The sequence below is a fragment of the Bradyrhizobium sp. CB3481 genome, from assembly GCF_029714305.1.
Taxonomy (GTDB): domain Bacteria; phylum Pseudomonadota; class Alphaproteobacteria; order Rhizobiales; family Xanthobacteraceae; genus Bradyrhizobium.
Map to the genome: position 1 here is coordinate 6059442 of NZ_CP121647.1, position 56699 is coordinate 6116140.

Genomic DNA, 56699 nt, shown 5'->3' on the forward strand with positions numbered 1-56699 from the left:
CCAAGGAAGTGCCGCTGCACACCGCGCTCTACCAGACCCGGATGGCCGCGCGCGCCATCGTGCATCTGCATTCGACCCATTCGGTGGCGCTGTCGATGCTGCCCGAGATCGACCCCCGCGCCGCACTGCCGCCGATGACACCTTATTATCTGATGAAATGCGGGCAGACCGCGCTCGTGCCGTATTACCGGCCGGGCGATCCGGCGGTGGCGGACGCGATCAAGGGGCTGGCGGGGAAATATTCTTCCGTGCTGCTCGCCAATCACGGACCGGTGGTATCGGGCGATACGCTGGAGGCCGCGGTGTTCGCGATGGAGGAGCTGGAAGAGACGGCGAGGTTGTACCTGCTGCTGCGCGGGTTGAATCCAAGGTATTTGTCGCCGGCGCAAGTGGAGGATTTGGTGAAGGTGTTTGGGTTGGAGTTGCCCGAACATCACCACGACTAAGACCGTCGTACCCCGCGAAGGCGGGGTATCCAGTACGCCGCGACTTATCGATTCAAGCTCGTAGCTCGTAGGATGGGTAGAGCGAAGCGAAACCCATCAATTCCTTGCGCGGCGGCATGATGGGTTTCGCTTCGCTCTACCCATCCTACATCACAGCCCCAGATACGCCTTCCGTACATCCGGATTGACGGCGATCTCCGCCGCGGCGCCCTGCATCAGCACGCGCCCCGTTTGCAGGATATACGCGCGGTCGGCGATCTCCAGGCATTCGGACATGCGCTGTTCGACGATCAGGACGGTCATGCCGGCGTCGCGGATGCGCTTCACGGCCTGGAAGATTTCGTCGACCAGCTTTGGCATGATGCCCTGCGACGGCTCGTCGAGCATCAACAGCCGCGGCCGCGTCATCAGCGCGCGGCCGATCGCCAGCATCTGCTGCTCGCCGCCGGAGAGCGTCTCGGCGCGCTGCTCCAGCCGCTCCTGTAAGCGCGGGAACAGCTTGAAGACGAGATCGAGCGGCGCCTCGCGGTCGGCCTCGCCGCGATAGAGATAGCTGCCGAGCCTGAGATTGTCGCGCACCGACAGGCGCGGAAACAGCCGGCGGTTTTCCGGCACATAGGCGATGCCGCGCGAGGTGATGACATGCTGCGCCATGCCGTCGATCCGCGTGCCATCGAACGTCACGGTGCCGGAGCGCGGACGCTCGGCGCCGGCGATCGATTTCAAAAGCGTCGACTTGCCGGCCCCGTTGGCGCCGGCGACGCAGACGATCTCGCCCTTCGCCACCTCGATCGAGACCGAGGAGATCGCGACCAGGCCCTGATAGGCAGTGGTGACTTCATGCACCGACAGCATGACGGTCTCCCAGATAGGCAGTGATGACTTTGGGATCGCGGACCACGTCGGCGGGCTTGCCCTCGACCAGCACCTTGCCGAGATCGAGCACGATGGCGCGGTCGACCAGCGGCATCACGATTTCCATGACGTGCTCGACCATCAGCACGGTGACGCCGGTCTCGCGCACCTTGCGCACCAGCTCGACACCGGTTTTGGCCTCCACCGGTGTCAGCCCGGTCAGCACCTCGTCGAGGAGCAGCAGTTTCGGCTCGGTCGCCAGCGCGCGGGCCACTTCGAGTCGGCGCTTTTCGGACGGAACGAGATCGCTGGCGAGCACATGGGCGCGCGGGCCGAGGCCGCAGAATTCCAGCACCTCATGCGCCTTGCGGCGGGCATCGCGCATCACGGTGCTGCGGACCAGCGCGCCGACGATGACGTTGTCGATGACCGTCATGGTCTCGAAGCTCTTGACGACCTGGAAGGTGCGGCCGATGCCGCGCTGGCAGCGCTCGGCGGCCGGCAGCGCGGTGACGTCCTCGCCGTCGAAGACGATCGAGCCCTGGGTCGGCGGCAGCACGCCGGCGATCAGGTTGAACAGCGTCGATTTGCCGGCGCCGTTCGGGCCGATCAGGCCGACGATCTCGCCACGCCCGACCGAGATCGAGACGTCACTGTTGGCGATCAGGCCGCCAAAACGCTGCCAGACGCCGCGGGTTTCCAGAAGCGGCTTGGTCATCGCGCCGCCTCCTTGCGCTTCGGCGAGAACAGGCCGATCAATCCTTGCGGCCGCGCCAGCGAAATCGCGACGATCAGGCCGCCATAGACGATCAGGTCGACACCCCTGCCGGAACCGCCGACATAGGACCGCGTCAATTCGGTGAGCGGAATCAGGATCACCGCGCCCAGCATCGGGCCCCACAGCGTGCCGATGCCGCCGAGCACCGCCGGCAGCGCCATCAGCAGCGAGAACTGAAAGCCCATCACGCTTTCAGGATCGATGAAATAGACGAACTGCGCATAGAAGCTGCCACCGACCGCGACTAGGAACGCCGATACCGCCGCCGCGCCCATCTTGGAATTGAAGACATCGACGCCGAGGCTTTCAGCCGCCTCCGGATTGTCCTTCACCGCGCGCCACCAATAGCCCCATTTGGAATTTTCCAGCCACCAGGTGACGAACCAGGCGACGCAAGCCAGCGCCAGCGCGAAGTAGAAATACGGCAGCTTGCTGCGCGGGAACTGGAATTTCAGCCAGCTATCGCCACGCGCAGGGATTTCGATGCCCATCGCCGCGCCGGCCCAATCCCAGTTGTGAAACAGCAGCAGGCCGATTTCGGCGATGACGATGGTGGCGATGACGAAGTAATGCCCGCGCAGGCGGAAGCAGGGATAGCCGAGTGCCATCGCAATGAGCGCGGAGATCACCCCGCCGCCGAGCATGCCGAACCAGGGCAGCACGCCGAATTTGGTGAACAGCAGCGCGGTGGTGTAGGCGCCGAGCCCGAAATAGAGCGCATGGCCAAGCGAGATCTGCCCGCAATAGCCGGAGAGGATATTCCAGCTCTGCGAGAGCGCGCCCCACATCAGCGTCAGCACCATGATGTTCTGGACGTAGACGTCCTTGACGAACAGCGGCACGACGGCCGCGACCGCGGCGAGAACAAAGGCGACGACGAGGTCGCGGCGGCGGCTTGTTGCGAAAGCGGTATCCATCACATCGATCCGAACAGGCCGCGCGGGCGGACGAAGACGACAAGGAGATAGACGGCATAGATACCGACCGCCTTGAGCGAGGGCGGCAGGATCAATGCGGTCGTCGCCTCGACGAGGCCGACGATGATGCCGCCGGCAAAGGCGCCGAACACGCTGCCGAAGCCGCCGAGCGCCACCGTGACATAGGCGATCAGCGCGAACGACGCGCCGACGTCGGGATAGATGTAGAAGAAGATCGCCATAACGGCGCCGGAGAGCCCGACCAGCGCCGCGCCAAGGCCCCAGCCGAGCGCAAACACCTTGTTCTTGTCGATGCCGACCAATGCCACCGCACCGGCGTCTTCACGCGTGGCCTCCAGCGCGCGGCCGAAATCGGTGCGGTTGATGAAGAGATAAAGCGCGCCGAAAGCCGCGATCGCAACCAGCGCGCCGACCAGTTGCGGAACGGGTAAGAAGATGCCGGCGACTGAGACGGTCTTGCCGCCGAGCCATGAATGCGTGACGCTGCGGTAGTCCGGGGTGAAGAAATATTGCGCGAGGCCGCGCATGACGATGGCAAGGCCGAAGGTCGAAAAGATCTGCACCATGCCGGCATTGGCTTTCGCGCGCACGGCAAAGCGCACGATCAACAGGTAGACCACGGCCCCGAACACGAACAGCGCCGCCGCCACCAGCGGCGCCGACAGCAGCGGGTCGATCGCGAAGAATGCGAACAGGAAGAACGTCGCATACATCGCGATCATAAGGAACTCGCCATGGGCGAAGTTCACGACGTCCATCAGGCCGAAGATCAGCGCGAGGCCGACGGCGATCAGGCCATAGAGCAGCCCCATGAGCAGGCCGCTAGCGAGGCTTTGGATGATGGTCTCGGCTGTCACGGCTGTTGCTCCAGGTACAGGTCCTCATCCTGAGGAGCTTGCGAAGCAAGCGTCTCGACGGATGGCGGCAAAAGCGCACTCGCGGCCATCCTTCGAGACGCGCGCCAAGGCGCGCTCCTGAGGATGAGGACCGGTGCAGCGGAACTGCGAGAGCGTCGCATCTTACTTCATCGGCCAGACGGCTTCGGCGATGGCGGCCTGCGGCGGGAAGATGGTGACGAACTTGCCGCCGATATATTGCAGCAGCACCGGGTCGGCGTCGTTGTTCTGGCCCATCTCGTCGAACTTGACGCGCTTCCAGGGCATGATGGTCTGCTCGCCGGGGATGTCGGTCGCGACCAGCGCCTCGCGGATCTTCTCGCCGTCGGTCGACTTGGCGCGGTTGATGGCGTCTGCCATCACCAGCAGGCCCATGAACTGGCGCGACGTCAGGTCGTTAAAATCCTTGCCGGACTTCTCCTTGAACATCGCATTGATCTTGCCGACCATCGGCCGCTTGGCGGCGAGGTCGAGCGAGAAGCTGCCGCGCGAGATCACGCCTTCGAGCTTGTCGCCGACCGCATCATAGAGCGCCTTTTCCGAGAAGCCCGCGTCCTGCGCCACGATCGCGTTCGGCTTGTAGCCAAGCTCGGCCATGGTCTTGACCAGGAGGATGCCGTCGGTGGTGTAGCTCGAGGGCATCAGCACGTCGGCATTCGCAGTCTTGAGCTGCTGCACTTCCGCCGACAGGGACGGCGAGTTGGAGCGATATTTGATGTCGGAGACGACTTTGTAGCCGCGATCGGCGGCGAGCTTGAGCTGGGTGTTGGCGGAGTCGGTGCCGAAGATGGTGTCCTCGTGGAACAGCGCCAGCGTGTCGATCTTGGTGCCTTTCTTCTTCATCGCATCGAAGAAGTTGAACATCGCGGCCGAGAACATCTCGTCATGGGGCGCCGCGCGGAAATAGAATTTGAGGCCCCGGCGATGCAGGCTCGGCGAGGAATTGTCAGCTGAAATGAACGGCACCTGATAACGCTCGCAGATCTGGCTGACGGTGACGGCGACCGCGCTCTGGTACGTGCCCACCACGGCGCAGACTTTTTCCTGCGTGATGAGGCGCTCGGTTTCGGCACGGCCCTTCTGTGGGTCGGCCTGGTGGTCGGCGAAGACGAGGCGGACCTTGGCGCCGCCGAGGCCGGGCAGCCCCTCGCCCTTCGCCAGCGGCAGATCAAAATCGTGGTTCTTGTTGATGATGTCGAGCGCGGTCTCGAACGACTTCTGTGCATCGACGCCCATCTGCGCGCTGGCGCCGGAGAACGGATAGATCACGCCGATCACGACCTCAGACGTTTGCGCGCGGGCCGCGACGGGTCCGAGCGCTGCGGCAGCGGTGGCTCCAAGCAATACGTTTCGGCGCGTGATGTTCATGGCGATATCCTCTGTTGGATCTGCAACTATCGATGAAACGGTTGGCGGTTACGGTAAAGCCCTAATGCACGGCATCGATTGCATCAAAGCACGGCAAGCTGTTTGTTCAGGAGATCGGTCACCAGCATCAGCCCGGGCGAATGTGTGATCGCAAACGGCAGCTTCGCAGCCTGGATCACCGATTGCGGCGTGACACCGCAGGCCCAGAACACCGGGATTTCGTCGGCGGCGATCGGCACCGCATCACCGTAATCTGGCTTGTTGATGTCGGCGATGCCGATCGAATGCGGATGGCCGAGATGAACCGGCGCGCCGTGCACAGCGGGAAAGCGCGACGTGACCTGCACCGCGCGGATCGCATCCGCCGGCTTGAACGGCCGCATCGACACCACCATGGGGCCGGCGAACGGTCCTGCCGGGGCGCAGGCGATGTTGGTGCGATACATCGGCACGCGCAGCTTGCGCTCGATGTGGCGGATCGGCAGGCCGTCCGCCAGCAACGCTTCCTCAAACGAATAGGAACAGCCGATCACGAAGGCGACGAGATCATCGCGCCAATGCGCCATGATGTCGGTCGGCTCCTCCACCACCTCACCGTCGCGCCAGACGCGGTAGCGCGGCAGGTCGGTGCGGATGTCGAGATCGATGCCGAGCGCGGGGATGCGGGGATCGCCGACATCGGACATGCCGATGATCGGGCACGGCTTGGGATTGAGCTGGCAGAAGCGATGGAAGGCGCTCGCGAGTTTTTCGGGGAGGATCGCGAGGTTGCCCTGGACATAGCCATTGGCGACACCCGCCGTGGTGGCGGCCATGCCGGTGCGACAGGCGTGCCGGGCCGCGACGCTCGGCGATAAATCCGCCGTATCGTGACCGGGTCGTTCGTTCCTCGCCAAGCTGGTCATCGTTGATCCCCGCTTCCAATCTTGTTGGCATCTACTCCGTCATATGGCTATGATAATGTCTAATCGTCTTTTCTAATTGAGTTTAATAAATCACACTTATCAAGCTGCGGACAGAGGGTGCATGACCGATTTCAAGGCAATGGAAACCTTCATGTGGGTGGTCACGCTCGGCAGCTTCCGCGGCGCCGCCCAGAAGCTCAACACCACCCAGCCGGCGATCTCGCAGCGGATCGCGCAGCTCGAACGCGAGGTCGGCGTCAAGCTCCTGCAGCGCGACCGCCGCATGGTGCTGCCGACGCCACATGGCCGGCAATTGCTTGTTTATGCCGAGAAGCTGATCGGGCTGCGTTCGGAGATGCTGGCCGTTGTCGGCGACCGCTCGGCGATGCGCGGCGTGCTGCGGCTCGGCGTCGCCGAAACCATCGTGCATACCTGGCTGCCGCAGCTGATCAAAAGCGTCAATCACGCCTATCCGAACCTGTCGCTCGAGATCGAGGTCGACATCACCTCGAATTTGCGCAACCGCCTGCTGGCCCAGGAAATCGAACTCGCCTTCGTGCTCGGCCCGCTGACGGCGCCGATGGTCAATAACCGGGCGCTGTGCGATTACGCCATCGGTTTTACGGCCAGTCCCTCGCTCGGCCTCGGCAAGCAGGAGCTGACGCTGCACGATCTGGCGAAATTTCCGATCATCACTTTCTCGCGCCGGACCCAGCCCTATGAAATCGTGCGCGCCCTGTTCAACCGCCCCGATTTGCCGCCGATCCGGCTGCATGCCTCCGCCTCGCTCGCCACCGTGATCCACATGGCGATCGAAGGCCTCGGTATTGCCCTGATCCCGACCGCGATCGTCGAGGACGACATGGCGCGCGGCCGGCTGCAATTGCTGTCGACCAATTTGCAGCTGGCGCCGCTGACATTTTCGGCAAGCTGGCTCGCCTCCCCCGATACGGTCGCGGTGGAGCGCGTGGTCGAAATCGCCACCAGCCTGGCGCGCGGCGGCGTCATTGTTGACGCGCCGCCGCAGGCGCGTCATTGAAGCGGCTCATCCCAGCGTTTTGTCGTCCGGAACTAGCCTATGACCAATATCGGATCCAACCTGCAGATCGATTCCGCCCGGCTGTGGGGAACGATTCACGAAACCGCCAAATTCGGCGCCACGCCGAAAGGCGGCGTCCGCCGGCTGACGCTCGGCCCCGAGGACAAGCAGGTGCGCGACTGGTTCCGCAAGGCCTGCGAGGATGCCGGATTAGAGGTGCATGTCGATGCGCTGGGCTCGATGTTCGGCCTGCGCAAGGGCCGCGATATGTCGAAGGCCCCGATCGGCCTCGGCTCGCACCTCGATACCCAGCCGACCGGCGGCAAATATGATGGCGTGCTCGGCACGCTGGCGGCGCTGGAAGTGGTGCGCACGCTGAACGATGCGGGCATCGAAACCGACGCGCCGATCTGCATCTGCAACTGGACCAATGAGGAAGGCTCGCGTTTTGCGCCGGCGATGATGGCCTCCGCCGCCTATGTCGGCGATTTCACCACCGACGACATTTTGTCGCGCAAGGATGCCGAAGGCATCACGGTGGCAGAGGCACTCGACAGCATCGGCTATCGCGGCGAGACGGCGGTGGGGACGCAAAAGTTCTCAGGCTTCGTTGAACTGCACATCGAGCAAGGCCCGATCCTGGAGGCCGAGAACAAGACCATCGGCGTGGTCGATTCCGGCCAGGGCGTGTTGTGGTACGACGGCAAGATCACCGGTTTCGAGAGCCATGCCGGCTCGACGCCGATGCCGCTACGGCGCGACGCGCTGGCGACCCTGTCCGAAATCGTGCTGGCGATGGAATCGATCGCGAAGAAGCACGGCCCGAAGGCGGTCGGCACCGTCGGCGAGGCCGTGATCGCCAACCCCTCCCGCAACGTCATCCCCGGCGAGATCGCCTTCACGGTCGATTGCCGCAGCGCCGACGCTGGCATCATGGATGCGCTGGATAAGGATTTGCGCGCGGCGATTGCCGAGATCGCGGCGCGGCGCAAGGTCGAGGTGCAGTTCGACCTGATCTGGCGCAAGCCGCCGACGCATTTCGACCCGAAGCTCGTCGATGCCGTGGAGAATGCCGCAAAAATGCTCGGCTATACCCATCGGCGCATCACCTCCGGCGCCGGCCATGATGCCTGCAATCTCAACACGGCGATCCCGGCGGCGATGGTGTTCGTGCCCTGCAAGGACGGCATCAGCCATAACGAACTCGAAGACGCGACCCAGCCCGATTGCGCGGCGGGCGCCAACGTATTGATGCATACCGTGCTGGCGCTGGCCGGCGTCGCATCCTGATAACAAAACTAATCAAGCCCTGGGGGAAAACCATGCGCGGAGTTTTCGTCGACGCCAATGAATCGCTGGCCGTGATCTTCGAACGGCTGCAGCAAGCCGGGGATCCCGAAGTGCGGATCAACCTGAATCCCGACATCACCCCGGAGCAATATCCTGAAATCCTTGATGGCGCCGAGATCGCCATCGTCGATCACACCGCGCTGCCGACCGATATTGCGAAGAAGTGCGCCGGGCTGAAGCACGTCGTATTTCTCGGCACCGGCGCGCGCAGCTACATGAACCCGGAAGAGCTTGCCGAGACCGGCATCCACGTCCACCTGATCAAGGGCTATGGCGACACCGCGGTCGCCGAATGCGCTGTCGCGCTGATGTGGGAAGGCGCGCGCGGCCTTGCCAAAATGGACCGCGGCATCCGCGCCGGCAACTGGCTGCGTGACGACGGCATGCAACTGACCGGCAAGACCCTCGGCCTGATCGGCTTCGGCGGCATCGCGGCCGAAGTGGCGCGGATCGCGATCGGTTCAGGCATGCGCGTCATCGCCTGGAACCGGTCGCCCAAGAAGTTTCCCAAGGTCGAGTTCCTCGATTACGATGAGGTCCTGACCGAGAGCGATGTGATCTCGATCCATCTGCTTTTGAATGATGAGACGCGCGGCCTGATCTCGCGCGCCTGCATCGAGGGGATGAAGCCCGGCGTCATTCTCGTCAACACGGCCCGCGGCGCCATCGTCGACGAAGAGGCGATGATCGACGCCCTGCAATCCGGCCATATCCGCCATGCCGGCCTCGACGTCTTCAACATCGAGCCGCTGCCGGCCGATCATCCGCTGACAAAACTGCCCAACGTGACGCTGTCGGCGCATTCCGCCTTCCGTACGCCGGAAGCGAGCGAGAATTTGATGCGCGCGGCCTGGGAGCACTGCCGGCGCATCGTGAAGGGGAAATAGCTTCCCGTCGTCCCGGGCAAGCGAAGCGCGACCCGGGACCCATAACCACCGAAGACTATGTCGCGCCGGGCTGGAGCCACAGCCGATGCGAACAACGGACGGCTGTGGTTATGGGTCTCTGCGTTCGCAGGGACGACGATGACAAAGTTCAATCCACCATATCCGCGACCGCCTTGCCGCAGGCGGTGGTATCCGCATTGCCTCCGAGGTCCTTCGTCCGCAGCGTGCGTTCGGCGAGCGTGCGCTCGATGGCGCCGACGATCGATGCCGCGGCTTCCTTCTCGCCGAGATGCTCCATCATCATCGCGCCGGACCAGATCATGCCGATCGGGTTGGCGATGCCCTGCCCTGCGATGTCAGGCGCCGAGCCGTGCACCGGCTCGAACACCGAAGGGAAATTGCCTTCCGGATTGATGTTGCCCGATGGTGCGATGCCGATGGTGCCGGTGCAGGCCGGGCCAAGATCAGACAAGATATCGCCGAACAAATTGGAGCCGACCACGACGTCGAACCAGTCCGGATGCAGCACAAAATTCGCGGTGAGAATGTCGATGTGGTACTTGTCCCACTTCACGCCGGGATATTTCTTCGCCATCGCCTCCACGCGCTCGTCCCAATAGGGCATCGTGATCGAAATGCCGTTGGACTTGGTGGCCGAGGTCAGGTGCTTTTTCGGCCGCGACTGGGCGAGATCGAACGCGAATTTCAGGATGCGGTCGACGCCGGTGCGCGTCATCACGGTCTGCTGTGTGACGAATTCGCGGTCGGTATCCGGGAACATGCGGCCGCCGACCGAGGAATATTCACCCTCGGTATTTTCGCGCACCACCCAGAAATCGATATCGCCGGGCTTGCGGCCCGCGAGCGGCGACGGCACGCCGGGCATCAGCCGCACCGGGCGCAGATTGACGTACTGGTCGAACTCGCGGCGGAACTTGATCAGTGAGCCCCACAGGGAAATGTGATCAGGGATTTTGGCCGGCCAGCCGACCGCGCCGAAATAGATCGCGTCGTGCTTGCCGATTTTCGCCTTCCAGTCCTCCGGCATCATCTCGCCGTGCTTTTCGTAATAGTCGTAGGAGGCAAAGTCGAAATGGTCGAACTGCACGGTGACGCCGTGTTTTTTCGCGGCCGCCTCCAGCACGCGCAGGCCCTCCGGCATCACTTCCTTGCCGATGCCGTCGCCGGGAATGACTGCGACGCGATATTGCTTTTTGGCGCTCATCGAGAGTTTCCTTGAGAGGTTCGTTACCCTGTTCGTCAGGGCTAATGCCGGGTATTTGATCGTCTTGCAATGGACCAAACCCGCCGCTTGCGCAACGCTGCACTGCAATGTTGACCGCCGCCATTCCTCAAGCCTAACAATTTCGCCGTCCTCTACTCCTCCCCACCCAAGCGAGAACTCCCATGGATCTGCACCTGCGCGGCAAGCGCGTCCTGATCACCGGCGCCTCCAAGGGCATTGGCGCGGCCGCCGCCGAAGCCTTTGCCGAGGAAGGGGCCGACGTCATGCTGGCCGCCCGCAACGGCGATGCCCTGAAAGCGCTTGCTGAAAAGCTGCGCTCGTCGCACCAGATCGGCGCGACCGCCCATGTCGTCGACCTGCGCAAGGCCGAGGACATCGCACGGCTGGCGAAGGAAGCCGCCGAGATCGACATCCTCGTCAACAATGCCGGCGATATTCCCGGCGGCTCGCTTGAGAAGATCGATGAAGCGACCTGGCGCCATGCCTGGGAATTGAAGGTGTTCGGTTACATCAACCTCACCCGCGCGATCTACGCCCAGATGAAGGCACGCGGCGGCGGCGTCATCGTCAATGACATCGGCGCGGCCGGCGAAAGATTCGATGCCAACTACATCTGCGGCAGCGCCGGCAACGCCGCGCTGATGGCGTTCACCCGCGCGCTCGGCGGCAAGAGCCTCGCCGACAATATCCGCGTGGTCGGCATCAATCCCGGCCCGGTCGGCACCGACCGCCACGTCACGCTGCTAAAGACGCGAGCCAAGAACCAGTTCGGCGACGAGAACCGCTACAGGGAATTCCAGAAGGGCATGCCGCTCGGCCGGCCCGCGCATGCCCGCGAGATCGGCGATCTCATGGCGTTCCTGGCCTCGGACCGCTCGGGCTATACGTCAGGCGTGATCGTTACGGTGGACGGCGGGCATACGTCGGGGTGGGGTTAGCCATCTCGCAACAACCACTGACCTCATCCCTGAGAGTTTGTGAAGCTATCTCTACCCGTCATTGCGAGCGCAGCGAAGCAATCCACGTCTCGGCTCGGGGATAGATGGATTGCTTCGCTACGCTCGCAATGACGTGGATATAGTGGCGCGCACAATCTCTCCCCTCATCCTGAGGAGCATCGCGAAGCGATGCGTCTCGAAGGATGGCCGCGGGTACCGGCCGCGCCTGCATGGTTCGAGACGGCGCTATCGCGCCTCCTCACCATGAGGGTTAGGCAGACGTCCGTGCTACGCCTACCCCGTCGTTCGCTCGAACAACTGCCGGATCAGCGTAGTGACCCTACCCTTCGGTGACATCATCTCATACATGACGGTGAAATGGTTCGCGCCGGGAATTTCCTCATACGTCACCGGCAAGCCATAACGGGCACGATGGCCAGCGAAATCGGCGGTCTGCTTGCGGAGCAGCGGCAGCTCGCTGCTGCCGACCACCAGCGACAGCGGCTTGAGCGGGCCGCCCTCCTGCGTCATCGGCGAGTTGCGGTGTGATATCGCTTCATCGGCCTTCAGTTTCTCGTTGAGATAAGAGTGGCGGATCGGTTCGAGATCGTAGATGCCCGAGATCGCCATTCCCGCCCTCACCTTCGGATGCGACAGCGCCATCGAGGTCAGGTGCCCGCCGGCGGACCAGCCCGATACCACGATGCCCGCATCGGCGGCACCGAGCGCCGACAACTGTCCGGCGAGATGATCGATCCCCGCTTGGATCTCGGCGACGATCTCGTCCAGCGTCGCCTCCGGCGCCAGCGTATAGCCGATCAGCGCCACGTTGATGCCATGCGCCATTGGCCCTTCGGCAACGACGGTAAAAACCTCCTTGGCCCGCGCCTGCCAGTAACCGCCGTGGATGAACAACAGCGTCGGCGCGTTATCCGCCGCTTTCAGAAAATCGATCCGGTTACGCTCGCGCGGCCCATAGCGCAAATCGATATGCGCGGGAAAACGCTTGCGCAACTCGGCAGAGCGCTGCTCCCAGCCGGCGACCATGTCGACGCTGCCGGAGACGGCGACGCCGTTGTTGAGGCCGAGGTCCAGCTCCTCCCGGCTCATGGCGCGCCAGTCCAGCGCAGAAAACAATGTCGTCATGCAATATCTCCGGTCGGCTACAACTTCGATGCGTTTCCACTTTGCCGGAAAATGTTCTACAGCACCATGACAAACGCAAAATGAGCGGGAGATAACGAAGTGGCTGATCAAGGGCTGGTGCGTGAGACGGCAATTGCCATTGTCGGCAGGCTGAAATCCGGCGAGGTCAGCCCGCTCGACCTGCTCGACGTCCTGGAAAAGCGTATCGCCGAGGTCGACGGCAAGGTCAATGCGCTGCCAACGCTGTGCTTCGAGCGCGCCCGTAAGCACGCTAGCGAGCTGATGAAGAAGCCGGCCAGCGCGCGCGGGCTGCTCGCCGGCCTTCCGGTCCCGATCAAGGACCTCACCAATGTGGCTGATGTCCTGACCACACAGGGCTCGCCGATCTACAAAGATAATATTCCGGCCAAGTCGGACATTCTCGTCGAGCATCTCGAAAACAACGGCGGGGTGATCTACGCCAAGTCGAACACGCCGGAATTCGGCGCCGGCGCCAATACGTTCAATGAAGTGTTCGGCCCGACGCGCAACCCGTGGGACACCTCGCGCTCCGCCGCGGGCTCCTCGGGCGGCGCGGCGGTCGCGCTCGCCACCGGCACGGCGTGGCTGGCGCATGGCTCCGACATGGGCGGTTCGCTTCGCAACCCCGCGAGCTTCTGCGGCATCGTCGGCTTGCGGCCGAGCATCGGCCGCGTCGCGCACACCATTGCCGCTGCCGTCGACCGCAATCTCGGCGTCCAGGGCCCAATGGCGCGCAATGTCGAGGACGTCGCGCTATTGCTGGACGCCATGAGCGGCGAGCATCCCGGCGATCCGCTGTCGCTGCCGGTGCTGCCCAACTCGTTCCTCTCGGCCGCGCGCTCCGGCAACAAGCCGAAGCGCGTCGCCTATTCGCCCGATCTCGGCATCACGCCGGTCGATTCCGAGGTTGCCGCCGTCACCCGCAAGGCGGCGGAGCGCTTTGCGGAAGTCGGCGCCATCGTCGAGGAAGCCCATCCCGACCTGCGCGAGGCCCATGAATGCTTCCATGTGCTGCGCGCATTTGACTTCGCGCTTTCCAAGGCGGCGCTCTTGCGCACCAAGCGCGACCTGCTCAAGCCGGAAGTGATCTGGAATATCGAGGAAGGCCTCAAGCTGACGGTCGAGCAGCTTGAACGCGCCGAAGCGCAGCGCGTCGCGATGACCGCGCGCACGCTGGAATTTTTCGACAAATACGATCTTCTGCTTTGCCCGGCGACGATCGTGCCGCCGTTCCCGGTCGAGAACCGCTATGTCGCCGAATGCGCCGGCAAGAAGTTCGACAACTACGTCGAATGGCTTGGCATCGTCTATGCGATCACGCTGGCGTGCTGCCCCGCGCTGTCGCTGCCTTGTGGATTCACCGCCTCGGGCCTGCCGGTCGGGCTGCAGATGGTGGCGAAGCCGCGCGGCGAGGCGCAGCTGCTCGCCGGCGCCAAGGTGCTGGAGGATGTTCTGGGCGTGCGCGGCACGACGCCGATCGATCCGAGGGCGCCGAAATAATCGCGGTCGCCCGACCAATATCTCCATCCGGCAAGGCGTCTTCCAGTCTGATCGGGGAACCCGGCACCGTCCATCGTCGTTACCTGCCGTTGTGCATGGCGAACTGATCCGACACCAAGGGATCGTACCTCGCCCTTTGGAGACGGATCATGACCGATCAAGCCATCAAGTCCGCCGGAGATCATCTCGACATCCAGGATGCAGCGCGGCGGATCAAGGCGATCTTCATCGGCTCGATCGGCAACCTCGTCGAATGGTACGATTTCTACGCCTACACCGCGTTCGCGCTGTATTTCGCGCCGGCGTTCTTCCCCAGCAGCGATCCGGTCGTGCAGCAGCTCAACGCCGCGGTGCTGTTCGCGGCAACCTTCCTGATGCGGCCGCTCGGCGGCTGGCTGTTCGGCTTCATCGCTGACCGTTATGGGCGGCGGCTGTCGCTGACGCTGTCCGTCGTGTTCATGTGCTTCGGCTCGCTGATCATCGCGGTGACGCCGACCTATGCCACGATCGGGCTGGCGGCCCCCGCCATTCTGGCGCTGGCGCGCATTATCGAGGGCCTCAGCCTCGGCGGCGAGTACGGCGCCAGCGCGACCTATCTCACCGAGGTCGCCGATCCCAGGCATCGCGGCTTCTATTCGAGCTTCCAATACGTCACGCTGATCGGCGGCCAGCTCACCGCTATCATGGTGCTGCTGTTGCTGCAGAAGGTGTTTCTGACGCCCGAACAGTTGAAGGAATGGGGCTGGCGCATCCCGTTCGTGATCGGCGCCCTCCTTGCGATCGTCGCCGCCGTGATGCGGCGTAACCTCCATGAGACCGAAGCGTTTGAGGAAGCGAAAAAGATAACAAAGCCGACCGGTTCGATCCGCGGTCTCCTGAAATATCCGCGCGAACTGCTGCTCGTCGTTGGCCTCACTGCGGGCGGTACCGCAGCGTTCTATACCTTCACCACCTACATGCAGACCTTCGTCAAGCTCTCCGTCGGCCTCACTGAGGACCAGACCACTTTTGTGATCTTCGGCTCGCTGGTGTTCGCGACCCTGCTGCAGCCGATCTATGGCGGCCTCTCCGATCATATCGGCCGCAAGCCGCTTTTGATTTTCTTCGGCGTCATGGGCACGTTGGCAACCGTCCCGATCCTGACGACGCTGAAAGAGACGAAGTCGCCCTTCACGGCATTCCTTTTGATCTGCGCCGCCTGGCTGTTCGTTGCCGGCTACACCTCGATCAACGCCGTGGTGAAGGCCGAGCTGTTCCCGACCAATGTCCGCGCGCTCGGCGTCGGCCTGCCCTATGCGATCACGGTATCGCTGTTCGGCGGCACCGCGCCGGCGGTGGCGCTCTACTTCAAGACGCTCGGGCATGAGCACTGGTTCTATTATTATCTCAGCGGCATGATCTTCCTCTCGCTGCTCATCTATGCAACCATGCGCGATACCAAGCATGCGTCCGCAATGCATCGCCACGAGTGACTGATCGCCAGATGGCCGACGAGAACGAGCCGCCGCCGGAAAGCAAGCTGACGCGCAGCAAGCAGCGCTGGGCGCGCGAGGGAAAATTCCTCACCGGCAAGATCGCGCGCCCCGAGGAAGCACGGCTGCCGCCGGGCCAGCATCTGACCAAGGATTGGCCGACGCTCGACCTCGGCGTGACGCCGAACATCTCGCGCCAGCGCTGGCGGCTCGACGTCTATGGCGCGGTCGAAGCGCCGCTGTTCTGGGATTTTTCGGAGTTCACCGCGCAGCCGCAGAGCCAATTTCTGTCCGACATCCACTGCGTCACCACCTGGTCGCGCTACGACAATCAATGGGAAGGGCTGGCGACGCGCGATCTGCTCGATGCCTGCCGTCCCCGCGAGGACGCGCGGTTCGTGGTGCTGCATTCCCACGACGGCTACACGACGAACTTGTCGCTGGAGGATTTCGCCGCTGAAGACGCCCTGCTCGCCCATAGCTGGTCCGGCGCGCCGCTGGAGCAGGAGCACGGCGGCCCGGTGCGGCTCGTCGTGCCGCATCTCTATTTCTGGAAAAGCGCGAAATGGCTGCAGAGCATCGAATTTCTCGCTGAGGACAAGCCCGGCTATTGGGAAGTCCGCGGCTACCACAATCGCGGCGATCCCTGGGCCGAACAGCGATATTCAGGCGACTGAAGATACGTTAGTTTCGGGGCTTCATCCTTCGAGACGCATCGCTTCGCGCCGCTCCTCAGGATGAGGTCTACTATCCTCATGGTGAGGAGCGCGGCAATGCCGCGCGTCTCGAACCATGCAGGCCGCGACTGCAGCCGAGCGGATTCGCGCTCAACTCAGGAGACAAGTCATGCCGACGGAACGCTTTCAATTCACCGGTGAAGGCGGACATCAACTTGCCGCCGCGCTGGATACGCCTGACGGGCCGGTGCAGGCCTATGCGCTGTTTGCTCATTGCTTCACCTGCGGCAAGGACGTGCTGGCAGCCAAGCGGATCGCGACGGCGCTTGCGGCCAAGGGAATCGCCGTATTGCGCTTCGACTTCACCGGCCTCGGCGCCAGCGAGGGCGAATTCGCCAACTCGACCTTCACTTCCAACGTCGCCGACCTCGTCCGCGCCGCGGCTCATCTGCGAGAAACCCACGCAGCGCCGGCGCTCTTGATCGGCCACAGCCTCGGCGGCGCGGCAATCCTCGCCGCGGCCGGGCAGATTCCGGAAGCAAAGGCGGTCGTCACCATCGCCGCGCCCTCCGATCCCGTCCATGTCACCCATCTCTTCAAGGACCGGATCGAAGACATCCGCGCGCAGGGTCAGGTGGAGGTCCAACTCGCCGGACGTCCGTTTCACATCAAGCGTGAATTCCTCGATGACGTCGCCGAGCACAGCCTGGCGGCGCATATAGCCAAACTTCACAAGGCGCTTCTCATCATGCATTCGCCGACCGACGACACCGTCGGCATCGACAACGCGACCAAGATTTTCGCCGCGGCAAAACATCCCAAGAGTTTTGTGTCGCTGTCCGGCGCCGATCATCTTCTCAGCCACCGGCGCGATGGCGCCTATGTCGCCGATGTTATCTCGGCTTGGGCCCAGCGCTATATCGAGCCGGCCGCCGCACAGCTCGTTGCGGCCGCCAGCGAGGGGCCACGCAACATCGTGGTGCGCGAAACCCGCAACAGCAAGTTTCAGCAGATCGTCACCGCGGGGCCCCATGAGATGCTGGCGGATGAACCCGCCGCGGTCGGCGGCCAGGATAGCGGACCCGGACCGTATGATTTCCTGCTCACCGGCCTTGGCGCCTGCACCTCGATGACGATGCGGATGTATGCCGACCGAAAATCGCTGCCGCTCGATCGCGTCACGGTGACGCTGAGACACAGCAAGATTCACGCAAAGGATTGCGCGGAGTGCGAAACGCGCGAGGGCATGCTGGACCAGATCGACCGCGTCATCTCGATCGAGGGCGCGCTCGACGCCGACCAGCGCGCACGGCTGATGGAGATCGCCGACAAATGCCCGGTGCACCGGACGCTTAAGTCGGAGATCCGGATCGTGACGAAGGCTGCGGATTAGGCGGCCGCCAGCGGCCGAACCCGCAGCGCGCCGCGCAGGCCGGCGGCGGTGCCGACGAGGATGCCGGCGAAGGCGATCAGGGAAGCCAGTGCCAGCGTGGAAAACCCGGTCAGCCCCTGCCCGATCGAGCAGCCGAATGCCATCACGCCGCCGATTCCCATCAGCGCCGCACCGCCGCCCGAACGCAACATGTGCCGCGGCGACTGAAAGCCTTCGAGCTGAAAGCGGCCGGTGAGTAGCGCGGTCGCGAGACTTCCGGCGAACACCCCGAACACCGTGACGATGCCGAAATTCAATGTCGAGCCTGTCGATAGCATGATGTATTGCAGCGCGTCCGCGATCGGCGCGATGAAGGTAAGCGAGGTCACCGGCGCCGGATTGAAATCGTCGGCGCCGAGATAGCCGGTTGCGAACCAGCCGCCCGCGACCAGAAGGCCGATCACGAGGCCGGCGGCAACCTGGCCGGGCGAGCGGCGGAACGCGGGATGCGCAAAGGCGAAGATGATCAGCGCCGCCGAAATGATCGAGGCCGCCAGCATGCGCGCCGCCGTTGCACTGAGGCCGGCGGCCGCAAACAGCGCGGGCACGGAGTTGGCCGTTGCCGTGGTCTGCGACGCGCCGACCATCGCGATGCGCGCCGGCGCGATCAGCCCCTTCAGCGTCATCTGCGCGAAGATCGCCAGCACGACGACGACCAGGAAGGAGCGAAGGTTGCCGCGCCCGAGCAGCACCAGCGCGCGCGAGCCGCAGCCGTTCGACAGCACCATGCCGTAACCGAACAACAGCCCGCCGAAGAACATCACAGGTGCCGAGAAGGATGCTTGCAGATAGATCGACTTGCCGATATCGACGAGGCCGGCGGCCGCTAGCAACTGCGTTGCTGCGACGCCAACGCCGATCGCCAGCGCATAGGTGCGCACCAGCCGGCCGTCGCCCTCGGCCCAGAAGCCACGAAGGCTCGAGAGCAGGCAGAAGCCGCTCAGTAGTCCGACCGATCCGTAAATCAGACCGATCAATAGTCCGCTCAAAACAATGATGTTGCTACCGTCCAGCACCGGCATGTCCTCGCTCTACGGCGCCGCAAACGCGTCGCCACGGCTCAAATAGGAAGCAATTTAGAGGTTGCTAATACGTTGGAAGCGCAGGTCCGTCCACGGTCGTCGCAGGCAAAGAATTAATCTCTCGCGCGGTGGCGAGATCGAGGAACAAACATGCTGTCCCTGCGCAAGACTGGAGAGATTTGTTTTACGTGCAAAAACGGGAGGCAGCCCTGCCCGATCACCTAACCCGAAGGCCGCAGGATCACGCGATCGCGCGACGACCCGGCAACGGCATTAAAGGCCGCCTTCGCCTGTTCCAGGGGATAGATCGCGCCCGGCTTGATCGGAAACGGCTTAAGATGTCCGCTGGCGAATCCGGAACCGAGTTCCCGCAGCACCGCGCCGGTTGCCACCGACGACAGGCCGAGCGTGTCGATGCCGACATAGGTGTGCTGGCCGCGATAGAATTCCAAAATATTGAACTGCACGATGCGGTCGACCGCAGCGATCAGGATCTGCCGCCCGCGCAGTGCCAGTGATTTGTGGGCCGCGTCGAAATAAGGATCACCCACCGTATTGAAGACGATGTCGGCGCCCTTGCCGCCGGTGAGTTCACGCACGCGCGCCGCGACGTCGGTTGAAGAGGCGTCGATCACCTCGACTGACGAATTGGCATGGCCTTCATAGGCCTCGCTCTTGCGCACGACACCGAACACGCGCGCGCCATGCCAGGTGGCGATCTGTGTCGCCGCCTGCCCGACCTTGCCGTTGACGCCCATGACAAGCACGGTCTCGCCGGCCTTCGGGATGCCGGCGCGGCCCAAGCCTTCCATGGCGGTGACGAAGGGCACGCCGATGCCGGCGGCCTCTTCCCAGGAAACGCTCTTCGGCTTCTCCACCACGGCATCCGCCTCGACCAAGAGATGCGTGGCGTGGGTGCCGTCGCGGCGGATGCCGAGATCGCCGGAGGAGCCGAACACCTCGCGACCGACCCAACCTTCCGGCCCATCCATCACGACACCCGCATAGTCGCGGCCCGGGGTGCGCGGGAATACGGCGTAGGGCATCAGCCCGGTCGCGGCCTTGACGTCGGATGGGTTGACAGCCGCGGCCTTGATTTCGATCAGCAACTCGTTTTCGCCACGTGACAGCGCACGCGTCTCGATCACGGGTGCGATCGAGGCGGCATCGGCGACTTTTTGCGGCAGGCGGACACAGCGGGCCTGGACTGTAACGGGCTTAACGTCTTGCTCTTTCGCAACCGGCATCGCGGCCTTCCTGCTCATTTATTCAAGCAGGAGTTACCCTTTCGGCCGCTTGTCGTAAACCCGTTTGGCCTTGCCGAGCGAACGTTCCAGCGTGTTCGGCGCGACCGCCTTGATGCGGGCGGTGATGCCGATGGTGTTCTTGATGAAGACCGCGACTTTTTCGGCGTGCGGCTCCAGGCCGCTGCCGTCCCAGCTTTCCGGGCGGGCTTCGGCAAGCACCGTCATCTCGTCCATGCGCCCTTCCCGCGTCAGCTCGATGATGAAATGGCCGCCGCACCAGTCGGTCTTAAGCAGCGCCTCCTCGATCTGGGTCGGGAAGACGTTGACGCCGCGCAGGATGATCATGTCGTCGGAACGCCCGGTCACCTTTTCCATCCGCCGCATGCCCGGCCGCGCCGTGCCCGGCAATAGCCGCGTCAGGTCGCGGGTGCGGTAGCGGATGATCGGAAAGCCCTGTTTGGTCAGCGAGGTGAACACCAGTTCGCCCTTCTCGCCGTCACCCAGCACCGCGCCCGTATCAGGATCGATCACTTCCGGATAGAAATGATCTTCCCAGATATGCAGGCCGTCCTTGGTCTCCAGGCATTCCTGCGCCACGCCGGGGCCGATCACTTCCGACAGGCCGTAGATGTCGGTGGCGTCCATGTCAAACGCCTGCTCGATCTCGGCGCGCATGGCGTTGGTCCAGGGCTCGGCGCCGAAGATGCCGAATTTCAGCGAGGATTTTGTGGGATCGAGGCCTTGCCGTTTGAACTCGTCGAGAATGGCCAGCATGTAGCTCGGCGTCACCGTGATGATGTCGGGCCTGAAATCGTTGATCAGTTGCACCTGCCGCTCGGTCATGCCGCCGGAAACCGGCACCACCGTACAGCCGAGTTTTTCGGCGCCGTAATGCACGCCGAGCCCGCCGGTGAACAGGCCGTAGCCATAGGCATTGTGAATGATCATGCCGGTGCGGCCGCCGGCGGCGCGGATCGAGCGCGCCATCACCTCCGACCAGATGTCGATATCGCCCTGGGTATAGCCGACCACGATCGGCTTGCCTGTCGTGCCCGAGGAGGCATGAACGCGAACCAGTTTTTCGCGGGGGACCGCGAACATGTTGAAGGGATAATTGTCGCGAAGATCCGTCTTCGCCGTGAACGGGAATTTGGCGAGATCGGAAAGCTCCTTGAAATCGGACGGGTGCACACCGGCCGCATCGAACGCCTTCCTGTAATGCGCGACATTGTCATAGGCGTGTTTGAGCGACCAGGCGAGGCGCCGGGTCTGCAGCGCCATGATCTCGTCCCGTGAGGCGCGCTCGGCTTCATCGAGTTCGGGATGGTAGCCGCTTCCGCTGGACTTCAATTTTGCCATGGCCATGACGTTTCCCCTTCTCGCTATTCTTGTATGGCTGCGCTGTCCGTCGCCGGCAGCCAGGTGCCGGCGATGGTGCGCGAATGCCCGCGGAATTCGGCGATCACGGCATCGCCTGATGTGACGCGCACGTCGTAGATGCCAGACCGGCCGTTGCGTGAGATTTCGCGCGCGGTTGCGACCAGGACGTCGCCGAGCTTGCCCGGCCGGATGAAGGCGATGTCGCATTGCGCGGCGACCGCGCGTTCATTGCGGGAGTTGCAGGCAAAGGCGAAGGTCGAATCGGCGAGCAGGAAGATGAAGCCGCCATGGGCGATGCGCTGGCCGTTGACCATGTGCGGCGCGACCGTCATCGTCAGCGTCGCCTGCCCCGGCTTGACCTCGACAATCGTCATGCCGAGGCCCTTGCTGGCGTCGTCTTCCTTCCACATCGCATCCGCGCAAGCGCGGGCGATTTCATCCGGCGAAAGCGCGACGTTCATAGCGGGTAGCCCGCTCGGCGAGACGGTTCCACGACGTTTTCTCCCTTTTGCGTACGGGCCTGTTTGGCCTCTTTACGTAGTGTGGGAACGAAGCACCTTGGGTGTCAACGATCCCTGTCTGTAGCCTCAACCACCTCCGTCATTCCGGGATGGTGCGCGTAAGCACCAGACCCGGAATCTCGAGATTCCGGGTTCGCTTCGCGCCCCGGAATGACTCCTTCTCACTCACACATGGTCGTAATCCACCACGACCCTGTCCGAGCACGGCCGCGCCTGGCAGGTCAGGATGAAGCCCGCCTTCAGCTCCCACGGCTCGAGCGAATAATTGACTTCCATCTGCGCGTCGCCCTCGACCAGCTTGGCGCGGCAGGTCGAGCACATGCCGCCCTTGCAGGCGAACGGCAGGTCCATGCCGGCGCGCAGGGCGGCATCGAGAATCGCCTCACCCTCGGCGACCGGCACCTCGCGCCGCTTGCCGTCGATGATCAGCGATGCCATCGCCTTGGGCGGTGCAGATGCTTCGACCACCTTCTTCGGCCGCGGCTTGCCGCCGAACTCCGAAACGAAACGCTCGACGTGAATGCGATCCTCGGGGATACCGACCTCGCGGCAGGTCGCCTCGATGTCCTCGCTCATGCCCAAGGGGCCGCAGATGAAGACGTGATCGACGCTCGATGCCGGCACCAGCGAGCGCAGCAGCACCCGCACCTTTTCGCCATCGAGCCGGCCGTGCAGGATCGGAATGTCCTGCTCCTCGCCGGAGATGACATGGAACAGCGAAAGCCGCTGCATAAAACGGTCCTTCAGCTCCTCCAGCTCCTCGAGGAACAGCATGTTCGACGTCGAGCGATTGCCATAGAACAGGAAGAAGCGGCTGTCCGGCTCGCGGGCCAGCACGCCCTTGATGATCGAGAGGATCGGCGTGATGCCGCTGCCGGCGGCAAAGCCGACATAGACCCGCGCCTCGCCGGGCGCATGCGCAACGCCGAAGCGGCCGGTCGGCGTCATCACGTCGAGCTCGTCGCCGGCTTTCAGCTCCTCCGCCGCCCAGTTCGAGAACGCGCCGCCGTCCACTTTCTTCACGGCAATGCGCAGTTCGCCATCGTCAGGCCCGGAGCAGATCGAATAGGAACGCCGCACTTCCTCGCCGTCCATGGTGGTGCGCAGCGTGAGATATTGCCCGGGGTTGAAGCTGTAGTCGCCTTCCAATTCCCTTGGGATCACGAAGGTCATCGATACGGCATCCGCAGCTTCGCGGCGGAGGTCGTTGACGGCCAAGCGGTGGAAACGTGGGGCGTGGGACATCGCTGCTTACCCCGCCGTCATTGCGAGGGGCTCGCGACAAAATTGCAAAGCAATTTTGCGCTGAAGCGACGAAGCAATCCATCTCTCGTCACGCCGGACCATGGATGCTTCGCTTCGCTCGCAATGACGGGCATAGTTGCGGCCTCAATGACACTTGAAATAATCAAACGGTTCGCGGCAGGCCTTGCAGCGCCAGAGCGCCTTGCAGGACGTCGAGCCGAACTCGGACAGCAGCTCGGTATTTTTAGAACCGCATTGCGGACAGGCCACCTGCTGCTCGCCGAACAGCGCGCGGCGCGATTGCGAGGCTAGCGGCGGCGCGATGCCGTAGGCGCGGAGCTTGTTGCGGCCGTCGTCGCTCATCCAGTCCGTGGTCCAGGCCGGCGACAGCACGGTGCGAACGACAGGCCGGGCGATGCCGGCGCGTTCCAGCGCCAGCTCGATCTCCAGTGCGATCATGTTCATGGCGGGGCAGCCGGAATAAGTCGGCGTGATCGCGACCTCGACGCGGCCGTCATGCACCTCGACCTCGCGCAGCACGCCGAGATCGGCGATCGTGAGCACAGGGATTTCGGGATCGACCACCTGTGATGCCGCCTCCCAGGCGCGCCGGCGCAGATCGGTATCGTTTGAAACGACCGTCACCATGACGCCCCCGGAAAGGTCCGCTGCATCGATTGCAGCTCAGAGAGGAGATGGCCGAGATGCTCGCTGTGCCGGCCGCTGCGGCCGCCCTGCTGCATCCAATCGTTCTTGGGCAGGGCGAGCGTCGCCTCGCTGACGACGCCAGTGATCGTCTTCAACCATGGCGCACGAAGCGGCGCCGGATCGATGGCGATGCCAGCATCGATCAGGCCGCGCTCGCTGTCGTCGACCGAAAACATCTCGCCGGTGAAGGCCCAGAGTTCGTCGATGGCGGCTTGCGCGCGGCGATGGCTTTCCTCGGTGCCGTCGCCGAGGCGGATGATCCATTCCGAGGAATGCCGCAGATGGTAAGCGCTTTCCTTTTCCGATTTCGCCGCGATCGCCGCCAGCGTCGCGTCAGTGGAGCGCATCATCGCGCGCCAGTAGAGATCGGCGAAGGCCGCATAGAAGAACTGCCGTACCATGGTGCGCGCGAAATCACCGTTTGGCTGCTCCAGCAGAAGCAGGTTGCGGTACTGGCGGACGTCGCGCAAGTAAGCGAACTTGTCCTCGTCGTTGCCCCTGCCCTCGACCTTGGCCGCATAGGTATAGAGTTCGCGCGCCTGCCCCAGCAGGTCGAGCCCCATATTGGCGAGCGCCATGTCTTCTTCCAGCATCGGGGCGTGGCCACACCATTCCGACAGCCGGTGCCCCAGGATCAGCGCATCGTCGGCGTGGCGCAGCGTGTAGAGCACCAGCGGCGTTTCGGAGACAGTGATGTTGGCTGCGGTCATGTTTGCTTCCACCTGCCTCTTCAAATTCGACCTCATCCTGAGGAGCGCCGCAGGCGCGTCTCGAAGGATGGGCCGCGAGTCCCGTTGCCGCCATCCTTCGAGACGCTTGCTTCGCAAGCTCCTCAGGATGAGGCCTGAATTCCCGGCTCAACGCCTCATGGCTCACCATGAGGATCGAAACTCACATATGCCCGACTTCCTCAGGCACGTCGTAAAACGTCGGATGCCGGTAGATCTTGGATTCCGCCGGCTCGAACATCATGCCCTTGTCGGACGGATCGGATGCGGTGATCGCGCTCGATGGCACCACCCAGATCGAAAGCCCCTCGCCGCGGCGGGTATAGATGTCGCGCGCTGCCTGCAGCGCCAGCGTCGCATCGGTGGCGTGCAGCGAGCCGACATGCTTGTGCGCAAGCCCGTTGCGGCTGCGGATGAAAACTTCCCAGAGCGGAATGTTCGGCGTTGCCATCGTCGTCTCCCTACTCGGCGGCCTGCAAAGTGGCGCGCTGCCTGCGCTTTTCGGCATAGGCCATCGCCGCTTCGCGCACCCAGGCGCCCTCTTCATGCGCCTTGCGCCGTGCCGCCATGCGGTCGCGATTGCAGGGGCCGTTGCCGGCCAGCACCTGCTTGAATTCGTTCCAGTCGATCGCGCTGTATTCCCAATTGCCGTTTTCGTTCTGCTTCATGCCGGGATCGGGAATGGTCAGACCAAGGAACTGCGCCTGCGGCACGGTGGCGTCGACGAATTTCTGGCGCAGCTCGTCGTTGGAGAAGCGCTTGATCTTCCATTTGGTCGAGGTGTCGCTGTGCTGGCTGGCCTGGTCGGGCGGACCGAACATCATCAGTACCGGCCACCACCAGCGGTTCAGCGCGTCCTGCGCCATCGCCTTCTGCTCTTCGGTGCCGCGGCACAGCATCAGCATGATCTCAAAACCCTGGCGCTGATGGAACGACTCTTCCTTGCAGACGCGGATCATCCCGCGCGCATAGGGGCCATAGGAGCAGCGGCACAGCGGGATCTGGTTCATGATCGCCGCGCCGTCGACCAGCCAGCCGATCGTGCCGATGTCGGCCCAGGTCAGCGTCGGATAGTTGAAGATCGAGGAATATTTTGCCTTCCCCGCCAGCATCGCATCGACCAGTTCCTCGCGCGAGGAGCCGAGCGTCTCGGCGGCGGCGTAGAGATAGAGGCCGTGGCCGCACTCGTCCTGCACCTTCGCCAGCAGCGCGGCCTTGCGGCGCAGCGACGGCGCGCGCGTGATCCAGTTGCCTTCGGGAAGCATGCCGACGATTTCGGAATGGGCGTGCTGGGAAATCTGCCGCGTCAGCGTCTTGCGATAGGCCGCCGGCATCCAGTCATTCGGCTCGATCCGCTCTTCGGCATCGATGCGCGCCTGAAACTGCGCCGCACGTTCGGCGTCCTCAACGTGGCGGTCTTCGCCCTCGGACGAATTGAGCGCCTGCGTATACATGGCGGACCTCCCGGTATTTGTTGGGAGGCAACATATAACATAATTTTAGATATGCAATATAATTCTGTAACATATTTACGGCCCATCGAAACGCCGGAACAGCTCGGCGCCGGGTTCCGGTAGCGGTCCGTTTTCGTTGGTCGCATGGCGGTCAAGCCATCGTTCGGACGCTGGAAGCAGCGCGCGATAGATCTCACCGCACAGCTCGCGGGCCGCCCTGCCCGGCCACTCCGCCGGCAACAGTGAAGTCGGCAGCAAGGGATCGCGCAGCACCACCCGGCGGTAATGGTGGATCAGCAGCACGCGCGCGGTGAAGGCGTCGGCCTCCGTCAGCCGCTCGCCCTTGCCGATCCTCTCCCGCAGCGGCGCGAAGGTCTTCATGAACTTCTGATAGGCGTCCGCGGTGCGGTGAAGCGGCCAGCTTTCGCTGAGCAGCCGCCGGCCGCTGTCGTCTTCGGCCGAGACTTCGAGGCGGATCGCGCCTGAGGCCTCCGTTGGAATCGGAACGCCCGACGGCGCAACCCACACGCCCGGCAACGGACTGCCGAAGCCCGCATTCTTCAGCGCCTCGCGCGCGGCATCGCGGTCGCCGCCATTGCCAATCAACAAAAGCTCGAAGCGCCCGGTCCAGTCGGAAGCCGGCGGGCCGTAGATGTGTTTCGTCGCGATATCAAACGTTTGCCGCCCGCTCTGCACGAGCCGGTAGAAGCTGTTGCGGCCGATTCTATTGCGCTCGAACCAGCCGTCGGCGGTGAGCCGCGACATCGCGGTGCGCACCACGCTGGCGTCGATATCGAGTTGCTCGAAGAATTCGAGCAGCGTGCCGAGCCACACCGAGCCGCCGCGCGGCACGATCGCATCGCCGAATACGGTGATGACAATAGAGCCGGTGCGCGAAGGTTCGCGCTTAAGCTGTTGAACGATACGGGCAAGCGGCGGCGACATGCGTCAACGCATAGCGCGTTTTGCGGATTCCTGAAATCGGCGGTGGCCGCTGCTCCCTCTCCCCGTCCTTCACGGGGAGAGGGTTGGGGTGAGGGGCTGCCTCCGCAAATTCGATAGACCTGAGTACGCCGAGAGAGCCCCTCACCCGGCGCTTCGCGATAGCTGAAGCTTCGCTTCAGCGTTCTTTGCTAAGAACGGCCGCCGAAGGCGGCCTATGCTCTCCCCGCAAGAGCGGGGCGAGGTTAGCAACCACCGGCGCATTTCTCAGCGATGTGGATACGGCGCCACTGCCCCTCTCCCCGTTCTTCACGGGGAGAGGGTTGGGGTGAGGGCTGCCTCGGCAAATTCGACAGCGCTGAGTACGCGGGCACAGCCCCTCACCCGGCGCTTCGCGCCGACCTCTCCCCGCAAGAGCGGGGCGAGGTTTAAGGCACCAGGCGCGCTCTAACGATGCGGGTTCGGATAGACCAGGCCGCGCCAGCCGCTGCGGTCGAACGGAGCCCACTCGCCCTCGGCCTGCGCGAGGCGATCGGCAACCGCATAAACGGCGGCAGGGTGATGGCCCATGCCGCAATGGCTGCTCTCGACCTCGATGCTCTCCGACATCGCCGAGGACTTTTCCATGCAGCCCTGCCAAGCGCAGATGCCGTCGGTGCGGCTGAAGATCGCGGTGGTCGGCACCGGAGGGGGCGACGACAGCGCGCCGCCGAAGCGCGTGTCCTCCTCATCGGCGCGGCGGCCGCTTGCCAGCTCATAAACGCGCCAGGCATTGGTGGCCTTCGGGCCGGCCGCGAACGGGCTGCCGAGCGTGATCACGCTGCGTACCCGCTCCGGCATCATCTTGGCGAGCTGCCGTGCATAGAGGCCGCCAAGGCTCCAGCCGACCAGCGAAACTTTGCGGCCATGCGTGTCGTTCAATTCCTGCACCAGATCGACCATCGCGTCCTGCACGCCATGGCGCAGGCCGAGATTGCGTCCCTGCCGCCAGCCGCTGACGGCGTAGCCGCGACCTCGCAGGAAGGCGCGGAGCGGACGGGTCGAGACGTCGGATGCGACGAGCCCCGGCAGCACCAGCACCGGATGGCCATCGCCGCGCGGCGCGAGGCTCAGAAGCGGCAACGCGCCGAGAAACGCACCCAATTCGGAAATGGCCCGGCCTTCCAGCAGCATCAGGGTTCTGGACGGCGGGGCAAGCGTCTGCGCAGCAACGGACATCATGTCTCCTCTCGGACGCGGCTCCTTACGTCGCGGCAGCCGGCCACTGGTTCGGTTACGTAGACGCGACCTTTCAAGAATCGTTCGCAGTGCAACATTGTTCCAGTAAAAAGCTAAGGAACCGGTTTTGCGCTTGCAAGCCGGCCAGATCACACTTGGAACAAGTAAAGGCGTTGACGTGATTAATTAGTCACAGCAGCCGCAGCAGGTATTCGAGGGTGTAAAGCGCCAGCCCCGCAAGCCCGCCGATCAGCGACCCGTTGAAGCGGATGTATTGCAGGTCGCGGCCGATATTGATTTCGATCAGCGAGATCAACTGCCCCATGTCCCAGGACTTCACCTGGTCGGAGATGAAGGTGGAGACGCCGCTCTTCTGCTCGGCAACGACGGTTCGCAGCACCGCGACGAGACCCTGGTTGATCTCGGCGCGCAGCTCGGCATCGCCCGCCAATGCCTCGCCCGCTTTCATGAACATGCGAACTAGATATTGCTGCAGCACCTGCGTCTCGCCCGACGCGCTGCGCTCGAAGAATGACCGGATGTTCTCCCAGATGTGGCGCGCGAGGCTGGTCAATTCGGGGCGCGCCAGCAGATCGCGCTTCAGGCCCGCGATGCGCTCGGCATAGGCCGGATCGCTGCCGAGGCGGTCGACGAAGTTCAGCACCATGCGGTCGAACTCGCCGCGGAAGGGATGCGCGGGATCGTTGCGGACTTCCTCGAAGAAGGCGCTGGCGGATGCCACGATCTTGTTCACGAGAAACTTGTCGGCGCGATAGAGTTTTAGAAGCGTCGGCAGTTCGCTCCGGATCTTCTCGCGGATCATGGCCATGGTCTCGGCCGTCGTCATCGTCTCGTGCACGCCGCGCAGGAGATCGTCGAGCAGGCCCTGGTGACGGCCTTCCTTGATGAAGTTGCGCAAGGTGCCGGCGGCCAGCGGCGCGAGATCGATCGCCATCAGTTGCGCCGTGATGCGGCGGCTGACGAAGGTCATCAGCCCGGAATTCTCGGTCGCAGCGACTGCCTCAGGCAACAGCCGCAGCGCAAAGCGCGCAAGATCCTCGCTACGCTTGCGATCGCGCAGCCAGTCTGCGATGAACGCGCCGAAATCGATCTGGCGCAGCTTGGCTTCGACGGGAGCTGCCTCGAGGAAATGCTGCTCTATGAATTCGCCGAGCTTGTCGGCGATGCGCTGCTGGTTGCTCTGGATGATCGCTGTATGCGGGATCGGCAGTCCCAGCGGCCGCTTGAACAGCGCGACCACGGCGTACCAGTCGGCCAGGCCGCCGATGGTGGCGGCCTCGGCGAAGGCCGCGATGAAGCCGAACACCGGATGCACCGGTAACAACGCGCGGGCGGCGAGGAAGATCACGAACGTCGCCGCCAATACCGATGTCGCCAGCAGCTTCACGCGCCGCAGCTCAGCGGCACGCGCGGCGTCGCCGGGGCTGTCGATGATGAAGGTGGCCGGGAGAGTCATGGCGACTTTCGGGGTGGACGACGACCCTCATCCTGAGGAGCCGCGAAACGGCGTCTCGAAGGATGAAGACCCCATCGTGGCCTCATGGTTCGAGACGGCGCAAGAGCGCCTCCTCACCATGAGGGTCTACACTGATCTATGCGGACGCCCGACAAAAAGAAGGCCCGCATCGGCGGGCCTTCGAAGCTCAGTGGTCAGGCAAATCGCGATCAGGCGGTCTTGGTGTAGACCTTGGAGAAGTTATCCTGCGCGGTCTTGGCGCCCTCGGTGACCAGCTTGCCGAGATACTCGGTGGAAGCCTTCGCCCGCGAGACGAGCACTTCGCCACGCGCACGGACCAGCTCCGACTGGATCTGGGCGGCTTCGCTCAGCGACTTGGCCGAAGCGAGCTTGTCGATGCCGGCGAAGAACGCTTCCGCGTCCTGGTAGAGCGCCTGCTGGATGTTGCGGCTGATCTTGGCGGCCTCGGTGACCGAACCGGCAACGGCGGTCTCGATCGCGGCGGTGACCTTCTCGGAGCCGGCATAGGCATCGGCGGCGCGCTCCTTGGCGGTCTCGGCCTGCTTCTTCACGAACTCACGGGCGGCTTCCGGAACTTCCAGGTTCTGGAGCTTGGTGAACGCCTCGGTGACGGGCGCGAAGGCTTCCTTGACGCTGTTCAGCACGGAATTGGTATCGGTCATTGGGGTCTCTCCATCCTCAGGTTTGAGCAACGGGGCTCACCCCGTCCGGATTGGCCCGGGGCATGCGTGTTGCGCCATAGTTAATGGTGCGATGCAACATCAATGTTGCAGCGCGATATCACGAATTCGTGATCAGCCTAGGGCGTGAGCGGATTGCCGAGCGAACCAGCAAAAGTTCCACTTTAGTCTAATACCTGACCCGCCCCCGGCTACTTTGCATGGGGTTGTTTTGCGATTTTTGTCCAGGCCCTGGCGCCGCTAGTGCTGGACGGCCCCTGGCAGCCCGTAGGCCTCGAGCTGCGCCCGGACCTGCGCCACATTGTGCCCGAGCACGACGATGTCGTGCTTCTTGCCATCGACGTCCCGGACATGGTCCCGCAGCAGCGCCTCGGCCCTGAAGCCGAGGCTTTCGAACAGGGCGATTGCCGCCTGCTGGTCGACCGTCATCTGCACCGACAGCTTCTCCAGGCCGGCACCCAGCGCCAGCGCAAAGGTCTCCTGAGACAGCGCCCGTCCGACCCCCAGCCCGCGGACATCCAGCGACACTACCATGCGGATCTCGCCGACATGGGGCGACCAGGAATGCGGATCGCGCACCAGCGTGCCGCAGCCGACCACCGTCCCGTCCTTTACCGTCAGCAGGCTGACGATGGCGCCGCGCTCGATCTCGTTGATCCAGGCCGACAGCACCTTTGGCTGGCTGATGTTGCGCGGCAGGAACAAGAGATCATGCGTCGGCAGCTTTTGCGCAAACGCCAGCACGGCGGCTTCATCCGCGCGGCCCATCAGGCGGAATTCGATGTCGCCGGCGTCGGTCTTGACGGTGCGGGGATAGGAACGTGTCTCGCTCATGTTGATCTCTTACCTAGCCAGGAATCCAGTTTCGGCCACAGCCGCTTGATGGCGTTGGCGCCGGCGACGAGGCTGACGTGACCGCCCTTCAACATCACCTCTTCCTTGTCTTCGGACCCGATCTTGGTGATCAGATGCTTTGCAGCATCATACGGCACGATGTGATCGTGCTCGGCGACCGCGTGCAGGATCGGCACCTTGATGTTCGCAAGCTTCGCCTCGCGCCCGCCGACCGACATGGTGTCGTTGTAGAGCTTGTTGTCCCACATCAGGTCCTTGGTGATGGCGCGAAAGTATTCGCCGGCCAGCGGCAAGGTGTCCGTGCCCCAGCGATCCATCATCCGGTAGGCCTTGACGTATTCATCGTTCCAGATGTTTTCCCAGAGCTGCACCTGGCTGACGGTGCGCGAAGCCGGCCGCAACATTTCGAACGAGGACAGGATCATTTCCGGCGGCACGTTGCCGACGCTGTCGACCAGGCGGTCGACGTCGAAATAGCGGCGATCCGAAAAGTTCTGGAACAGTTTCATCTCGCGGAAGTCGATCGGCGTGGTGAAGCAGATCAGGTTCTTCATCGGCCCGTCGTGGAAGATCGAGCCGTACAGCAGCGACAGCACGCCGCCGAAGCAATAGCCGATGATGCTAACGTCCTTTTCGCCGGAATCCTGCTGCACGCGGCGGATGCAGTCCGGGATGAAGTCGAGGACGTAGTCCTCCATCCGCAAGCTCTTCTCTTCGGGCTTCGGCGCGGTCCAGTCCAGCATGTAGACGTCGTAGCCGCGCTTGAGGAGAAACTCGATAAAGCTCTGGCCCGGCACCATGTCGAGGATGTAGCCGCGGTTGGTGGTGGCCATCACGATCAGGATCGGCACGCGGTAGATCTCATCCGCGATCGGGCGGTAGTGATAGAGGTTCATGGTGCCGCGGACGGCGAGAATGTCCTTCGGCGTCGAGCCGAGCGTGGGGCCGGAGGTGGAGAAATATTCAACACCCTTGATGCTGCGCTGGATCGCGCGTTGCACCTCGGACTGGACCCGCTCGGAAATGGAAGCGAAATCGAGACCCGTAGGGGCGTTCATTTTGGCTCTCCCTCCGAGGGCGGACGCTTGGTGCGCGGCGGACGCGGCGTGCCGGAGCCGCCCTCCTGCGCCAGCGAGTTGTGATGCACCTGGTGCAACAGCGCCTTGATCTCGTTGAGCTGGCCCTCGATGTTCTGCAGCCGTTCGGCCATGCCGACCAGTTGCGCCCGGCTCGGCAGGTTCATGGCGAGGAGATACTTCTCCATCAGCTCGCCAAGCTGCTTCTGCGCGCCCGCAGTGGCGCCGCCGACCTGATTCATCGCTTTTGAGAATTCAGGCGACGTCATCGCCTGATTGGCAAAGGAGTTGAACCCCTTCTCCATCTCCCCGATCATGGTCTGCCAGATCGCAGCAGGATCGTTGCCTTTGTCGGCCATCGGCGCCCTCTCCCTCAAAGGTTACGAGCGCTTGCCACGCTTCGCTTCTATTGCCCCATACCACACCGTTGCGCGGAGCCGGTCAACCGCCGCCACGCCTTCTGCGGTGCGGGAAACCATGCCATAGTTACCCAAAGCTCCGGTCATTTAAGGGAAGACGCGATGCTCGCCCATCAGCCGCCACAGATCGCCCGCGCCAACGGCATCGACATCTGCTACGAAATCTTCGGCGACCCGGCCGCGGAACCGCTGCTGTTGATCATGGGGCTCGGCGCCCAGATGATCCACTGGGACGACGACTTCTGCCGCCAGCTTGCGGCGCGCGGCTTTCGCGTCATCCGCTTTGACAACCGCGACATCGGCAAATCCTCGCATCTCTCCGGCGGCAAGCGCCTGACCCCGTTCGAACTCCTGAAGCAGCGTTTCCTGAAGATCCCGGTCGCGTCGACCTACAAGCTGATCGACATGGCCAAGGACACGGTCGGCCTGATGGACGTGCTTGGCATCAAGTCTGCGCACCTTGTCGGCGCGTCGATGGGCGGCATGATTGCGCAGGAAGTTGCGCTGTCGTTTCCGCAGCGGGTGCGTTCGCTGACTTCGATCATGTCGACCACAGGCAATCCCAAAGTGCCGCCACCGACCCGTGAGGCTGCCGCCGTGCTGATGGCGCCGCCGCCGCAGACCAAGGAAGAGTATTTCGAGCGGTTCGCCAAAACCTGGAAAGTGCTGCGCATCGGCTCCTTCCCGGAGGACGAGGCGCTCGACCCGGCGCGTGCTGCGCGCACCTATGAGCGCGGCCTCAATCCGGCCGGCGTCGGGCGGCAATTGCGGGCGGTGCTGGCCTCGGGCAGCCGCAAGGAACGGCTGCATCATCTGAAGATTCCGACGCTGGTCATTCACGGCACCGTCGATCCGCTGGTGCACCCCGAAGGCGGCAAGGACACCGCGGCCTCGATCCCCGGCGCGAAGCTTTTAATGATCGAAGGCATGGGCCACGCGCTGCCGATCCCGATGTGGCCGCAGATCATCGACGCGATCGACAAGCACGCGCATGGCGCGGCGGCGAAGGCGGCGTAGGTTTTTCGTCGTTCCTGCGAAAGCAGGAACCCATAGCCCCATGCCGTGGTGAGTTAAGCAAGGCGTCAACCGCTGCCTTACATCAGCCAGGCCGCGGCGTATGGGTCCCTGCGTTCGCAGGGACGACGCGGAGATTATCGAACTACTCACCCCTTCGTTGCCATCCAGATGAGATGACGCACGCCGCGGCCTCTGCCGGTGGCGCGGATGTTGATTTCGTTGACCTCGAAGCCAGCGCTGCGAAGGCGTTTGGTGAACGCCGCATTAGGCCCGGAAGACCAGATGGCGAGCACGCCGCCCGGCCGCAGTGCCGTGCGCGCGGCATTCAATCCGCCAGCGCTATAGAGCGCGTCGTTGCCCTTGCGCGTTAGTCCTTCCGGGCCGTTGTCGACATCAAGCAGAATGGCGTCGAATTTCGACCGGTGCGAGCGGATGATTTCGGCGATATCGGCTTCGCGGATGGTGACGCGCGGGTCGTTCAGGCTGTCGCCAAAGATTTCCGCCATGGGACCGCGCGCCCAAGCGACGACGGCCGGCACCAGTTCCGCCACCACGATGCTTGCCTCGCTGCCGAGAACCGCAAGCGCCGCGCGCAAGGTAAAGCCCATGCCGAGACCGCCGATCAGCATCTGCGGGCTTTCAACTTTCTCGATCCGCTTCGCTGCGAGCGTCGCCAGCGCTTCCTCGGAGCCCGAAAGGCGGCTGTTCATCAGTTCGTTGCTGCCGAGCTTGATCGAGAATTCCTTGCCGCGACGCATCAGGCGGAGTTCATCGTCGGTGCCGGGAATCCGGGCGGTATCGAGTTTTTCCCATGGAATCATGCGCGGCTTTTAGCATGATCGGCCGGACCTACGCACGGTCATCGTCCGGCTTGGCCGGACGATCCAGTATTCCAGAGACGGGGGTTGTTTCGGTTGTTGCGCGCCTCACGACCGCTGCGGCGTACTGGGTCCCCCGCTTTCGCGGAGGACGACAGCAGGTGCAAGCCTATCCGCCCGCCCACACATCCAGCACATAGCGGTTCTTGGTGCCGAGATCGTCGATCCAGCGCAGGCCGGCATCAGCATCCGCGCCTGACTTCTCGCGGTAGATCGCAACCAGCGCTGCCTTCACATCAGGCTCCATCTTGCCGCCGTCGCCGCAGACATAGATGATCGCGCCCTGCTCGATCAGGCTCCAGACACGGTCTTTTTGCGCAGCGACCTGATGCTGCACATAGGTCTTCGGCCCTTCGGCGCGCGAGAACGCGGTGTGCAGCTCGGTGATCCCATCGGCGGCAAAAGCCTTCAGTTCGTCGGCGTAGAGGAAATCCTGCTCGGGATGCCGGCAACCGAAGAACAGCATGGCAGGACCGAGTTTTGCGCCCTGCGCCTTGCGGTGCGCGCGCTCCTGCAGGAAGCCGCGGAATGGCGCAAGCCCGGTGCCGGGGCCGATCATGATCACGGGTACCGCGGGATCGTCGGGCAAGCGGAAGCCGGCCTTGGTTTCGCGCACGGTGGCATGCACGCTGTCGCCGACGCGGCGGCCGGCGAGATAGTTAGAGCAGACGCCCTTGTAGACACCGCGTCCCGAGCTTGCGGGGGCCTCGACCACGCCGACGGTGACGCTGCAGCGCGCCGGGTCGAGCGAGGGCGAGGACGAGATCGAGTAATAGCGCGGCGCGAGCAGCGACAACATTTCGAGATAGGCATGGAACGGCAATTCGCAGGCCGGATATTCCTCCAGCAGATCGAACACCGCTTTGCGCTTCGCCAGCACGTCCGAGCGGTAGAGCTCAGATGATGCGGCATCGTCGCCGACATAGGCGAGCAGTTTTGGCTTGGTGACGGGGCAGCGGGTGTGCTCCGACATGATCTGGATCTGCTTGCGGGTCGCGATCTGCTGCAACTCGACGAATTCGGTCAGGAGGCGCCCGACCGAGACGGCGTCGCCGACCGGCAATTGCGCGCGGCGGCCTTCCGCGACCTGCAGCCGGATCTGATCGCCTGGCAGGAAGCCGAAACGGCGGGCGACGGAATCGACCAGCGCGGGGTCGTTGCGCGGGACGACGCTGAGATGGTCGCCGACGCGGTACGTGATGCCGGGCGGCAGCTGCACCTCGATATGCCGTGTCGAGCGGTCGGAATTCGCGCCGGCCTTGGACTGCAGCTCGGAATTGACCTGCACCTTCATCGGCGCGACCCCGCCCTGCGCCACGATGGTGTGAACCGCCGACGGCGCTACCGGCTCGATCGAATAGAGCGGCGCATCATCGGCGCTGCGGGCAAAGCCGGTATCGACACCGAGCTCTTTCATCGCCGCGGGCGCGGCGGCCGCGAACCATTTCTCGAACTGGCCGTCGAGGTCGCTGCGGGCATCGCCCTCGCCGCGCCCATAGAGGCTGCGCGCGCCATGCGCCGTGAGCTGCTCGTCGATCAGGCGCGGCACGGATTGATAGGTCGCGGCCCAGTCACTGTTGCCGCAGCCGAACACGGCGTAGGGCACCTTGGCGAACGCGTCCTTGGCAAGGCCGCTGTCCAGCCATTTGACGAACTGCGTGGCGTTATCGGGGGCCGCGCCGTTGTAGGAGGCGCAGAAGATCAAGAGCGCACCCTGCTCAGGCAGCTTGCCGACATAATCGTCGAGAGCGCCGAGCTTCGTCTCAAAGCCGTTGACCTCGGCAAGATCGGCAACCCGCGTCGCCAGCTCTTCCGCGGTGCCGAGGTTGGAGCCGTACAGCACCAATAGCGGCGTGTTGTGTCCGGGACGGGTGCGAGCCTGCGGCGCTGCCGCGTTCGAGGCGGCCGCTGCCACTGCGGCACGGCCAGCGAAGGCGCCACGATCCTTGTCGCCGCGCGGCCGCACCTTGATCTTGAAGCCGTCGGGCTTGACGGTGAGCGTCTCCTTCAGGTGCATCTGGTAGCGGTGAATGTCCAACAGCTTGAAGCGCTGCAGGATCATGCCGATGGCCAGCGCTGCTTCATGCATCGCAAAGCCGCGGCCGATGCAGGCGCGTTGGCCGTTGCCGAACGGCTTCCAGGCGTTGATCGGCCGCTTGGCCTCGGCCTCGCGGCTGAAATTTTCGGGATCGAACACATCCGGATTCGGACCCCAGACGCTGGGGTCGCGGTGCAGTGCCATCACCAACACTGTAATAAAGGTGTTCTTCTTGAGCTTGTACTTGCCATCTGCGAGGGTCTCGTCCTGAAGCGGCGTGATGCCGTACGCCGGCGCCGGCGGCCACATCCGCAGCGCTTCCTTCAAGATCTGCGTGATGTAGGTAAGCTGCGTGACCTGCTGGTAGGTCGGCTTGGCGTTGATGTCGGGCCCGAGCACCCGGTCGACTTCCTCATAGGCCTTCTTGAGCACCTCGGGATGCTTGAGCAGCGCATAGATGGTGCAGGACAGCAGCCCGCTGGTGGTCTCGTGGCCGGCGATCAGGAATGTGTTGATCTGGTAGCGAATGTTGACGTCGTCGAGCTGCTCGCCGGTCGAGCGGTCGACGCCGGTCATCATGGCGCCGAGCATGTCCTTCTTGACCTCAGTGGTATCAGCACTGCCGCGGCGCTCGGCGATGATCTCGTCGACCATCTTGTTCATGAACATGACGTCTTCGGCGAGCGTCTTGCGCCGCTTCTGCATCCAGAGATTTTCCAACGGGAGACCGCGGGTCATCATGATGGTCTCGAGCGAGCGCACGAGCGCTTCGACGAACGGGTGGTAGTCGCGGCGATAGAACGAGTTGAAGCGGTAGTCGAAGCCGCATAGCCCGATGGTGTCGAGCGTCAGCGCCGTCATGTCCTGCACGACGTCGATTTCCTCGTCCGGATTGAGCCGCTCCCATTTCTTGACGAGTTGCTCGGCGATATCGACCATGCTCGGGTGATAGGACTGCATCGCGCGGTTGCCGAACGGCTGCAGCAGGATGTTGTGCGCCTTGCTCCAGTTCGGTTCGGTGGTATCTGCGGTGAACAGCCCGTCGCCGCCGACCGCACGGACGCGGCGCAGCGAGCCGCGCACGGTCTTGTCGAAGCGCTTCTCGTCGGAGAGCTCGTCGATCAGGTCATGGCCGGAGACGATGACGATCGGCGCGCCCATCATGTCGAGCCAGAAGATCGGCCCGAGCTCCTTGGAAAGCCGCACCAGATGCTGCACCGGCGCGTTGGGATCCAGCGACAGCATGTTGCCGACGACGGGCTTTTTCGGCGGATGCGGGATTGGGCTCAGTTTATTACCGGACGCCATTGTCGAAGTGTCTCCCCTGCCCTTCCCATTCACCCCGTCATTCCGGGATGGTCCGAAGGACCAGACCCGGAATCTCGAGATTCTCAGGTGCGCAATTGCGCACCATAGTTCGATGCTTCGCATCGCCCCGGAATGACGCTCAACCAAACCGCTTCCTACGCCATTCGATCAGCTTGGCGCTGACCTCATCAGGCTTTTCCTGCTGCGTCCAATGGCCGCTGTCGCGCACGAGGTATTTCTCGAGATCGGGGACGAGCTTCTCCATGCCGTCAGCGGCCGATGGCGGCAGCACGTGATCGTTTTCGGCCATGATCATCAACGACGGTACCCGCACGGTGTGGTCCAGCCACTCCGAACGCTGCCAGTTGCGCGACATGTTGCGGTACCAATTGATGCCGCCAGTGAACCCGGTCTTCGTGAAGGTATCGACGAACACCTTCTTTTCTTCCGGGCTCAGGATCGGCGTGCGCGGATCATGTTTGGCGTCGTAGCCGGCGATCATTTGCGGAAACGCCAGGTTGAGCCTAGGCGAGGCGCCGACGCCGGCGACCGGCTTGTCTGCGGGCGCAGTGTCGCTGCGCGGCACCGGCTTGCGCATGAAGGCATCAAAGGTCTGCTCGACCCGGCTGCCGAATATTCGATCGGGTTCGCGCGCCGGGTCCTGAAACTGCACGATATACATCTGGTCGCCAAAGCGCATGCGGAACAGTTCGATGGGATCCGCCGGCGCGCGGTCCATGTGAGGCGTATTGACGCCGACGACGCCCGCGGTGCGATCGAGATACCGCAGCGGCATCTGCCAGACGATGAAGCCGCCCCAGTCGTGACCGACAAAGATCGCCTTGCTGATCTCGAGATGATCGAGCAGGCCGACGAGGTCGCCGGTCAAATGCTCTATGTCGTAGTCCTCGACCGCCTCGGGGCGGTCGGTCGCGCCATAGCCGCGCTGGTCCGGCGCAATCACGCGGATGCCTGCCTCGCTCAGCGCCTTGATCTGGTGACGCCAGGAAAACGCCAGTTCTGGCCAGCCATGGCAAAGGATGACCGGCGGTGTGTCGGACTTGGGTCCTGCTTCATAGAAGCCCATGCGAATTCCGTTCACCTGGGCGAATTGCAGCGGCGGCATTTCAATCATCGGAAAATTCCTACTCGGCGGCGCCCTTGATTTCTGACGGCGGCGGCGCGTAGGCCGCCTCCAGCGCGTCGAACTCGGCCGGCAGCATGTCGCAGAGAACCTGGACATGCGGAATGATGTTGGCGCCGGCGATGAAGCCGAAATCGAGCTGGTCGCGGTAGCTCTGCACGGTGATGTTGAGCGCGATGCCGTGCGTGGAGATCGACACCGGGAAAATGTGCAACAGCTCGGCACCGGCCGCATACAGCGTCTGCCGCGGCCCGGGCACGTTGGAGACCGTGATGTTGGCTGCCGGCGGCAGCACGTCGGACAGGTTGGAGCGGCTGTACAGCAGCGCGAGGATCTGCGTCACGATCGGCGCGCCCAGCATCGAGAGATTGGAGACCTGCGGCATCAGGGCGCGCAGCGGATGCGACATCTCCTTCGACTTGGTCGATTGCGCGATGATGGTCTCGAGCCGCGTCTTGGGGTCGTCGACATTGGTGGCGATCGAGCAGATCATGCCGAACACCTGGTTGTTGGCGTCGGCATTGCCCTCCTCGCGCAGCGAGATCGGCACCGCCGCCGTCAGCGACTTGTTCGGCAGGCCGCCCTGGCTGAGTAGATAGCGGCGGACCACGCCTGAAGAAAGCGCCAGCACGACGTCGTTGAGCTTACCGCCGGATGCTTTCGCCAGCGCCTTGGCACGCGACAGCGAGATCGAGACGCCGGCAAAGCTGCGCTCCGAAGAGATGGTCTTGTTGAGGATGGTCGGCGGCGACGCCATGCTCACGAGGCTATCGCGCGATTTGGGATCGGAAATCTTGCCGACGACGTCGGATAGAGACTTCAGCACCGTCGGCACGCTGGCCGCAAACTTCACCGCAGTTTCAATCTGGAACATGGCGTTGTCGAACAGGATCGAGCCGAGATCGCTCTTGCCGGTGCGCGGCAGTTCGAGGCTCTTCGGCGCGGCCTTGGCGTCGAACGGCTGGGTCCAGAGCTGCTGGTAGGAATCGATCAAATTGGCGGCGATGTCGCGCGGCTCCTGCGCCACCTTGCGCGCCGCCGGCGGGTCCACCTCACGCGGCACCGGCGTGATGTCGTAAATCATGCTGGTGAGCGCGGCGCCCGCGCCGCCGTCGATGCAGGCATGATGCATCTTGGAGTAAAGCCCGACTTCATTGTCCTTCATGCCTTCGAAGACATAGAACTCCCAGAGCGGGCGGGCGCGGTTGAGCAGCTTTGCGTGCATCCAGCCGACGATGCGTTCCAGCGTCGCGCGGTCGCGCGGCTCCGGTAGGCTGGCGCGGAAGATGTGGCGGTCGATGTCGAACTGGTCGTCCTCGACCCAGGAGGGATGATCGATATCGAGCGGCGCCTTCTCCAGGCGCGCTTTCAGGATCGGCGCGATGTGCAGCCGCGAGGCTATCATCGCCTTGAACTCTTCGAAGAAGTTGCCCTTGTAGCCTTCGGGCAGGCGGAAGATCGCCATGCTGCCGACATGCATCGGCATTTCAGGCGTTTCCAGATACAGAAACGACGCGTCGAGCGAAGACAGCTTCTTGGCGTCCGCCATTTTTTCCTCCCGCAGTAGAAAACGCGGCGCCTTGGCGGCGCTTCTGGCGTCTGGAATGTCTTTGTTATTGGAGCATATCCGAAGGCTGCTAGCCATCCCGCATCAATTGCAGGGTGGGACCATTCGGGATCATGCCCTTAAAATCGGGGCGTTGGTTCAGGATTGTGCATTTTCAGGGGGGCCATAGGCAATGGCAAATGGTCCCGATCGGTCAAAATGCTTAAATTCTCCCTCCGCCTGCGCCAGACGGTCGGCTACCGCCCACAAAGCGGCGGGGTTGACGCCGAGCCCGATATGGCTGGCGAAGTATACTTCGATGTTTTCGGCGGTCGCGGAGGGACGCAACAGGCTGGTGTGCCAGTTCACGATACCGTCGGTGCGCGAATAGATCGAAGTCGCCGGCACCGGCAGATCGCCGGCGATCGCCTCAAGGATTTCCGGATGGTCGTCGACGGTTTCTCCTGACAGCGCCTCGTAGAGCCGCGTGGCGTTCGTCGCTCGGATGTCGTTAGCAAACGGGCTCCCGAGCGTGATCACCGAGCGCACCATCTCCGGCACCTGCAGCGCGAGATCTCGCGCATAGACGCCGCCGAGACTCCAGCCGACCAGACTGACCTTGCGACCAGTGGATTCATACGTGCGCCGCAGAAGTTCGCACAACGCGCCGCGCTTGGACGCGACACCGCCGAGATTGCGGCCCATGTTCCAGGCATGGGCATCGTAGCCGAGTTCTTTCAGATAGCGCCGCATCGGCGCCATCGAGATATCGCTGGCGAGAAAGCCCGGCAGCGCCAGCACCGGATGGCCATCGCCCCTCGGCGCGCGGAGCAGCAGCGGCGACAGCAAGAGGCTCGAATTCAATTCGAACAGGCCCCTCGCCTCGGCCAGCATGAGGAAAAGGCTCGGCGGCCGAAGCTTTTGTTCTTCCGTCGCCACCCCGCCCTCCGCGATGGTCACTTACTTCTTGTCCTTCGAACCCATGCCGCCGAGACCGGTCATGGTCACGAACATATCCTGGAACCGCTCGGCGATCTTCGGATCGAACGTGAACCAGCTCTGGATCAGCGACTCCGGCGAGACCTTTTCGATATTGGCCATCACCTGCTGCTGCATCTTGTCCATCACGGCGGTCTGCATCGGCGAGACGTCGGGCAATCCGAAGAACTGCCTGGCCTCCAGCGGCGTGCAATCGATTTCTACGTTAACTTTCATGACCGCTCCTCTTGCTGGCTTCCTTGCAGTATCGCCACGATGACCCTGATTACGCAAGGAAAAGACTTGCGCAAGGAAAAGAGCTGGGCCCCGGTCTCCTCAATTCCCGATATGGTCAACCAAAGCGTTCGGCGGCAAAAGGCCTGACGTCGGCAAACGGGGTTTCACCGGTCATCATTTCCGCCAGCAGGCGGCCGGTGGCGGGCCCGAGCGTCAGGCCGTGGTGCTGGTGGCCGAAATCGAACCACAGCCCGCTGTGGCGCGGGGCCTTGCCGATGACCGGCAACATGTCTGGCAGACAGGGTCGCGCGCCCATCCAGGGCTTGGTGTCGACCGGTCCGCCGAGCGGAAACAGTTTGTGCGCCCGCGGCAGGGCCCGTTCGACCTGGACCGGCGTCGGCGGTGCGTCGCGGTGGGCAAACTCCGCGCCGGTGGTCAGGCGGATGCCGCGGTTCATGGGGGCCAATAGAAAGCCGAGATCGGTGTCCAGCACGGGATGATTGAGAATGGCGTTACCGCGCGGCTTGAGGTGCAGGTGATAGCCGCGCTTGACCTGAAGCGGGATCGCATAACCGAGCGGCCTGAAGATCTGGTCGGACCACGGCCCCATCGCCACGACCACATCCCGCGCCGTGATCGTGCCTTCCAGCGTCGCGACTTTCCACCGGCCGCCGGATTGTTCGAGGGTTCGCCCATCGCCGACCAGATAGCGTCCGCCCTTGCGGCCGAACAGCGCCGCATAAGCCTTGGCCAGCCCGCCGGGATCGGGCACGAACCCCGGTGCCGGAAAATGGATCGCGCCGCTGAATTCGCCGGTCAGATGCGGCTCACGCGCGATCACCGCGGGTCCATCCAGCACCTCACCGGTGACGCCATGCTCGCCGGCGCGCTTGAGATCCTTCAGCGCCTCCGCAAGCGTCGCCTCCGAGCGAAACAGCTTGATCCAGCCGGTCCGCCGCAACAGGTCCGGCACGTTGGCTTCCTCGATCAAGGCCTCATGCTCGATCAGGCTGCGTTGGATCAGCGGCAGTTCGGCCTTTGCACTGTGCAGTGCACGGTCCGGCGATGAGGCGAGGAAATAGCGTGTGAGCCAGGGCAGGAAGGCCGGCAAATCCCTGAAATGGTAGTTGACCTGCGGCGCACGCAGAAACGCGTAGCGCAGGATCTGGCCAACATTGCGCGGAAACATGTAGGGAAAAACCGAGGCGCATTCGATCAACCCGCCATTGCCATAGCTGGTCTCCTCGCCGGCAACCTCGTGCCGGTCGATCAGCACCACGTTCCGGCCACGTTTTTGCAGATGCAGGGCGGCGCTGACGCCGACCATGCCCGCACCGAGGACGAGAACGTCGGCCTTCAGTTCCGCCATCCAACACTCCGAAAGTTCAATGTCACGTGCTCGCGCGCACGCCTTAAGGTGCAACCTAGTCTTTGCCGCACCGCCGCGCAAACTGGCATGCAGTGCGGGATAATGATGCTTGCGCGGCGGCTGGACTCTGGCAACATGGCTCGGCAATATCGGCCGTTAAATTGCTGATCAAAGCGGGAAATCCAACAGATGTCGGTACGTCAGACTTTGCTTGCAGCGGCCACGGCTTCCATTTTTGCCCTGGCAATAGTGCCGGCATCGGCCCAGACCCTGCGCTACGCCAACCAGGGCGATCTCAAATCGCTCGACCCCTACACGCTCAACGAGACCACCACCCACGCCCATCTTGGGCACGCCTATGAGGGTCTAATCGCCCGCGACAAGGACCTGAAGATCGTCCCCGCCCTGGCGGAAAGCTGGGAAACCCCGGAACCGACGCGTTGGCGCTTTCATCTGCGCAAGGGCGTCAAATTCCACAACGGCGACCCCTTCACTGCCGACGATGTCGTGTTCTCCGCGGAGCGCGTTCGTGCCAAGGGCTCGAATCTTCCAACCCGCATTCCGTCCGATGCCAAGGTCGTCAAGGTCGACGACTACACCGTGGACTTCATCCTGACCTCGCCAAATCCCATTCTGCATTCGCAGTGGGACACCTGGTACATCATGGACAAGAAATGGGCCGAGGCGAACAATTCGGTCGCCCCGACTCCAGCAGCAGCCACTTCGCCAAGTTTTGCCTCGCTCAACGCCAACGGCACCGGTCCGTTCATCATCGAGAGCCATCAGCCCGGGGTGAAAACGGTGTTCAAGGCAAACCCGAACTGGTGGCGTAAGCCGGAGCACAATCTAAAAGAGATCGTGTTCACGCCGATCGGCTCCGCCGCCACGCGCGTAGCGGCCTTGCTGTCGGGCGAAGTCGACGTCATCGAGCCAGTTCCGATCCAGGATATCACACGCGTGGATTCCAGCCCCAATGCGCAGGTGCTGAAGGGACCGGAACTTCGCACCATCTTTCTCGGCATGGACACGCTTCGCGACGAATTGCTGTATTCCAACATCAAGGGCAAAAACCCCTTCAAGGACGTTCGCGTTCGCGAGGCATTCTACAAGGCAATCGATATCGAGCTGATCAAGACCCGCGTGATGCGCGGCCTTTCCACACCATCAGCACTGATGATTGCACCGCAATTATTTGCGCTGTCCAAGGACTTCACTCGGCCGAAATTCGATCCTGACGGCGCCAAGAAGCTGCTGGCCGAGGCCGGCTACCCGGACGGTTTCGAAGTCAGCCTGGACTGCCCCAACGACCGCTACGTCAACGATGCCCCGATCTGCCAGGCGGTGGTGAGCATGCTGGCCCGGATCGGCGTCAAAGTCGACCTCCTCGCGCAACCCAAGGCGCAGTACTTCGCCAAGGTTCTCAAGTCGGGCGGCTATCAGACGTCGTTCTTCCTGCTGGGCTGGACGCCCGGCACTCTCGATTCCCACAACGTGCTCTACGACGTTATCGGCTGTCGCGACGATCCCAAGAGTTCGCGCGGAGAGAACAATCTCAGCGGCTATTGCAACAAGGAAATCGACGCGCTCACCGACAAGATTTTGCAGGAACCTGACACCGCCAAGCGTGATCAGATGATCAAGAGCGCTTACCAGATCCTCGACAAGGATTTCGGCTATATCCCGCTGCATCAGCAGGCGCTGGCCTGGGGCGTGTCGAAAAAGGTCAAGCTGACGCAGCGCGCCGACAATCAGGTCCTGCTGTACTGGGCGACCAAACAGGACTAGCAGGCGTCAACACCAAGTCCCGGTGGCGTCACAGCTTCCGGGACTTTTCGTTTCCAGACGACAGCGACGTCAGCCGCCGCAGCAGAGCATGATCCGGAAAAGTGGGTACCGGTTTTCCCGAAAGATCATGCTCAAAACAAGAAGCTGAACGACGAGCATGATTCAACTCCGTTGAAGCATGCTCGAGAGAGCAGTGAAAGGAATCCATGCTCGCTTTCACTCTTCGCCGCGCAATCCAGGCCATCGGCGTCATGATCGCGGTCGGCGTCATCGCGTTCTCGATGTTCCGCTTCGCCGGCGACCCCGTGAACCAGATCGTCTCCCTGGACACGCCGGCGGCCGAGCGCGAGGCGGTACGCAAGTCGCTTGGCCTCGACGATCCCGTGCCGGTGCAGTTCGCGCGCTATTTCGGCAATGCCGCGCAGTTCAAGTTCGGGGTGTCCTATCAGTTCCGGCAGCCGGTCTCGGACCTTCTGATGGAGCGGATGCCGGCGACACTGGAACTGGCCGCGTGCGCCACGGTGTTTGCCATGGTGTTCGGCATCCTGATGGGGGTCTATTCGGCGCTGCGGCGCGATACGATCCTCACAAAATTCTTCCAGGCGGTGTCGCTGATCGGAATCTCGCTGCCGACCTTCCTGATCGGCATTCTCCTGATCTACCTGTTCTCGGTGACGCTGGGCTGGCTGCCTTCATTCGGCCGCGGCGACGTGGTGCGGATCGGCTGGTGGACCACCGGACTGCTCACCCTGTCCGGCCTGAAGGCGCTGATCATGCCCTCGATCACGCTCGGTCTGTTCCAGATGACCCTGATCATGCGGCTGGTGCGCGCTGAAATGCTCGAAGTGCTCCGTACCGATTATATCCGCTTCGCCCGCGCCCGCGGCCTGACCACGCGCGCGATCCATTTCGGCCATGCCCTGAAGAACACGCTGGTCCCCGTCATCACCGTTGCAGGCCTGCAATTTGGCTCGGTAATTGCATTTGCGATCATCACCGAAACCGTCTTCCAATGGCCCGGCATGGGATTGTTGTTCGTGCAGGCCGTCCAGAATGTCGATATCCCGATCATGGCCGCCTACCTGCTGATGGTCTCGCTGATCTTCGTCACCATCAATCTGGTGGTCGATATCCTCTACACGGTCGTCGATCCGCGCCTGCGCTCGACCATCCGCAGTCCGGCATAGGCGAGAAATCCGATGTCCGACGCCGTTGTCCCCCACCGAGTTGAGCCGAACGCGCCGAAGTCGCGTGCGGGCATAAGCTGGCTGAAACGCGCGCTCGACAGCGACATCTTCTATTCGTTCCGCCGTTCGCGCATGACCATGGTGGCGGCCGCCGTGACGGTTCTTTTCTTCCTGCTGGCCATCTTTGCCTCGCAACTCGCGGTGCAAAACCCGTTCGATCCGGCGCAGCTGCAGCTGATGAACTCGCGGATTTCGCCGCTATGGACCGCCGAGGGACAGAGCCCGTTCCTGCTCGGCACCGACGAACAGGGCCGCGACGTGTTCTCCGCCATTCTTTACGGCCTGCGAATCTCGCTCATCGTCGGCCTGCTCGGCGTACTCTTTGCCGGCACGCTCGGCATCGCCCTCGGATTGATCGCGGGCTATGTCGGCGGCGCGGTCGATGGCTTGATCATGCGCATCGCCGACGTTCAGCTCACCTTCCCTGCGATCCTGATCGCGCTGCTCGTGAACGGCGTTGCCAAATCCGTGCTCGGCAACCGGCTGGATGCGATGAGTACGCTTGGCGTGCTGGTGATCGCGATCGGCCTGAGTTTCTGGGTGCAATATGCCCGCACGGTGCGCGGCTCGGTCATGGTCGAGAAGAACAAGGACTATGTCGCCGCCGCCCAGCTGATCGGCCTGCCCGCGCCAAAAATCATGCTGCGGCACGTGCTGCCGAACACGATGGGCCCCATCCTCGTGATCGCGACCATCAACCTGGCGCTCGCCATCATCACCGAGGCGACGCTGTCGTTCCTCGGCGCCGGCATGCCCGACACCATGCCCTCGCTGGGCACCTTGATCCGGATCGGCAACAACTATCTGTTCGCCGGCGAATGGTGGATCGTCGCCTTCCCCGGCATCGCGCTGGCGGGCCTGATCCTCGCGATCAACCTGCTCGGCGACTGGCTGCGCGACGCGCTCAACCCAAAGCTCCGATGACCACGCCCGTCCTCTCCGTTCGCAATCTCGAGGTCGAATTCCTCACCCGCCGCGAGACGCTGCGCGCCATCAACGGCGTCTCCTTCGATATCGCCAAGGGCGAGGTGCTCGGCGTGGTCGGCGAATCCGGCGCCGGCAAATCCGTCACGGGGCTTGCCGTGATCGGGCTGATCGATCCGCCCGGCCGTATCTCGGGCGGCGAGATTTACCTGTCGGGCACGCGCATCGATCATCTGCCGCCGGAGGAAATCCGCCGCGTCAGGGGCAAGCGGATCGGCATGATCTTCCAGGACCCGCTGACCAGCCTCAATCCGCTCTATCGGATCGGCGACCAGATCGTCGAGACGATCCGCACCCACATGAATCTGTCGGAGACCGCGGCGCGCAAGCGCGCCATCGATCTGCTCGCCGAAGTCGGCATCCCCGCGCCGGAGAAGCGCATCGACGCGTATCCGCACGAGTTCTCCGGCGGCATGCGCCAGCGCGTCGTGATCGCGCTTGCGATCTGCGCCGAGCCGGAGCTGATCATCGCCGACGAGCCGACCACGGCGCTCGACGTCTCCGTGCAGGCGCAGATCATCTCGCTGATCAAGCGGCTCGGGCGCGACCATGGCACGGCGGTGATGCTGGTCACCCACGACATGGGCGTGATCGCCGAAACGTCGGACCGGGTCGCCGTGATGTATTCGGGGCGGATCGCCGAGATCGGCCCGGTGCAGGACGTCGTGCAGAACCCGCTGCATCCCTACGCCAAGGGCCTGATGGGGGCGATCCCGACGCTCGCCGGTGAAGAGAAACGCCTGGTGCAGATTCCGGGCTCGATGCCGCGGCTGTCGGCGATCCCGCCCGGTTGCTCGTTCAATCCGCGCTGCGCCTTCGCTTTCGATCGCTGCCGCGTCGATCGGCCCGAGCCGCTCAAGCAGGGCTCGCACGCGGTGGCCTGCCATCTCTACGATACCGCACCCGTCAAGGAGACCGCAGCATGACGGCCTCCTTTGTCGACGTGCGAAACCTGCGCCGTGTATTCGACGTCTCGAAGCCGTGGCTCAACCGCGTCCTCGAAGGCGGCCATCTCGAATTCCTAAAAGCCGTCGACGGCGTGACCTTCGACATCAAAAAAGGCGAGACCTTCGCGCTGGTCGGCGAATCCGGCTCGGGCAAGACGACGGTAGCGCGGATGGTGGTGGGGTTGCTGCCGCCGAGCTCGGGCGACGTCATGATCGACGGTGTATCGATGACAGATCCCCGGCAGGCCCAGGCGCGGCAGCGGCTGCGCCGCCGCATCCAGATGATCTTCCAGGACCCCTATGCGAGCCTCAATCCGCGCTTCCGGGTCGACGCCATCGTCTCCGAGCCGATCCGCGCCTTCGACCTGATCCAGGGCGAGCGCGACATTGCCGCGCGCGTCGGCGAATTGTTGAGCCTGGTCGGCCTGCATCCCGATGACGGCTTGAAATATCCGCATGAATTTTCCGGCGGCCAGCGCCAGCGCATCGCAATCGCCCGGGCGCTCGCCTCGGAAGCCGAATTCATCGTCTGCGACGAGCCGACCTCGGCGCTGGACGTTTCGGTGCAGGCGCAGATCCTCAATTTGATGCGCGACCTGCAGGACAAGTTCGGCCTGACCTATCTCTTCATCAGCCACAATCTCGCCGTGGTCCGCCACATGGCGACGCGGATCGGCGTGATGTATCTCGGCCGCATCGTCGAGATCGCCGAAGGGCGCGAATTGTTCGCCAATCCGCGGATGCCCTACACCAGGATGCTGCTGGGCGCGGTCCCGGATCTGGCGATGTCCGGCCGCCAGCGCATTCCGGTCAAGGGCGAGATTCCCAATCCGATCGATCCGCCGCCCGGCTGCGCCTTCAATCCGCGCTGCCCGCTGGCCTTCGATCTCTGCCGCAAGCAGGCCCCCGCGCTGATCGACGGCGTCGCCTGCCACGCCGTCAACCATCCGGTTGAAACCGCCGCCGCGGTATGATCACGGGGATGGGAGCAATGCGTGGCATCCCAGCGGTTGGCATCCAGCCTCGGCTGTGGTCAAGTGCGCCAGCATCGCGATAGCAGCCCGGCATTGGATTCCCATGAGCAACATCAATCCCGATCCCTTCACCACACGGCCGGAAATCGAAGGCACGTTCGGCGTTGTGACTTCCACCCACTGGATCGCGACCGCCGTCGGCATGAGCATTCTTGAAAAAGGCGGCAACGCCTTCGATGCCGGGGTTGCCACCGCCTTCACCCTGCAGGTGGTGGAGCCACATCTGAACGGTCCTGGCGGCGACGTGCCTGTTATCGTGCACGACGTCAAACGCGGCCGTACCGAAGTGATCTGCGGCCAGGGACCGGCGCCCGCGAAGGCGACGATTGCGCATTACAAGAGCGAGGGCCTGGAAATGGTGCCCGGCACCGGGCTGCTCGCCGCCTGCGTGCCCGGCACGTTCGAATCCTGGATGCTGCTGCTGCGCGACTACGGCACGATGCAGCTGCGCGACGTGCTGGAGCCCGCGATTGCCTATGCCCGCGACGGCTATCCGCTGGTCGAGCGCGCCTCCGCCACCATTCAGGTGGTCGAGCAATTATTCCGCAAGCACTGGACGACGTCGGCCGCCGTCTATTTGCCGAACAACGAGGTGCCGAGGCCGGGCACGCTGTTCACCAACCAAAAGCTCTCGGAAACCTACGCCCGGATCCTCAGGGAGGCCGAAAGCGCCGGCGGCGACCGCGTCGCGCAGATCGAGCGCGCACGCAAATCCTGGTCGCAGGGGTTTGTAGCGGAGGCAATCGACAAGTTCTGCCGCACCCAAGAAGTGATGGACGTCTCCGGTTCGCCGCACCGCGGCGTGCTCTCCGCCGACGACATGGCGCGCTGGCAGCCGACCGTCGAGGCGCCACTGACCTACGACTATGGCCGCTATACCGTCTGCAAGCCCGGCGTCTGGAGCCAGGGCCCGGTGATGCTGCAGCAGCTCGCGCTACTGAAGGGTTTTGAACTCGACGGCCTCGATCCCGCAGGGCCCGACTTCATCCATCTGCAGATCGAATGCGCCAAGCTCGCCTTCGCCGACCGCGAGAAGTTTTATGGCGATCCCAAATTCACTGATATCCCGATCGCGACTTTGCTGTCGGATGCCTACAACGACGAGCGCCGCAAGCTGATCTCCAAAGACAAGGCTTCGCTCGATTTCATTCCGGGTTCGGTGGAAGGCTTTGGCTCGGTCGTCAAGCTGCGCCGGGCCGATGGCCATCGCGAGGCGGTCGGCGCCATGGGCGCGGGCGAGCCGACCGTCGGCCGCTTCGGCGAGGTGCGCGGCGATACCGTGCATTTCGACATCATCGACCAGGCCGGCAACATGGTCTCGGCAACGCCGTCCGGCGGCTGGCTGCAATCCTCGCCGGTCATTCCCGAACTCGGCTTCTGCCTCGGCAGCCGCGCGCAGATGTTCTGGCTGGAAGAGGATCACCCGGCGGCGCTGGCGCCCGGCAAGCGGCCGCGCACCACGCTGTCGCCGACCATGGCGCTGCGCGACGGCGAACCCTACATGGCCTGGGGTTCGCCCGGCGGCGATCAGCAGGATCAATGGACCACGCAATTCTTCCTGCGCCACGTCCATGCCAAGCTGAACCTGCAGGAAGCGATCGACGCGCCCGCATGGCACTCCGAACATTTCCCGATCTCGTTCTGGCCGCGCACCGCGCGTCCCGGCGTGCTCGTGCTCGAAAGCCGCGTGCCGAAGGCGACGGTCGATACGCTGAAGAGCCGCGGCCATGTCGTCGAGATCGGTCCCGAGTGGTCGGAAGGTCGCCTCACCGCGGCATCCAAGGTTGGCCGCCGCCGCCGCGCCGCCGCCAATCCCCGGGGCATGCAGGGCTACGCGGCGGGGCGGTAAGGGAACGAGACAGGATGACCTGGTCGATCATCGCCCGCGATCCCGCAACCGGCCAGATCGGCATCGCGGTTGCGACCAGATTCTTCGCGGTCGGCGCGCGCGTGCCGCATATTGCGCCGGGGATCGGCGGCATCGCGACACAGGCGCTGGTCAACCCTTATTATGGCATCGACGGCGTGAAGCTGTTGCGTGAAGGCCGCAGCCCGCGCGAGGTGATCGATACACTGATCGCGAGCGACGCCGGCCGCGAGGCCCGGCAGCTCCACGTCATGGACAGTAAGGGCCGCATCGCCGCGCATACCGGCAAGGAATGCATCGACTGGTGCGGTCACATCCAGGGCGACGGCTTTTCCCTCGCCGGCAACATGCTGGCGAGTGCAGCCGTGCTTGGCGACACCGCAAGAGCCTACACCGCCAACGCCGCCCTGCCCTTTGCGCAACGGCTGATCGCGGCGATGAAGGCCGGTGAAGCCGCCGGTGGCGACAAGCGCGGCAAGCAGTCGGCGGCGCTCCTGATCCATGGCGAGGAGGAATGGTCCGACCTCGACTTGCGCGTCGACGACCACACCGACCCGTTGGCCGAACTCGAGCGGCTGGAGCAGGTGAGCCGCGAGCGCTGGGTGCATTTCCGTCCTTTCCTGCCGACACGGAAGAACCCGGCCGGGATCACCGACCGCGCCATCATCGATGCACGCCTCGAAGCGGCGACGACGGGTAAGGCATGACCGCGAGCCCGCTGATCGAGATCGAGGGACTGCGCGTCCTGTTCCATGGCGATGACGGCCGCACCACGCATGCGGTCGACAGCGTCGATCTCAGCGTCGCCAATGGCGCAACACTGGGCCTCGTCGGCGAGTCCGGCTGCGGCAAGAGCGTGACCTCGCTCGCGATCATGGGGCTATTGTCGAAGCATTCGGCCGAGGTCTCCGGCTCGATCCGTTTCGACGGCTTCGACCTGCTCGATGTCCCCGACGACACGCTGCGCGATCTCAGAGGCAACCGCCTCGCGATGATCTTCCAGGAGCCGATGACCTCGCTCAATCCGAGCTTCACCATCGGCGACCAGATCATCGAGACCATCCTGCGCCATCGCGGCGGATCGCGGCGACAGGCGCGCGAGCGGGCGATCGAGCTGCTGCGCCACGTCCACATCCCCTCGCCCGACAAGCGGATCGATGAATATCCGCACAAGCTCTCGGGCGGCATGCGCCAGCGCGTGATGATCGCAATGGCGCTGGCCTGCGATCCTCGCCTTCTGATCGCGGACGAGCCAACCACGGCGCTCGACGTCACCCTGCAGGCGCAGATCCTCGATCTGATGCGCGAATTGAAGGCGGCCTCGGGCGCTGCGATCATTCTGATCACCCACGATCTCGGCGTGGTCGCCGAGGTCTGCGACGAAGTCGCGGTGATGTATGCCGGCGAGATCGTCGAGCGCGCACCGGTCGATGAGCTCTTCGCCAATCCGCAGCATCCCTACACGGTCGGCCTGCTCGGCTCGATCCCGCGGCTCGACCGCCGCACCGCGCATCTGGCGACGATCGAAGGCATGGTGCCGAACATGGCGAATCCGCCCGCCGGCTGCCGTTTTGCTGCACGCTGCCCCTTTGTCGTCGAGCGCTGCACTGCCGCGCGACCGCCGCTGGCGATCGTAAGTCCTGGCCACGCCTCGCGCTGCATCCGCGCGCCGCTGGAAAAGCTGGTGTCATGACCGCGCTTCTCTCCGTTCCCCGGGCGCGGCGCAGCACAAGCGTAGCGCAGTGGTGCGCCGCAGAACCGGGGCCCATCTGCGGGCCCCTGCGACATGGGTCCCGGTTCTGCAGCGCAACGCCAAGAGGCGCTGCGCCGCGCGCGGGACACGAGGAGTGTCGGCGATGACCGCGCTGCTCGAAGTCGAAGGCCTCGTAAAACATTTCGTCGCCGCGCGTTCCGTGCTGGGCCGGCCGACCGCTTACGTGAAGGCGGTTGACGGCGTCAGCTTCACCGTGGAGGCCGGCAAGACACTGGCGCTGGTCGGCGAATCCGGCTGCGGCAAGTCCACGGTGAGCCGGCTTGTGCTGCGGCTGATCGAACCTGACGCGGGCACCGTTCGCTTTGAAGGCCGCGACCTCGGCACGCTGAATGCAAGCGAACTGCGTGCGTTCCGCCGTAATGCGCAGATCATTTTCCAGGATCCCTATGCCTCGCTCAATCCGCGGATGACGGTGAGCCAGATCCTGACCGAGCCGCTGGCGCTGCACGATCTGGTGCCGGCGGCACGGCGTCGCGAGCGGGTCGAGGAAATATTACGGCTGGTTGGCCTCGAGCCGCGCTTTGCCCGCCGCTATCCCCACGAATTCTCGGGCGGTCAGCGCCAGCGCATCGCGATTGCGCGGGCGCTCGCGGTTGAGCCAAAGCTGATCATCTGCGACGAGCCGGTATCGGCGCTCGACGTCTCGATCCGTTCGCAAATCCTCAATCTGCTGCGCGACCTGCAGGACCGGCTCGGCCTTGCCTACATCTTCGTTTCCCATGATCTCGCGGTCGTCAAACACATCGCCGATCGCGTCGCGGTGATGAACCTCGGCGGCATCGTCGAGACCGCGGATGCCGAGAGCCTGTTCGCCGCGCCGCGCCACCCCTATAGCCGCGCGCTGCTGTCGGCCATTCCCGTGCCAAAACCGCAGGCCAAGCGCAGCCGCATCGTGTTGGAGGGGGAGATGCCAAGCGCGCTCAACCCGCCCGCCGGCTGCCGCTTCCATACCCGCTGCCCCTACGTCATCGCGCGCTGCCGCACGGAAGTTCCGCCACTGCTCGCAGACGGCACGGGACACGCCACGGCGTGCCACCGCACCGCCGAATTGCCGCCGCCCGGGGCCATCGTTCCTGCCGATGGCGGCTTCTCGCCGGTGCTGGAGAAATTGGTCGCCGCCTTCAGCGGCGGCACGGAAGGTGCGGGCCGCGCCGGGGTTGATAGGTCAGGAATACGGCCCGCAGGATAATCGTGAACTAAGGGGATGGTAGCGATGAAAATCTTTCGTTCGGCAATCACCGTGGCGGCGCTGCTGCTGTCGCTTCCAATGGCCGTTCAGGCCCAGACCACGCTGCGGATCGGGCTCGCCGAGGACCCCGACATCCTCGACCCGACCATGGCGCGCACCTATGTCGGCCGCATCGTGTTCGCCTCGTTCTGCGACAAGCTGTTCGACATCGACGAAAAGCTCAACATCGTGCCGCAGCTCGCGCTGAGCCACGAGGCCTCGGCCGACGGCAAGGAAGTCACCATCAAGCTCCGGCCGGGCGTCAAGTTTCACGACGGCGAGGAATTCAACGCGGAAGCCGCAAAGTTTTCGATCGATCGTCACCTCACCATGCCTGGCTCGTTCCGCAAGCCCGAGCTTGCCAGCGTCGATCGCGTCGAGGTGGTCGATCCCCTCACCATCAAGCTCGTGCTGAAGGCGCCGTTCTCGCCCCTGATCGCGCAGCTCACCGACCGCGCCGGCATGATGGTTTCGCCCAAGGCGGCCAAAGAGGCTGGCGACAAGTTCGGTCTGCGCCCGGTCTGCGCCGGACCCTACAAGTTCGTCGAGCGTGTCCAGCAGGACCGCATGGTGTTCGAGAAATTCGCTGACTACTGGAACAAGGACAATATCTTTATCGACCGCATCGTATTCCTCCCGATCGTCGACGCCACGGTTCGGCTGGCCAACCTGAAATCCGGCGGACTGGATCTGATCGAGCGCGTGCTCGCCACCGACATCAAGGACGTTCGCGCCGATTCACGCCTCAAGCTTTCGACGGCGATCGAACTCGGCTATCAGGGCATCACGCTCAACATCGGCAAGGACAAGGCCAAGGGGCCGCTCAGCCAGTCTGCCAAGGTGCGTCAGGCGCTCGATCTTTCGCTCGATCGCGAAGCCATCAACCAGGTGGTGTTCAACGGCGAGTTCAAACCGGGCAATCAGTGGGTCAATCCGGATCATCCGTATTACCAGAAGTCCTTCCCCATTCGCGGGCGCGATGTCGCGAAAGCCAAGGCGCTGTTGAAGGAAGCTGGCGTCTCGCCGCCGGTGACTGTCGATTTCATGGTACCGAAGGGCGCGGAGACCGAGGCGGTCGCCCAAGTCGTGCAATCGATGGCATCGGAGGCCGGCTTTGACATGAAGATCAGGGTCACGGAGTTCGCGACGTCGCTGAAGCAGGCCGAAGCCGGCGAGTACCAGGCTTTCATGCTGGCGTGGAGCGGCCGGATCGATCCAGACGGCAATTCCTATGTCTTCCTCAAGACCGGCGCGCCACAGAATTACAGCGCCTGGAGCAATGCGGAAGCCGATAAGGCACTGGACGATGCCCGACTCGTCACCGAGCTGGCACAGCGCAAGGCAATCTACGAGAAGCTTGCCAAGTCGACGCTGGATGACCAGCCGCTCCTCTACATCTATCACCGCCGCATCCTGATCGCCCACACGACCAAACTCGAGGGCTACAAGCAGATGCCGGATGGGCTGGTGCGCGTGGTCGGGTTGAAGCTGAAGTGAGCGCGGCGATCGGGCTCTCGTGTCCCGGATGCATTGCAGCGCGAAGCGGTGCACTGCTGAGCCGGGACCTGTCACCTACTCGATATGGGCCCCGTTTCTGCGGCGCAACGCTTCGCGTTGCACCGCGCCCGGGACATGGATAGCGCCATGCTGAACTTTCTCGCGCGCCGTATCGTGCAGCTGATCCCGACGCTGTTCTTCGTGTCGGTCCTGATCTTCTCGCTGCAGCAATTGCTGCCGGGCGATCCGGCGCTGGTGATGGCCGGCGAGGAACGCGACCCTGAGGTGATCGCGCAGATCCGCCAGCAGTACCGGCTCGATCAGCCGGTGCCGGTGCAATATGTCTATTGGGTCAAGGGTGTGCTGTCGGGCGATTTCGGCGAGTCCTTGCGCAACAAGGTCCCGGTGCGCGAACTTATCGCGCAGAAGCTGCCGGTGACGCTGCAACTGGCGTCGATGGCGATCGTGATCGCCTTCCTGATCGGCATTCCGGCCGGCATCGTCTCGGCAGTGAAGAAGGGCACGGCCTGGGATTACGGCGCCAATTTCTTCGCGCTATGGGGCATCTCGACGCCGAACTTCTGGCTCGGGATTTTGCTGATCTTCCTGTTCTCGATCCAGCTCGGCTGGCTGCCGGCCTCCGGCTACGTGCCGCCGACCGAGAACCTTCGCGCCAGCATCGCCTCGACCATCATGCCGGCTTTCGTGCTGGGCAATGCCATTGCCGCCATCCTGATGCGACACACCCGCAGCGCCATGCTGCAGGTGCTGGAAAGCGATTACGTCCGCACAGCCCGCGCCAAGGGTCTGCTGGAGCGCTCGGTCATCCTCAAGCACGCCATGCGCAATGCGCTGACGCCCGTCATCACGCTCGGCGCACTCGAGCTCGGCACGCTGCTGTCCGGCGCCGTGCTGACCGAGCAGATTTTCTCGA

At 63.7% G+C, this 56699-nt stretch carries 52 protein-coding genes (2 of these 52 cut by a window edge); 21 read left to right on the forward strand and 31 right to left on the reverse strand.

Annotation, left to right across the window (positions count from 1 at the left end; translation table 11 throughout):
* Window positions 1–446, forward strand: partial view of an aldolase gene (locus tag QA643_RS29560; RefSeq protein ID WP_283029183.1) — the 3' portion only. It extends 214 nt beyond the left edge of the window; 446 of the gene's 660 nt are visible here — the last part of the coding sequence; the start codon falls outside the window, past its left edge; it ends in the stop codon at window positions 444–446.
* A gap of 150 nt (window positions 447–596) precedes the next feature.
* On the opposite strand, the gene QA643_RS29565 is transcribed toward QA643_RS29560, so the two are convergent.
* The 6 genes from QA643_RS29565 to QA643_RS29590 form a co-directional block, all read right to left on the reverse strand.
* Window positions 597–1301, reverse strand: a complete 705-nt coding sequence (locus QA643_RS29565; RefSeq protein WP_283029184.1) for an ABC transporter ATP-binding protein — start codon at window positions 1299–1301, stop codon at window positions 597–599.
* The gene (locus QA643_RS29570) at window positions 1285–2019 is read right to left on the reverse strand and encodes an ABC transporter ATP-binding protein (protein WP_283029185.1); all 735 of its coding nucleotides are present in this window, start codon (window positions 2017–2019) and stop codon (window positions 1285–1287) included. The genes QA643_RS29565 and QA643_RS29570 overlap by 17 nt, the downstream gene beginning before the upstream one ends.
* Entirely contained in the window at window positions 2016–2996 is a 981-nt protein-coding gene (locus QA643_RS29575) for a branched-chain amino acid ABC transporter permease (protein ID WP_283029186.1), read from the reverse strand. Before QA643_RS29575 ends, QA643_RS29570 begins: the two co-directional genes overlap by 4 nt.
* On the reverse strand, window positions 2996–3829 hold the full coding sequence (locus QA643_RS29580; RefSeq protein ID WP_283034971.1) for a branched-chain amino acid ABC transporter permease: 834 nt from the start codon (window positions 3827–3829) through the stop codon (window positions 2996–2998). The genes QA643_RS29575 and QA643_RS29580 overlap by 1 nt, the downstream gene beginning before the upstream one ends.
* Window positions 3830–4036: 207 nt before the next feature.
* On the reverse strand, window positions 4037–5281 hold the full coding sequence (locus QA643_RS29585; protein ID WP_283029187.1) for an ABC transporter substrate-binding protein: 1245 nt from the start codon (window positions 5279–5281) through the stop codon (window positions 4037–4039).
* A gap of 83 nt (window positions 5282–5364) precedes the next feature.
* Window positions 5365–6186: a putative hydro-lyase gene (locus QA643_RS29590; RefSeq protein ID WP_283029188.1), complete on the reverse strand. Its 822-nt coding sequence runs from the start codon at window positions 6184–6186 to the stop codon at window positions 5365–5367.
* Between the two features lie 121 nt (window positions 6187–6307).
* Between QA643_RS29590 and QA643_RS29595 the strand changes: the two genes are divergently transcribed.
* The 3 genes from QA643_RS29595 to QA643_RS29605 are packed head-to-tail and all read left to right on the forward strand — an operon-like array spanning window position 6308 to window position 9462.
* Window positions 6308–7225: a LysR family transcriptional regulator gene (locus QA643_RS29595; RefSeq protein WP_283029189.1), complete on the forward strand. Its 918-nt coding sequence runs from the start codon at window positions 6308–6310 to the stop codon at window positions 7223–7225.
* 39 nt (window positions 7226–7264) lie between these two features.
* Complete coding sequence (locus tag QA643_RS29600) at window positions 7265–8515, forward strand: Zn-dependent hydrolase (protein WP_283029190.1); 1251 nt, start codon at window positions 7265–7267, stop codon at window positions 8513–8515.
* Window positions 8516–8547: 32 nt separating this feature from the next.
* On the forward strand, window positions 8548–9462 hold the full coding sequence (locus QA643_RS29605) for an NAD(P)-dependent oxidoreductase (RefSeq protein ID WP_283029191.1): 915 nt from the start codon (window positions 8548–8550) through the stop codon (window positions 9460–9462).
* Window positions 9463–9610: 148 nt separating this feature from the next.
* On the opposite strand, the gene QA643_RS29610 is transcribed toward QA643_RS29605, so the two are convergent.
* Complete coding sequence (locus tag QA643_RS29610; RefSeq protein ID WP_283029192.1) at window positions 9611–10687, reverse strand: tartrate dehydrogenase; 1077 nt, start codon at window positions 10685–10687, stop codon at window positions 9611–9613.
* A gap of 182 nt (window positions 10688–10869) precedes the next feature.
* Here QA643_RS29610 and QA643_RS29615 point away from each other — a divergent pair, with 182 nt between their 5' ends.
* Complete coding sequence (locus QA643_RS29615; protein ID WP_283029193.1) at window positions 10870–11646, forward strand: SDR family oxidoreductase; 777 nt, start codon at window positions 10870–10872, stop codon at window positions 11644–11646.
* A gap of 294 nt (window positions 11647–11940) precedes the next feature.
* On the opposite strand, the gene QA643_RS29620 is transcribed toward QA643_RS29615, so the two are convergent.
* Window positions 11941–12792: an alpha/beta hydrolase gene (locus QA643_RS29620; RefSeq protein WP_283029194.1), complete on the reverse strand. Its 852-nt coding sequence runs from the start codon at window positions 12790–12792 to the stop codon at window positions 11941–11943.
* Window positions 12793–12891: 99 nt separating this feature from the next.
* On the opposite strand from QA643_RS29620, the gene QA643_RS29625 reads away from it, so the two are divergent.
* The 4 genes from QA643_RS29625 to QA643_RS29640 all read left to right on the forward strand — a co-directional run bounded on the left by QA643_RS29625 (window position 12892) and on the right by QA643_RS29640 (window position 17855).
* Window positions 12892–14313, forward strand: a complete 1422-nt coding sequence (locus tag QA643_RS29625; RefSeq protein ID WP_283029195.1) for an amidase family protein — start codon at window positions 12892–12894, stop codon at window positions 14311–14313.
* A gap of 149 nt (window positions 14314–14462) precedes the next feature.
* Entirely contained in the window at window positions 14463–15785 is a 1323-nt protein-coding gene (locus QA643_RS29630; protein ID WP_283029196.1) for an MFS transporter, read from the forward strand.
* Window positions 15786–15796: 11 nt separating this feature from the next.
* Window positions 15797–16462, forward strand: a complete 666-nt coding sequence (locus tag QA643_RS29635) for a sulfite oxidase-like oxidoreductase (protein WP_283034972.1) — start codon at window positions 15797–15799, stop codon at window positions 16460–16462.
* A gap of 169 nt (window positions 16463–16631) precedes the next feature.
* Complete coding sequence (locus QA643_RS29640; protein WP_283029197.1) at window positions 16632–17855, forward strand: bifunctional alpha/beta hydrolase/OsmC family protein; 1224 nt, start codon at window positions 16632–16634, stop codon at window positions 17853–17855.
* Here the strand turns inward: QA643_RS29640 and QA643_RS29645 are convergent.
* The 16 genes from QA643_RS29645 to QA643_RS29720 all read right to left on the reverse strand — a co-directional run bounded on the left by QA643_RS29645 (window position 17852) and on the right by QA643_RS29720 (window position 32827).
* The gene (locus QA643_RS29645) at window positions 17852–18916 is read right to left on the reverse strand and encodes a YeeE/YedE family protein (protein ID WP_283029198.1); all 1065 of its coding nucleotides are present in this window, start codon (window positions 18914–18916) and stop codon (window positions 17852–17854) included. The two genes, QA643_RS29640 and QA643_RS29645, sit on opposite strands and share 4 nt — an antisense overlap.
* Window positions 18917–19137: 221 nt before the next feature.
* On the reverse strand, window positions 19138–20163 hold the full coding sequence (locus tag QA643_RS29650) for a zinc-binding alcohol dehydrogenase family protein (RefSeq protein WP_283029199.1): 1026 nt from the start codon (window positions 20161–20163) through the stop codon (window positions 19138–19140).
* A 33-nt stretch (window positions 20164–20196) separates the two neighbouring features.
* A complete protein-coding gene (gene paaK / locus QA643_RS29655) occupies window positions 20197–21528 on the reverse strand; it encodes a phenylacetate--CoA ligase PaaK (protein WP_283029200.1) in 1332 nt (443 codons plus the stop codon).
* A gap of 17 nt (window positions 21529–21545) precedes the next feature.
* A complete protein-coding gene (gene paaI, locus QA643_RS29660) occupies window positions 21546–22004 on the reverse strand; it encodes a hydroxyphenylacetyl-CoA thioesterase PaaI (protein ID WP_283029201.1) in 459 nt (152 codons plus the stop codon).
* Window positions 22005–22229: 225 nt separating this feature from the next.
* Complete coding sequence (gene paaE, locus QA643_RS29665; protein WP_283029202.1) at window positions 22230–23309, reverse strand: 1,2-phenylacetyl-CoA epoxidase subunit PaaE; 1080 nt, start codon at window positions 23307–23309, stop codon at window positions 22230–22232.
* A gap of 144 nt (window positions 23310–23453) precedes the next feature.
* On the reverse strand, window positions 23454–23957 hold the full coding sequence (paaD, locus tag QA643_RS29670; protein ID WP_283029203.1) for a 1,2-phenylacetyl-CoA epoxidase subunit PaaD: 504 nt from the start codon (window positions 23955–23957) through the stop codon (window positions 23454–23456).
* Window positions 23951–24727 carry a 1,2-phenylacetyl-CoA epoxidase subunit PaaC gene (gene paaC / locus QA643_RS29675; protein ID WP_283029204.1) on the reverse strand — a complete coding sequence of 259 codons (777 nt, stop codon included), beginning with the start codon at window positions 24725–24727 and terminating at the stop codon, window positions 23951–23953. Before paaC ends, paaD begins: the two co-directional genes overlap by 7 nt.
* A 181-nt stretch (window positions 24728–24908) precedes the next feature.
* Window positions 24909–25196 (reverse strand): 1,2-phenylacetyl-CoA epoxidase subunit PaaB, encoded by a 288-nt coding sequence (paaB, locus tag QA643_RS29680; protein WP_283029205.1) that lies wholly within the window; start codon window positions 25194–25196, stop codon window positions 24909–24911.
* Window positions 25197–25206: 10 nt separating this feature from the next.
* Window positions 25207–26199, reverse strand: a complete 993-nt coding sequence (gene paaA / locus QA643_RS29685) for a 1,2-phenylacetyl-CoA epoxidase subunit PaaA (RefSeq protein WP_283029206.1) — start codon at window positions 26197–26199, stop codon at window positions 25207–25209.
* 75 nt (window positions 26200–26274) lie between these two features.
* Window positions 26275–27144, reverse strand: coding sequence for a phenylacetic acid degradation operon negative regulatory protein PaaX (paaX, locus tag QA643_RS29690; protein ID WP_283029207.1), 870 nt, complete (start codon window positions 27142–27144; stop codon window positions 26275–26277).
* 444 nt (window positions 27145–27588) lie between these two features.
* Window positions 27589–28359 carry an alpha/beta hydrolase gene (locus QA643_RS29695; RefSeq protein WP_283029208.1) on the reverse strand — a complete coding sequence of 257 codons (771 nt, stop codon included), beginning with the start codon at window positions 28357–28359 and terminating at the stop codon, window positions 27589–27591.
* A gap of 190 nt (window positions 28360–28549) precedes the next feature.
* Window positions 28550–29836: a DUF445 domain-containing protein gene (locus QA643_RS29700; RefSeq protein WP_283029209.1), complete on the reverse strand. Its 1287-nt coding sequence runs from the start codon at window positions 29834–29836 to the stop codon at window positions 28550–28552.
* Between the two features lie 209 nt (window positions 29837–30045).
* The gene (locus tag QA643_RS29705; RefSeq protein WP_283029210.1) at window positions 30046–30519 is read right to left on the reverse strand and encodes a phasin; all 474 of its coding nucleotides are present in this window, start codon (window positions 30517–30519) and stop codon (window positions 30046–30048) included.
* 258 nt (window positions 30520–30777) lie between these two features.
* A complete protein-coding gene (locus QA643_RS29710) occupies window positions 30778–31371 on the reverse strand; it encodes a GNAT family N-acetyltransferase (protein WP_283029211.1) in 594 nt (197 codons plus the stop codon).
* Window positions 31368–32450, reverse strand: coding sequence for an alpha/beta fold hydrolase (locus tag QA643_RS29715; RefSeq protein ID WP_283029213.1), 1083 nt, complete (start codon window positions 32448–32450; stop codon window positions 31368–31370). The genes QA643_RS29710 and QA643_RS29715 overlap by 4 nt, the downstream gene beginning before the upstream one ends.
* Window positions 32447–32827: a hypothetical protein gene (locus tag QA643_RS29720; RefSeq protein ID WP_283029214.1), complete on the reverse strand. Its 381-nt coding sequence runs from the start codon at window positions 32825–32827 to the stop codon at window positions 32447–32449. Before QA643_RS29720 ends, QA643_RS29715 begins: the two co-directional genes overlap by 4 nt.
* Window positions 32828–32989: 162 nt before the next feature.
* On the opposite strand from QA643_RS29720, the gene QA643_RS29725 reads away from it, so the two are divergent.
* Complete coding sequence (locus QA643_RS29725) at window positions 32990–33904, forward strand: alpha/beta hydrolase (RefSeq protein WP_283029215.1); 915 nt, start codon at window positions 32990–32992, stop codon at window positions 33902–33904.
* A 146-nt stretch (window positions 33905–34050) separates the two neighbouring features.
* Here the strand turns inward: QA643_RS29725 and QA643_RS29730 are convergent, their stop codons facing one another.
* The 7 genes from QA643_RS29730 to QA643_RS29760 all read right to left on the reverse strand — a co-directional run bounded on the left by QA643_RS29730 (window position 34051) and on the right by QA643_RS29760 (window position 43402).
* The gene (locus QA643_RS29730) at window positions 34051–34725 is read right to left on the reverse strand and encodes a spermidine synthase (RefSeq protein ID WP_283029217.1); all 675 of its coding nucleotides are present in this window, start codon (window positions 34723–34725) and stop codon (window positions 34051–34053) included.
* Between the two features lie 166 nt (window positions 34726–34891).
* Complete coding sequence (locus QA643_RS29735; RefSeq protein WP_283029218.1) at window positions 34892–38128, reverse strand: cytochrome P450; 3237 nt, start codon at window positions 38126–38128, stop codon at window positions 34892–34894.
* Window positions 38129–38267: 139 nt separating this feature from the next.
* A complete protein-coding gene (locus QA643_RS29740) occupies window positions 38268–39263 on the reverse strand; it encodes an alpha/beta hydrolase (RefSeq protein WP_283029219.1) in 996 nt (331 codons plus the stop codon).
* Window positions 39264–39273: 10 nt separating this feature from the next.
* The gene (locus QA643_RS29745) at window positions 39274–40821 is read right to left on the reverse strand and encodes a wax ester/triacylglycerol synthase family O-acyltransferase (protein ID WP_283029220.1); all 1548 of its coding nucleotides are present in this window, start codon (window positions 40819–40821) and stop codon (window positions 39274–39276) included.
* A gap of 156 nt (window positions 40822–40977) precedes the next feature.
* Entirely contained in the window at window positions 40978–41712 is a 735-nt protein-coding gene (locus tag QA643_RS29750; protein WP_283034973.1) for an alpha/beta hydrolase, read from the reverse strand.
* Window positions 41713–41778: 66 nt separating this feature from the next.
* The gene (locus QA643_RS29755; RefSeq protein WP_283029221.1) at window positions 41779–42033 is read right to left on the reverse strand and encodes a DUF6489 family protein; all 255 of its coding nucleotides are present in this window, start codon (window positions 42031–42033) and stop codon (window positions 41779–41781) included.
* Window positions 42034–42148: 115 nt separating this feature from the next.
* Window positions 42149–43402, reverse strand: a complete 1254-nt coding sequence (locus QA643_RS29760) for an FAD-dependent oxidoreductase (RefSeq protein WP_283029222.1) — start codon at window positions 43400–43402, stop codon at window positions 42149–42151.
* A gap of 189 nt (window positions 43403–43591) precedes the next feature.
* Between QA643_RS29760 and QA643_RS29765 the strand changes: the two genes are divergently transcribed.
* The 11 genes from QA643_RS29765 to QA643_RS29815 all read left to right on the forward strand — a co-directional run.
* Entirely contained in the window at window positions 43592–45187 is a 1596-nt protein-coding gene (locus QA643_RS29765; RefSeq protein WP_283029223.1) for an ABC transporter substrate-binding protein, read from the forward strand.
* Window positions 45188–45393: 206 nt separating this feature from the next.
* The gene (locus tag QA643_RS29770; RefSeq protein ID WP_283029224.1) at window positions 45394–46374 is read left to right on the forward strand and encodes an ABC transporter permease; all 981 of its coding nucleotides are present in this window, start codon (window positions 45394–45396) and stop codon (window positions 46372–46374) included.
* A gap of 12 nt (window positions 46375–46386) precedes the next feature.
* Window positions 46387–47358 (forward strand): ABC transporter permease, encoded by a 972-nt coding sequence (locus tag QA643_RS29775; RefSeq protein WP_283029225.1) that lies wholly within the window; start codon window positions 46387–46389, stop codon window positions 47356–47358.
* Window positions 47355–48344, forward strand: coding sequence for an ABC transporter ATP-binding protein (locus QA643_RS29780; RefSeq protein ID WP_283029226.1), 990 nt, complete (start codon window positions 47355–47357; stop codon window positions 48342–48344). The genes QA643_RS29775 and QA643_RS29780 overlap by 4 nt, the downstream gene beginning before the upstream one ends.
* Complete coding sequence (locus QA643_RS29785) at window positions 48341–49339, forward strand: ABC transporter ATP-binding protein (RefSeq protein WP_283029227.1); 999 nt, start codon at window positions 48341–48343, stop codon at window positions 49337–49339. The genes QA643_RS29780 and QA643_RS29785 overlap by 4 nt, the downstream gene beginning before the upstream one ends.
* Window positions 49340–49442: 103 nt before the next feature.
* Window positions 49443–51248: a gamma-glutamyltransferase family protein gene (locus tag QA643_RS29790; RefSeq protein ID WP_283029228.1), complete on the forward strand. Its 1806-nt coding sequence runs from the start codon at window positions 49443–49445 to the stop codon at window positions 51246–51248.
* Between the two features lie 14 nt (window positions 51249–51262).
* Complete coding sequence (locus QA643_RS29795) at window positions 51263–51973, forward strand: DUF1028 domain-containing protein (protein WP_283029229.1); 711 nt, start codon at window positions 51263–51265, stop codon at window positions 51971–51973.
* Complete coding sequence (locus QA643_RS29800) at window positions 51970–52959, forward strand: ABC transporter ATP-binding protein (RefSeq protein WP_283029230.1); 990 nt, start codon at window positions 51970–51972, stop codon at window positions 52957–52959. Before QA643_RS29795 ends, QA643_RS29800 begins: the two co-directional genes overlap by 4 nt.
* Before the next feature lie 163 nt (window positions 52960–53122).
* Window positions 53123–54229, forward strand: coding sequence for a dipeptide ABC transporter ATP-binding protein (locus tag QA643_RS29805; RefSeq protein WP_283029231.1), 1107 nt, complete (start codon window positions 53123–53125; stop codon window positions 54227–54229).
* 24 nt (window positions 54230–54253) lie between these two features.
* Window positions 54254–55765, forward strand: coding sequence for an ABC transporter substrate-binding protein (locus tag QA643_RS29810; RefSeq protein WP_283029232.1), 1512 nt, complete (start codon window positions 54254–54256; stop codon window positions 55763–55765).
* A 147-nt stretch (window positions 55766–55912) separates the two neighbouring features.
* On the forward strand, window positions 55913–56699 hold the 5' portion of the coding sequence (locus QA643_RS29815) for an ABC transporter permease (protein ID WP_283029233.1). The gene runs 155 nt beyond the window's last position; only the first 787 of its 942 coding nucleotides appear in the window; its start codon is at window positions 55913–55915; its stop codon lies beyond the right edge, outside the window.

Excerpts from the sequence above, each read along its gene's own strand:
- QA643_RS29575 (WP_283029186.1), bottom strand. The coding sequence starts at position 2,996 with ATGGATACCGCTTTCGCAACAAGCCGCCGCCGCGACCTCGTCGTCGCC.
- QA643_RS29715 (WP_283029213.1), bottom strand. The coding sequence starts at position 32,450 with ATGAACGCCCCTACGGGTCTCGATTTCGCTTCCATTTCCGAGCGGGTC.
- QA643_RS29725 (WP_283029215.1), top strand. The coding sequence starts at position 32,990 with ATGCTCGCCCATCAGCCGCCACAGATCGCCCGCGCCAACGGCATCGAC.
- QA643_RS29780 (WP_283029226.1), top strand. The coding sequence starts at position 47,355 with ATGACCACGCCCGTCCTCTCCGTTCGCAATCTCGAGGTCGAATTCCTC.
- QA643_RS29760 (WP_283029222.1), bottom strand. The coding sequence starts at position 43,402 with ATGGCGGAACTGAAGGCCGACGTTCTCGTCCTCGGTGCGGGCATGGTC.
- paaE (WP_283029202.1), bottom strand. The coding sequence starts at position 23,309 with ATGTCCCACGCCCCACGTTTCCACCGCTTGGCCGTCAACGACCTCCGC.
- QA643_RS29695 (WP_283029208.1), bottom strand. The coding sequence starts at position 28,359 with ATGTCCGTTGCTGCGCAGACGCTTGCCCCGCCGTCCAGAACCCTGATG.
- paaC (WP_283029204.1), bottom strand. The coding sequence starts at position 24,727 with ATGACCGCAGCCAACATCACTGTCTCCGAAACGCCGCTGGTGCTCTAC.
- QA643_RS29810 (WP_283029232.1), top strand. The coding sequence starts at position 54,254 with ATGAAAATCTTTCGTTCGGCAATCACCGTGGCGGCGCTGCTGCTGTCG.
- paaI (WP_283029201.1), bottom strand. The coding sequence starts at position 22,004 with ATGAACGTCGCGCTTTCGCCGGATGAAATCGCCCGCGCTTGCGCGGAT.
- QA643_RS29705 (WP_283029210.1), bottom strand. The coding sequence starts at position 30,519 with ATGACCGATACCAATTCCGTGCTGAACAGCGTCAAGGAAGCCTTCGCG.
- QA643_RS29605 (WP_283029191.1), top strand. The coding sequence starts at position 8,548 with ATGCGCGGAGTTTTCGTCGACGCCAATGAATCGCTGGCCGTGATCTTC.
- paaD (WP_283029203.1), bottom strand. The coding sequence starts at position 23,957 with ATGGTGACGGTCGTTTCAAACGATACCGATCTGCGCCGGCGCGCCTGG.
- QA643_RS29595 (WP_283029189.1), top strand. The coding sequence starts at position 6,308 with ATGACCGATTTCAAGGCAATGGAAACCTTCATGTGGGTGGTCACGCTC.
- QA643_RS29565 (WP_283029184.1), bottom strand. The coding sequence starts at position 1,301 with ATGCTGTCGGTGCATGAAGTCACCACTGCCTATCAGGGCCTGGTCGCG.
- QA643_RS29785 (WP_283029227.1), top strand. The coding sequence starts at position 48,341 with ATGACGGCCTCCTTTGTCGACGTGCGAAACCTGCGCCGTGTATTCGAC.
- QA643_RS29710 (WP_283029211.1), bottom strand. The coding sequence starts at position 31,371 with ATGAGCGAGACACGTTCCTATCCCCGCACCGTCAAGACCGACGCCGGC.
- QA643_RS29770 (WP_283029224.1), top strand. The coding sequence starts at position 45,394 with ATGCTCGCTTTCACTCTTCGCCGCGCAATCCAGGCCATCGGCGTCATG.
- QA643_RS29775 (WP_283029225.1), top strand. The coding sequence starts at position 46,387 with ATGTCCGACGCCGTTGTCCCCCACCGAGTTGAGCCGAACGCGCCGAAG.
- QA643_RS29765 (WP_283029223.1), top strand. The coding sequence starts at position 43,592 with ATGTCGGTACGTCAGACTTTGCTTGCAGCGGCCACGGCTTCCATTTTT.
- QA643_RS29570 (WP_283029185.1), bottom strand. The coding sequence starts at position 2,019 with ATGACCAAGCCGCTTCTGGAAACCCGCGGCGTCTGGCAGCGTTTTGGC.
- QA643_RS29610 (WP_283029192.1), bottom strand. The coding sequence starts at position 10,687 with ATGAGCGCCAAAAAGCAATATCGCGTCGCAGTCATTCCCGGCGACGGC.
- paaB (WP_283029205.1), bottom strand. The coding sequence starts at position 25,196 with ATGGCAACGCCGAACATTCCGCTCTGGGAAGTTTTCATCCGCAGCCGC.
- QA643_RS29580 (WP_283034971.1), bottom strand. The coding sequence starts at position 3,829 with ATGGGGCTGCTCTATGGCCTGATCGCCGTCGGCCTCGCGCTGATCTTC.
- QA643_RS29640 (WP_283029197.1), top strand. The coding sequence starts at position 16,632 with ATGCCGACGGAACGCTTTCAATTCACCGGTGAAGGCGGACATCAACTT.
- QA643_RS29745 (WP_283029220.1), bottom strand. The coding sequence starts at position 40,821 with ATGGCGGACGCCAAGAAGCTGTCTTCGCTCGACGCGTCGTTTCTGTAT.
- QA643_RS29615 (WP_283029193.1), top strand. The coding sequence starts at position 10,870 with ATGGATCTGCACCTGCGCGGCAAGCGCGTCCTGATCACCGGCGCCTCC.
- QA643_RS29790 (WP_283029228.1), top strand. The coding sequence starts at position 49,443 with ATGAGCAACATCAATCCCGATCCCTTCACCACACGGCCGGAAATCGAA.
- QA643_RS29795 (WP_283029229.1), top strand. The coding sequence starts at position 51,263 with ATGACCTGGTCGATCATCGCCCGCGATCCCGCAACCGGCCAGATCGGC.
- QA643_RS29735 (WP_283029218.1), bottom strand. The coding sequence starts at position 38,128 with ATGGCGTCCGGTAATAAACTGAGCCCAATCCCGCATCCGCCGAAAAAG.
- QA643_RS29620 (WP_283029194.1), bottom strand. The coding sequence starts at position 12,792 with ATGACGACATTGTTTTCTGCGCTGGACTGGCGCGCCATGAGCCGGGAG.
- QA643_RS29650 (WP_283029199.1), bottom strand. The coding sequence starts at position 20,163 with ATGCCGGTTGCGAAAGAGCAAGACGTTAAGCCCGTTACAGTCCAGGCC.
- QA643_RS29585 (WP_283029187.1), bottom strand. The coding sequence starts at position 5,281 with ATGAACATCACGCGCCGAAACGTATTGCTTGGAGCCACCGCTGCCGCA.
- paaX (WP_283029207.1), bottom strand. The coding sequence starts at position 27,144 with ATGTCGCCGCCGCTTGCCCGTATCGTTCAACAGCTTAAGCGCGAACCT.
- QA643_RS29700 (WP_283029209.1), bottom strand. The coding sequence starts at position 29,836 with ATGACTCTCCCGGCCACCTTCATCATCGACAGCCCCGGCGACGCCGCG.
- QA643_RS29590 (WP_283029188.1), bottom strand. The coding sequence starts at position 6,186 with ATGACCAGCTTGGCGAGGAACGAACGACCCGGTCACGATACGGCGGAT.
- paaA (WP_283029206.1), bottom strand. The coding sequence starts at position 26,199 with ATGTATACGCAGGCGCTCAATTCGTCCGAGGGCGAAGACCGCCACGTT.
- paaK (WP_283029200.1), bottom strand. The coding sequence starts at position 21,528 with ATGGCCATGGCAAAATTGAAGTCCAGCGGAAGCGGCTACCATCCCGAA.
- QA643_RS29755 (WP_283029221.1), bottom strand. The coding sequence starts at position 42,033 with ATGAAAGTTAACGTAGAAATCGATTGCACGCCGCTGGAGGCCAGGCAG.
- QA643_RS29800 (WP_283029230.1), top strand. The coding sequence starts at position 51,970 with ATGACCGCGAGCCCGCTGATCGAGATCGAGGGACTGCGCGTCCTGTTC.
- QA643_RS29740 (WP_283029219.1), bottom strand. The coding sequence starts at position 39,263 with ATGATTGAAATGCCGCCGCTGCAATTCGCCCAGGTGAACGGAATTCGC.
- QA643_RS29630 (WP_283029196.1), top strand. The coding sequence starts at position 14,463 with ATGACCGATCAAGCCATCAAGTCCGCCGGAGATCATCTCGACATCCAG.
- QA643_RS29635 (WP_283034972.1), top strand. The coding sequence starts at position 15,797 with ATGGCCGACGAGAACGAGCCGCCGCCGGAAAGCAAGCTGACGCGCAGC.
- QA643_RS29805 (WP_283029231.1), top strand. The coding sequence starts at position 53,123 with ATGACCGCGCTGCTCGAAGTCGAAGGCCTCGTAAAACATTTCGTCGCC.
- QA643_RS29600 (WP_283029190.1), top strand. The coding sequence starts at position 7,265 with ATGACCAATATCGGATCCAACCTGCAGATCGATTCCGCCCGGCTGTGG.
- QA643_RS29730 (WP_283029217.1), bottom strand. The coding sequence starts at position 34,725 with ATGATTCCATGGGAAAAACTCGATACCGCCCGGATTCCCGGCACCGAC.
- QA643_RS29750 (WP_283034973.1), bottom strand. The coding sequence starts at position 41,712 with ATGCTGGCCGAGGCGAGGGGCCTGTTCGAATTGAATTCGAGCCTCTTG.
- QA643_RS29645 (WP_283029198.1), bottom strand. The coding sequence starts at position 18,916 with ATGCCGGTGCTGGACGGTAGCAACATCATTGTTTTGAGCGGACTATTG.
- QA643_RS29720 (WP_283029214.1), bottom strand. The coding sequence starts at position 32,827 with ATGGCCGACAAAGGCAACGATCCTGCTGCGATCTGGCAGACCATGATC.